Below are 57,431 nucleotides of genomic sequence, written 5' to 3'. Positions count from 1 at the left end.
GAGGTCGACCGACATGTGGATTGTCTCGTACTCGCTGAGGTATTCACCGGCGAGTTCGTCGACGTGCTCCCGATAGACGACGGGGCCGAGAAGATCCTCGAGGAGTTCGTGCTTGCCATCGGGGCGCTCGTAGGTCGCCGTGAGGCCGAGGCGATACGGCGCGATCATCATTTCGGGTATCTGTTGGTAGGTCGGAGCTGGCAGGTGATGTTCTTCGTCGACGACGAGCAGGCCGAACTGATTGCCGTACTCGTTGACGTATCGATAGGCGCTGTCGTAGGTAGTGACCGTGATCGCGGTGACCTCGTGACTGCCGCCGCCGAGGACGCCGATCGGCTGTGAGAGCTGGTCGCCGAAGGCGTTGGTGAGCGTAGCGTGCCATTGGTTCATGAGGTCGATCGTTGGAGTTACGACCAGCGCACTGACGCCGGCATCGGCAATAGCCTGCAGCCCGAGGAACGTCTTCCCGCTGCCCGTCGGGAGCACGACGCTGCCTCGCCGCTCGTGCTCGCGCCAGGCGTCGAGCGCGGCCTGTTGATAGTCGCGTGGTTCGATGTGAAGCGCCGGTGTGAGCTCGAGAGCAGGATAGGCTCGTGCGACATCTTCAAGAGCGTGAGCGAAGCCGTCCTGAAGCGTTGCCTGTTTGTTTCCGTCGGCCCAAGCGCCCGCCCATTCGAGGAGGGGGCGATATCGGTACGCTTGCATTCGGTACTCGTCAACGCGGCCGTCCCACTCCGCATGGGGGATATCGTCGGGGGCATCACGGAGCAGGAGCGTCCCGTCGTCGAATTCGACTCGCATTCAGTGCCGAAACAGAGGTCTTCGATTGGATTCAATATATGGGTTCCTCGGGTCCCATCGATGCGTGCGTCTGTCCTTCTACGGTTGGGAATAGTTCTATCGTTCCGGAGCAACGGTTGTCAGCGGCTGAGCCAGTACTGCCAGTCTGCGATCGCTTGTTTCGTATCACGACTGGCTTTGACAGGCTCCAGTTGCTCCAGTGGCACGCCAAGTTCTCTGTTCATCCATTCTATAATTACGAACATCTGGCTGAGAGTCGGTTCGGCCGGGGACATCCCAACCACGTGTGCTGTTTCGCCTTCTTCCAGAGGCGACTCCTCTCGCTCGGTGATACACCGTGCTTCGAAGGGAAAGTCCATTGTGTCATCCAGATACGCGTACCACCCCATCGCCTGCTCCTCCGGACTGTAGGTATCAACGTTGACACCTTGCGGAACGGTGCAGAACGGACGACCACAACTGAGAGGTATTGATATCGGGCCTCCCGATGTCGCCGCACCGTCCGGTCGTTTTTGCAAGAATAAATTTCTATAACATCTTCTAATTATCTATTTATTTATATACTTCACAACTACTGTATGTGTCAGAAATTCAACTCAATCAAATTTAAATAACTGATCGTTGGCGTCCGAAATGGACCATGTCCGACGACACTGGTGGTCACGAACGCAGAGACGGTACCGAGAGCGAAGATCGCCGACAGTTTCTCAAGTTGGCGGGCGTGACCGGGACTGCCGGGACGGCAGGAATCGTCGGTTCCAACGGTGTTCTCAGCGCACTCGCCGCAGAAGGCGATGGCGACGACGAGGGGGTCGAGATCGAGGTCCTTCAGGGGCAGATGCCGATCGAGGCAAGCCGGTCGACGTTGCGCCCGAGGCGCTGCTCGTCCGAGAGGCGGGCGGGACGGTGACCGACTTCGACGGAAACACCGACCTCGACAGCATCCTCGAGGGGAGCGTCGTCGCCTCGAACGGTGAACTCCACGACGACTTCTTCGACCTGCTCGAGGACTCCGGAAAAGACTGGCTCACTAGACCGATCGACACGCTCAAACGCTAGCCAGCGACCCCGCCCGCCAGGAGGTCGCGCGGTCCGCTGCGGCCTTCGTCCGTAGCGGATAGCGACAGGTAGTAATAAATATATTAAAATAAATTTATAAAATATTTTATTAGTGGGAACATAGTCACCGTCTCATGCAATGTTCGGAATTCCTAACATCGGTCGGCGGACCGTGCTGAAGGCGACGAGCGCAGCGGTACTCGGATCGTACGTCGGCGGCGTTGTGAGCGCGGAGGGTCGCGACGGCGGCAAGTTGCCGGACGACGAGTCGACGACGCTGATTGCGCATCGTGGGTTCGCGGGCGTGTATCCAGAAAACACTGTTGCCGCTATGGAACAGGCCTCCAGAGGGAGGAGCGGCGACGGCGCGGCCAAACGCGGCGCCGAGATGATCGAGATCGACGTGGTGCCCTGCGGCGGGCGCCCCCACGAAGGCGACGATTTCGAGGTCGTGGTCTTCCACGACGACCGGCTTGCTTCGCGCGACGGCGGGGAGCGTGGTCTCACCGACCATGAGAACACGCTCGTGTGGGAGACGCCCTGTTCGGAGGTGCGAACCGCCGAGGTCCTCGAGAGCGGGGAGACAGTGCCGACGCTGCGGGAGGTTCTGTCGGTGATCCCGTCGAGTGTGGCCGTCAACATCGAACTGAAGAATCCAGGCGATACCGACGTTCGATTCGCCGAGAAGCTGGAAGGTGGCGACCTCGAGGACCGGAAAGACGTCTGGCGGCCGTTCACCCGACGCGTGCTCGACATTGCGTCCGAGTTCGAGAATCGCGTCCTCGTGTCGTCGTTCATGGAGGCCGCGCTCGCGACGACGCGCGAGTACGACGCCGACGTCCCGATCGCGTTCCTGTTCTGGGACTCGATCGACGTCGGACTCGAGATTACTAACAAGTACGATTGCGAAGCGCTTCACCCGCCGTACAACATGGTCGCCGGGTCGCCGTTCTTCAACGACTCCTACTACATCGACGACCCCGGATTCGCCGATATCGACCTGATAGAGCGAGCCCACGACGAGGGACGGGCGGTAAACACGTGGACGGTCGGGACCTGGTATCAGGCGGAGCAGCTCGTCGACGCGGGGGTCGACGGAATCATCGCCGACTACCCCGGCGTGCTCGACTGATATGAAACGATGGACTCACCAGAGACGGCTGGTGTCCACGGATAGGTCTGGCCATAGGAATAGAACATCGCCCAACCGGGCTCGATCAGGTCCACAACACGACTAATCTCCCGCGATCGCGGTTGTACGTGTGGTTTCGTTACTAACTGGTCTCTCGTTCGATCGGTCGACGTCGGTCCATGCTCGAGACGGAGCGAGGAGTGGGTTCTGAGGACATCAGGTGTCTCTCGAGCCGAGTGCCCTCACGCGATAAAGGGCCTTGTTATCGATCAGTTCGAATCCGTCCGGGACTATGCCCAAAACGGTACGAATCCTCTTTTTCGGGGCGAATTTTGCGTATTCTTGTCCCGTCGAAAACGAGCGCGTGGTGTGGTGATTGGAGTCAGTATTCACGGCTAGAAGTAATGAAACGAGGTGCGCTACGCGAGGAGTAGGACACCCCCGAAATCTCGACGATCGGCTAACGTTTCGAGAAGGATGGTTTGGACCGTTGCAAACGGCCTTTTGATTCTTTGTTCACCGATCTTGTTCAGATAGCTGAAATCCGAACCACATCCGTGTAAAATAAACTCATTTTGAAGAATTAAACTCCCGAATTCGGCATGTATAGGTGCCAAATCGCAAACGCATATAAATGAGTGAGTAGGGTGGTCGTTAATCCTCTCGACGACGCTCTTCGATCCACTGGCCGAAGCGGACCTTGAGGTCAGCCAACCAGCGTGGGCGACCGATGTAAGTGCCCTCCTTTTCATCATCGTCAGTCATCCTAGTGGTGTTACACGACAGAAGCCAAATTTCACAGTTCCAGCAGTTCACGCGTGACATCTCCTCATCACCGGATAGCGGGACGTCGTAAAGAGGGGGAACCGGAGGTGCTGGTTCCGGGAGTGGGAACCAGAATAACGATTATTCTGATGGGTAGCGAACAACTAGTCATGAATAGCTCATCAAATACCAAGCCAATAGGGAATAGAGTAGCGCTGGGTGCGGGATTCGGAGCCTTCGTCGGTATCTTGGCTGCCCTTCTCGCGAATACCGAGGTCACGTACAGCATCATCTTTGGTGCCGGTGCAGGCACTCTCACTGGACTGCTCACCGGGATGTTCGTCGAGCGTCGGCTTGCCCAAGGGAAGTCCCCGAGTGGACCTGCTATTGGAGCCGGTATCGGTCTCGTGAGCGGGGCGAGCGTCGGGCTCGTCGCTGCTTGGGCGCTAACAGCGAACATTGGTCTAGGCATCATCCTCGGGGCTGGAGCAGGGCTCGTAATTGGGATCTTCCTCGGCAGAATGGTCTATCGGATGCCGAACCAAGGACAGGATATCTCGGAGCTGGTCCCATGACAGAAACGACTATGGAATCGATTCGTGCGTGGTCAGTGAGAGAGGCCGGACAGTTCCTCGGACGTGCAGTGCTGGTCGCTCTCGTCGTGTACCTCGTTGCTCGGCTCCCCGCCAGCAGCGTCGCAGAGGTGTTCGATTCAGCGACGCCCTACTGGGTCGTCGCAGTATTCCTCACGGTCGTCGTCCTCGGGTACGTCGTGGTCCGCTCCCGATGGTCCGGGTGGAAACTCGTTGGTGCGCTGACCCTCCTGTACGCGGGCCTCCAAGTCGTCTCCTTCGTCGAACTCTACCTGTACGAACTCGAAACAGCACAGGTGACGCTCTCGAACGTCGGGTGGAGCCTCCTGAAGGCCCCACTGACCGTTATCGCGGTCGTCGCTGGCTTTGGAGGAGTGCGTGGCGAATCGTCTCCACCGTCCGACGAACGGTTGCAGTTCGGCGTCCGTGAGTGGGCTTGGAAGCTCCCGCTGCTCGCCGGCGTCTTCCTACTTGCCATGATCGCCGGCGGGCTCGTCTTGTTTTCGCCCGTCGCACAGTTTGTCGATCCGCAAGGGTGGGCTAACTACGAGATCCTTGACCCGCCAGCGTGGGTTCTCCCCTTCCAGCTGATTCGGGGTGCGCTGTTCACGGCGTTCCTCCTGCCAATCGTCTATCTCTTCTCTGGCGGCTACCGCGAGACACAGCTGACCGTCGCGCTGGCATTCGCGTGGCTCTTGAGTTGGGGAATGATCATCCCGACGGAGACGATTCCCGGACGGCTCTGGATCGCACACTTCATCGAGGTGTTCATCTCGATGTTCATCTTCGCGCTCCTCCTCGTTCCCGTCGTCTACCGGAGTCACAGCCCGCTAGTTCGACTCACTGGGAAAGAGCGCCCTGAGTCGATATTGTAGGCCGGGGATCATTCCCCGTAAATAACCACGTTTGGCCATCCGGTCTACGACCCCCCAAACCAGGCATGTACTAGCCGACTTACTGGATGTGGCCAGCCTGGCATTGCGGGGAAAATCCAAGACACGATTCCGACTCGCCCAGCGACGGTAGCCCCAGATGTCGACGAGGAATGCGGGCAATCCGTCGAAGAGGACCACGTCGTTGACCAAGCATCTATCATCTGTCCATTGTTGCCCAACCGTCTGTCTGTTAGCGCCACTAGTGCGCTAACCGAACGTATCCACGGCGGATGTTTGCCCGACAGTCTCGGGAGGTGGATTAGGTCAGTCGAGCGCCTGCCGAAAAACTGCTTACGGGTGCCTACATGTGGAGTTGTCGAGCACCTGTAGCTGGTCTTCAGCACGCGGTAGGGTGGAGCCTCCTCCCTCAACGAACGACCGGAGGGAGTGAGTAGGGAGGAGAGGAAACCCGTTCGAGAAGGGTTAAGACACTCAAACCCGTATGGTACTATACTACTGCCATGGCACAAGCCCATGACAGTAGGTGCCACGAGTAAACTGGCACCTGTGGCGCGAGAGTATCGCGTCCGGTACTCGGGAACGACGACCGCGAGCGGGTTCGATCCCCGCCCCCGTTTTGAGGGGAGAGCGTGAGAACACCGGGAATTAAATCGGCGGGACAATCCACGAAACGGGTCCGGTAAATACGAACCGCAGCAACACTTCGGTTCGTTGCCCACTTCGTGGACGGTAAGAGAAAGCCGGGCCGCGTCCATGCATGGGGTCGCGGGGCACAATGTCGTTGCGGCAAAGCCCCGTCCTCAAGGAGTGACCGACCGCCGCAAGGCGGGAGGGAGCGAGTAGGGCAGGGTAGTTTACTCAGTCACGCTGACGCCGCCGAAGGCGACGAACCCAGTCACCACGAGGTCCACTTCGTCGTGTTCTTCTTCACGGCGCGGGCGGTCGTCCTCTGCCGCACCGAATACCGGAATTACATCGATGCGGACGTTCCAATCGCGCGGGACCACCACGTCCACCCCGCCGAACGCGGCGGTCGCGGAGACATGCGCCGGGCGATTCACTATTTCGGCGTCCCGGAGGTCGAGTTCCGTGCCACCGAAGAGTGCCGTCAGATCTGCGCCCGCGAACGACTGGGAGGTAGAGCGTTTCTCGTTCCCGCCGAAGAACGCTAGCGCCGAGACGTAGTCGTCGGCAACGGTGTGGACTCGGGCGCGGTAGCGCGCCAACACGACTGAGAGGCCGAAGACGATGACGAATACGGGCCACAGCGGCGCGAGATCCGCGAACTCCAGTACGCCGAGCGCGACAAGCTGCGAGCCCCCGGCGAGCAAGATAATGATAGCAGGTCCGACGATGTTCCGGAAGTCGCTGGCGATCAGCGCGTACAGCGCCACGAGGACAAACAGTGACGGGAGGTACGTCAATAGATTGCTGGTGTCGAGTACTCCGGTCGTTTCCAGCAAGAGCAGTACGCCGAGGAGGATGACGAGTCCTCCGAAGATTGTTTGGCTCGTCGGCCTGCGTCTGACCTGTTGAGATTGAGTGTCTGTAGTCATGCCTATTTGTACGACGGGGAAACTGATATGCACGTTGCAGTTTCTTGGTTTTCGGCGGCTGGACTGCTTTCCATCACTTATCCAATGCCGCCGTACTCTATTGTAGACCAGAAATCGGCCATGCCCCCACGTATCTCGACTTGGGTGAGAAGACAGCTGGTTTTCGCGTTCTACGTCTTGGCTGCACTTCGTTTTCTACCTGCTAGAACTACGGTCATTCGTTATCATCCCTAACACCCGCTGTAGGTAGGGAATTTATCACATACCTCTGCATACCTCAATCGAGGTGACAACCGTGGAGAACCGTTCCCGAACCAGTGAACTACCCTGCCCTACCGCGCTCGGGCTTACCCAGCCCTCGCTTGTTACGGACAGGGCTTCCTGCTTCGGTGTCGGAACGTGCAGGGAACGTCCCCACAGCGGTTCCAGACTCCACAGGCGGCTTCCCTTGACAGGTGGTTCGGAGTGTCCCACTCCTACCGGTTCGACACTCGGCCACAACCGACGATGCACGCTTGTTGTCGCGTGTGAACACCGCCGGAGGCGTGGTGAGCATCTTATTCTCACCTTCGACCGAAGGGATAATAAGGGTGCCGATTCACACGAAACCAAGACGTGCGGGCGTTGTATCCCCTCCCTGCTCGCTTCGCTCGCTGAGGAAGGGGGCTTAGCGCCCTCAATTACAGCTAACTACCCGGTAGAGACATCTCGTCGGAGATTACTTCTCGTGGGGTTTGTCGGGTGGATCGCTACTCTCGGAGTCGATGTATTCCTGAATGCAGGCGTGTTTGCTTGGGTCTTCTTCGAACCCAGTCCCTTCCTCCTCCCTCCAGAAGAGTTGTTCCTTCGTATTCCACTGGGATATCTCTCTTTTCTCCTGATTACTGGTCTCGTCGTGTGGCTCATATCTAGTCGATCGATCACTGGCTGGCGTGCCGGTGCACGGTTCGGAGTGTTCCTGGGAGCGGTCATCCACGGTGCGGGCGTGCTCGGTATGGCCTCCGTCTCGACTGCCTCCGTCTCGCTGCTCGCGGCCTGGTTCGTCGGCCAGACGCTCCAGACCGGAGTCGTTGGAGCGGTCGTCGGGCAGGGCTTTGCAACGTCGAATCTCCGTCGCCTCGGACTCCATGTCGTCGTGCTGGATATCGTTCTCATCGGGACAACCTTCGCGTTACAATCCCTTGAGATAGTTCCGAACACACCGTAACACGCTGGAGGGTCTCGAATCGTGAGATGGGAATCAAGAACGACTTGTCTGGGCCGGATTGCCCGTTATCGTTATAGCGCCCCACCTACTGAACCCTCACTCTAACGATCACAAAGAATTCTGGCTATCCAGCGGCTGAATCCTCTCGTTCATCAGTGGGGATATCGTATATACGCCCATGAACACCGTCCACCGGTTCATGCTGGCAGCTGGACTCGTCGTCCTCGGTGGCGTCGCGAGCGTCGTCGCAGCGCCAGCAATCCCCGACCAGCTCGTCACGCACTGGAACGCCGCCGGAGAACCAGACGGGATGATGTCGAAACCGCTGGCGCTCGCGCTCGTCCCCGGACTCTCGGCAGTCCTGCTGGCCGTATTCGCCGTACTCCCTCGAATCGATCCACTTCGAGAGAACGTCGCGGCGTTCCGTCCCTACTACGACTGGTTCGTCGTCATCTTCATGGGGTTCATGATCGTCGTCCACGTCGGCGTCATTGCGTTCAACCTCGGCTACGAGTTCGACTTCACGCTCCTCATACTCGGGGCGATTGCTGGCCTATTCTACTACATCGGCATCCTGCTCGCCCACGCGGAACGCAACTGGTTCGTCGGCATCCGCACCCCGTGGACGCTCAGCAGCGAGGAGGTGTGGGACCGCACTCACGAACTTGGAGGTCGCCTGTTCAAGCTCACCGCGCTGGTCACGTTGATCGGGCTCCTATTCGGTGAATACGCCGTATATTTCCTTCTCATGCCCGCGCTTCTAACTGCTGCAATCACGGTGGTATACTCGTACTATCTGTACGAGCAACTCGAGCGAGGTGCAGAACCGTCCCCGGATTCCAATCTCTGAGGTCGCGCCACGGAGGAAACACCCTCGAACGAGCAGGTGAGGTAGATCAGGGCATACAGATCGACCACTCAATCTCAGCTGGATGAATCGTCAGTCAGTAACGGAAACGAGAAAATCGGCCATGTGAACTACCCTGCCCTACCGCGCTCGGGCTTACCCAGCCCTCGCTTGTTACGGACAGGGCTTCCTGCTTCGGTGTCGGAACGTGCAGGGAACGTCCCCACAGCGTCCACAAGACGCGGAGCGTCTCGTGCGGCCCGGCAGAACGCCGGTTGGCGTTCTGCGGACGGTTCCAGACTCCACAGGCGGCTTCCCTTGACAGGTGGTTCGGAGTGTCCCACTCCTACCGGTTGGACACTCGGCCACAACCGACGATGCACGCTTGTTGTCGCGTTTGAACACCGCCGGAAGCGTGGTGAGCATCTTATTACCACCTTCGAACGAAGAGATAATAAGGGTGCCGATTCACACGAAACCAAGACGTGCGGGCGTTGTCTCCCCTCCCTGCTCGCTTCGCTCGCTGAGGATAGCGCGGGACCGTCGGTCCCGCTGACCATTCGAACGGCGTCGCCGTGAGCAGAAGGGGGCTTAGCGCCCTCAATTACAGCTAATTGTTGAACGCGGCTGGATTCTCCATGTTTGACGTGTGACCAGCATCGGGCACGACCGCAGTACGAACGTCCGGAATCGTCCGCTCCATATATGCCATATGGGTGAACACGGACCGGCTTTCGTATTCGCCGTTGAAGACGAGCGTCGGGACGCGAATCGACGCCAAGTCGACCTGCCGGAACGCGTAAATCGCCCGGAAGACCTTGTTGAACTCCGCGGTGTCGAACGCCGACTGGCTGAGTTGGACACGTCTACGACACAGGAGAAATAGGACGTCTCTGTCGACTGGTTTCACGCCGTGAGTGACTCATACACGCTATCACACAACTCACTGAACAGATGTGTTCTATCAAAGTACGGTTCAAAAATGACTCAGCTACGCGTGGATACTTCATTACTCGTGAGCTTGAGTCGCTTCAGGGAATGCCATAGGAAAGCCGAGACATCGCCGGTGAAGAACTCGAGACGGGGGTGACCCATTGCGTACACTTGAGCATCAGTCGCGACGAGATCCTTCTCCCGTATCCTCTGGAACGACAGTGAATCCCAGCGTGTGGAAATCGCCCGGATCAAATGTGAAGACGTGCTCAATCTCGTATTCGCGAGCGAGTGCACCGCCAAGGTGATCGAAGAACGCAATCTCCTGGTCGTCGTAGTCGACGAAGCGCTCGTGCGCCGCATTGAACATGCCATCAGTCACGGGAACCACATTGATTGTCTCTGAGGCTCGGATTTCCTCGAGTATCGAGACAGCGTGGTGGTGGCTCTTCCGGTAGAGGATCACTGTTGCAAGCTCTGCAAGCACGTACCGGCTCGTGAAAATCGGTCCGTACTCACCGGTCCGAATCGCGTCGAACACAGCTGAAGCTCGAGCGTGGTTGGCGTCGTCCTCGACATACGCCGCGTAGAAACCGCCCGTGTCGATGAATAACGGAATGGGTGTATCCTGGCTCATGCCGACCCAGCGTCATCATAGAGGATATCGTCGATGTTCTCAGAGGTATTGGTCGGCTCTCCCACTTCGAAGGTCTCGCGATCAAATATCGAATCGTCTGGGTTGACGTCGCGGATCGTTGCTTCGCTCGCCTGCTCGCTCTCGCTGGAGAGCCACCACACGACAGCTCTCCCCCCGACCTTCGATTTCTCGAGCGCGCCGTCATCGGCGAGGCGTTGGAGCCGTCGATAGGCCTGTGAACGATCAATACCGAACTGATCACCGACTGACTGCGCTGTCTGGATTGGGCGATCCTCGCGAGCGATGAACGCAAGGATCTCCTCGTCTGTCACTGTCGGTGAATACTCGCCTCGGTCATTTCTGTTCATGGCTCTCACTACGTAGTGCACCGATATAGGTCTACGCACCACAAAGTGTACCGGTAGACAGAAAACAGCACACTACGTAGTGTATACTCGTTTCAAGGATGATCGACGCCTTACTCGAATTGTTAAAGAACCGACTGGCCGTTCGATGGCAAACCGAACAGAAGAATGGACTGCCATACACTGAGCGACGTGTGCTGTTGAAAACAGATGAGAACATCACCCAACCGGGCTCGATCAGGTCCACATCCACAAAACGACTGACCCACCGCAATCGCGGTTATACGTGTGGGTTCGTTACTAGCTGGTCTCTCGTTCGATCGGTCGACGTCGGTCCGAACTCGAGACGGAGGGAGGAGTGGGTTCCGAGGACATCAGGTGTCACTGGCTCTCGAGCCGAGTGCCCTCACGTCATAAAGGGCCTCGTTATCGATCAGTTCGAATCCGTCCGGGACTATGCCCAAAACGGTACGAATCCTCGCTTCTGGTGGCTCTTTTTGGTCTGTCTATCGATGCTTGTACTTTCTGGCCCCGGCAGGCGGCTGTGAATGTTCGACTCCCTATCCGCGAACGACGTATCGTTGGATACAGCGGATACACTTCGAGAGACCATAGCGCGCCCTCCCATCTATAGGGATTAGCAGTACAATCCATAGTTTTGCTTCAGTGATCTACAGAGACTGACAGATATTCGGTTATAAATACACAGCGCGTATCTTGCAGACCTCTCAAAGATAATGCTGCCTCGGTTTCGCGTGCCTGTGCCGTATTGTTACCCGTTCGTTGATGGCAGACTAACTACTTCGAACCAGAACTCCTCGATGGTTCGGATGAGATCGGTGAACGTGTCGGGGCTGACCGGCTTGATGAGGTATGCGTTCGCGTATTACTCGTAACTCCTGACGATGTCCTCTTCGGCGTCCGATTCGGTGGGGATGAACACCAGAATGTGCTTCAGGTCGAGATCGTCTTCGAACTCATCGAGCACCTCTAGTCCGTCGACTCGGAGGAGGTTCAGATTCAGGAGAACGTGATCTGGACGCAGCACAGCTTCGTATTCTCCGCGTCGGCAAAGGAAATCTAATGCCGCCTGCCCGTCCGTGACGACGTGACGGTTGTTGCTGATCCGTCCATCCTTGAACGCCTCCCGTGTTAGCGGTGGCGGTGAGGGTGCCAAGCCCCCGCCCTCAAGGAGCCGCCGAAGGCGGCGAGTAGGGCGGGGTAGTTCACTTGAACGTCCCCGGAGTTATCCTCGACGAGCAGAATCTCGGCTGGTCCATGACGATCAGTCGTCGATTTCCTCCGCCGTTGTGGTCTGTCCGTTGGGCTGATCGCCGGGATCACGTGAGCGATTAGCATCCGGAATGGTGAAGTAAAATGTCGATCCGTCACCCGGCTCGGACTCGACCCAGATATCACCTCCGTGTCGGTCGATGATCTCCTTACACAGCGCCAGCCCGATACCTGTTCCCGAGTGTTCTTCGGCGGTGTGAAGCCGCTCGAATACGTCGAAGATACGGTCGGTGTGCTCGGGGTCCATCCCGATGCCGTTGTCGGCCACCTGGAACACCCACTCCCCACCGTCACGTTCGGCGCTGATCTCGATCCCCGGTGGATCGTCGCTTTGATACTTGATGGCGTTCGAGACGAGGTTCTGAAACACGTGTTCGAGCTGATTCTGATCGACGTGAACCGTCGGCAGGGATCCAACGTCGATTTTAGCGTCGTTCTCTTCAATCTGCCGCTCGAGGTTTCTGAGCGCGTTCTCGATGACCGCATCACAGTCGGTGGGTTCGAGCGGTGCGGCCTCGGTATTGATCCGCGAGTACGCGAGCAGATCCTCGATCATCTCACCCATCCGCTCGGCACCATCAACCGCGAACTCGATGAATTCCTCGGCATCCTGATCGAGTTCGTCCGCGTATCGACCTTCGAGGAGTTTGAGGTAGCTCGATACCATCCGGAGGGGCTCCTGGAGGTCATGGGAGGCCACGTAGGCAAACCGTTCGAGCTGCTCGTTGGACTTCTCGAGCTTTCGTTGGTACTCCTTGAGTTGGGTGATGTCGTGAGTGACACCCACCCGCCCCATCTTGTCATCTATTTCGAGGGGGACGACCCGGTTGTGTACGACGCGGACCTCGCCATTCGGCCCGATGATTTCTGTCTCGAACTCGACTGAGTTGCGATCACCGTCGATGAGTTCGCGCCACTCCTCCTCGTCTGTGTCTATGAAACGCTCGCCGAAGAAGACCGAACCGTGAGCGCCCAGCAACTCCTCTCGGGTATGCTGGCTCATCGAGACGAAGGCGTCGTTGACGAAGACGATATGGCCTTCGCCATCGGTGGCGTACACCCCGTCGTTGACGGTCTCGACTATCCGCTCAAACTGCTCTAACTGCTGCTCGCGTTCCTTGCGCTCGGTGACGTCGTTCGCGTCGCCAACGATCCGATAGACGTCGCCGTCCCGGTCGTGGACGGCGGTAGCCCGATCGTGGATCCACCGAACCTCGTCGTCGGGGCGAACAATCCGGTACTCGGCCTCGTACTCGTCTCGCACCTGCTTCTCGAATTCCTCGAGCGCCCTCTCCCGATCGTCCGGATGGATTGTCTCGGCCCAATTCGTAGCATTCTCGTAGAGATCTTCGCGGTCCACTCCCCAGACCTCCTCGTAAGCGGGGTTCACGTAAAGGACCTCCTGCTGATCGGCGGTCGTCATCCAGACGACCTGTTCGAGGTGCTCGGCGAGTTGTCGGAATCGGCGTTCGCTCTCGCGAACCTCCCGCTCCATCCGCTTGCGCTCGGTGATGTCGCGGACGACGCCGACACGACCCCACTCGCCCTCGACCGGGAACTGCCTGAACCGGCTCTCGACGGTGATCGCCTCGTCCTTGGCTGTGTAGATCACCTCCTCGAACGAGGCGACATCCGTCTCGCCGGACTCGAATTGTTGCCGCGCCTCCGCGTCGATGTCTTCGAAATTTTTTCCGAACACCGTCGAGGCGTTGGTCCCCAAGAGCTCCGAGCGGTCGAAGTGCGTCATCGAGATGAACGCGTCGTTCACCCGCTGGAACCGCCTTGCCTCGTCGAGGACATAGACGCCGTCGTCAACTGTCTCGACGATCCGCTCGTACTCTTCGAGGTTTTCTCGGGCTTGCCGCAGTTCCGTATTGCGTCGTTTGAGTTCGCTTGCGCGCGTTCTCGACCGGGAATTATGGAAGCCGATAGCGTACCCAGCGATGCCACCGAGTGAAGCCAGGTTGAGGATGACACGGGGGGGTTTAGTCAAGTTGCCGGCGGCAGGCTGGACGTGATAGAGCCAGAGGGCTGTGGCCATCACGATAACGCTACTGAAACACCAAACACTGATAATCGGATAGTAGTGAGGATCAATGTCGGTATTAGGTAATTGGTACGAGTAGTAGATGAGGATGGCTCCCGAACCAGCGGATAAGCTGAAGGCAATAAATATGTCGAACGGCGGCGCGTTTCCCGAGGTCAACGTGTACGCCAACACGGTGGCGAGGACGATCAGCAGGCCCCCGAGGAACATGATGGAGTATCGCCCACCAACGGCACGCATCCACCGATGCCTGATAATGGCGCGAATCAATCGGCGTACGCCAGTCACCTCCTCACGAGGAGTAACTTGCTTCCTTGGGGAGTTCGTGGTCTGAGATCGGTCGCTTGTGTCCAATCTTGTATTTTCTCTTGTCATTCTTCGGGAGGCCCTTTGCTGCGGAACGCGTGGGTCAGCTACCGCGTACCCCGCGCTCACCCCTTTCATCAGTGGGGATCGAAGTTGGGTTTGACCTCATTGTCCATTTGATATCGGGGGGACGGGAATAATCCTGCTGGTTGTCCCTACCTGTTCCTCAGTAGAAGTGAAGACGGTAAGAGGCTTCCCGAGTACACGCTGGCCTGTTGTTGATTCGCTGCTGCATACATCCTCTGTATCGGTCATGGTAATTTCGACACATCTGCAATTTGCCACGTTGGAAAACTATGAGAACGTACACTAATCCCAATAGAAGGGATAGTGAGTTATCGTCACCGCCAACGTGTTGGACTGGTTCACTTATCGAGAAGCGCGTATTAGCAGGGAATATCCAGACTAGTTTATGGATTTACAGGTCGTATGAGTACAGTTGGGGAGGAGTATGGCCAATTCGCAAAATACAGCTGTAACGGAGGTACCATGACTCGAACCACGATTGCGACTCGCGAGGGGACGACGACCAGGCTCCCAGAGGAAACCGTCGAGGCGTTCCGGAGAGACCTTCGCGGACCGTTACTCTCGCCCGCGGATACAGGATTCGAGGAGGCGACGCGCTTGTGGAACGGTATGATCGAAAAACAACCGGCGCTCGTCGTTCAGCCGACGGGCACAGCTGACGTCGTGACCGCGGTAAACTTTGCCCATGACCACGACCTCCTGCTATCGGTGAAGGGCGGCGGCCACAACATCGGCGGTACCGCGTTGGCTGACGGGGGGTTGACCATCGACATGTCGAGGCTCCGTGGCGTACTCGTCGACCCGGAAGCGCGGACAGTGACCGCCCAAGCTGGCTGTCTGCTCGGAGATGTCGACCGCGAGACTCAGCTCCACGGGCTTGCCACGCCACTCGGGTTCATCTCCGAGACCGGACTAGCCGGTCTGACGCTCGGGGGCGGCTTCGGCTACCTGACCCGCCGGTTCGGATGGGCGGTCGACAACCTACTCGAGGTCGAGATCGTCACCGCCGACGGGCGGGTTCGCCGCGCCAGTCGTGAGGACCACGAAGAACTCTTTTGGGCGGTCCGCGGCGCAGGACACAACTTCGGCGTCGTCACGTCCTTCACCTTCCAGCTCCACGAGATTGGTCCGACGGTCTACGGGGGACTCATCGCCTGGCCTGCGGAGCGGAGCGACGAAGTCCTCGAGACCTACAGACGACTCACGACGTCGGCACCGCGAGAGTTAACGGCATTCCTGATCCTCATGCGAGCTCCGCCAGCGCCGTTCGTGCCAGCGGAAGCGCAGGGCAAACGAATCGTCGCCATGACCGTCTGCTACAGCGGTGATCTGGCCGACGTCGAGGAGGTACTCGCGCCCATCCGATCGCTGGATGACCCCGTCGTCGATCTCCTACAGGAACAACCCTACACGCGACTCCAGTCCTCCCTCGACGCCACTGAGCCGAAGGGGATGCACTACTACTGGAAGACCGAGTTCGCCACCGAGCTCACCGACGACCTGCTGTCGACCTTGGACGAGTTGTCCACAGAGTGTCCAATTCCCATGGCACAACTGGTCGTGATTCATCTCGGCGGGGCCCTCAACGAGCGCGACGAGAGCGATGGGGCGGTCGGTAACCGCGATGTCCGCTTCGTGTATGGCGCGGCTGGCATGTGGGAACCGGACGAACCCCAGGCCGAGCAGTTCCGCCAGTGGGTCCGCGACGCCTGGAAGCGAATTCGTCCCTTCTCGACGGGCAGTACCTACATCAATTTCCAGACCGGTGAAGAAAGCGACGAGCGTATCCAGGTGACCTACGGCGACAACCACGATCGACTCGTCGAAGTCAAAACTGCGTACGACCCGGACAACGTGTTCCGGTCGAACCGGAACGTTCGTCCGACCGAAACCCACGTCAGCTGATCGAGGGAGAATTTATGACGGTGGATACATGAACCAGGAGGGGGTGAAGCGATCTACGTCGTCATTGTTTCGACTACTTCGTCTCTCTCTGAAGCGGATATCATTGCGTTCGCGGACGAGCACCTGGCCGATTACAAGAAACCGAAGAGCGTCGAGTTCGTCGACGAGGCCCAAAAGACTCTGCACGGAAAACAGGATAACAGCGTGTCATAGCGGTACTTCGAAGGAATGTCGAGGGAGAACTTCTCAGACGGTCGGCTTAATGTTCTGGTTGAGGTGGAACACGTTATCTGGATCGTATTCGGTTTTGATCTCGGCGAGACGTCGGTAGGTGTACTCACCATAGGATTCATGGACCCGTGGGGTGCCGTCATCGGCGTCAAGGAAATTCACGTAGACCCCTTCTCGATGGGGTTCGAGCGCATCGAAGAACCGACGGGTCCACGCTGTTTCCGACTCGGCGTACTTCTCCTCTTCGTCGGGACGCCATACACCGTTGATGTTGATGTTGTGAGGCGAGTTCCGACCGGTGTAGGCGGTGGCGTCATGATCAACGCGACTCACCGCTCCGCCGAGATGGAATAGCACCGAGTACGAGCGAGGTGACTCTGCCGAGAAGGCGTGGTCGACGAACACGTCGATCAGGTCATCAGACAGCTCCGGCAGATCAGTCGACTTCCAGTAGTAGTGCCATCCATGGGGGACGGTGCTGTCGAGCCCGCCCTGGTGTGCCAAATAAGGCTTGGGGGAAACCAAGTCGAGAATCGGTGTGCCGTGCTCACGCAATGGTCGGAGGACGCGTTCACCCTCGTTGACTGGCGCGGCGTAGCAGGCGTTGATGGCTATGGCGGGTCGCCAGTGAAATTCCTCGGGGACGGCTGGGAGGGGAGGAATAGTCCCGAATCTGATGACGGTGCCAAGCTCGTCGGGAGCATCTCGCGCGAAGTCGCGATAGAAGCGTAGTACGTCGGCGGTGTCGTCCGCCGCCCAGAACACGGGCCCGGCGAATACAGTGCGACCGACAGGGTGGAGGGCGAACTCGAATGAAGTCACAATTCCGAAGTTTCCGCCGCCGCCTCGTAGTGCCCAGAACAGGTCCGAGTGCTCGTCGTCCGAGGCTCTGATGAACTCGCCATCGGCGGTCACCACATCGGCGGAGATCAAGTTGTCGGCGGTGAGGCCGTGCTTGCGCATCAGCCAGCCGATCCCACCGCCGAGTGTGAGTCCGGCGACGCCAGTGTGGCTGACGATGCCGCCCGTGGTTGCCAAGCCGTGGGCCTGGGTCTCGTAGTCGACGTCACTCCACAGGGCACCGCCCTGTACCCGGGCGGTCCGCGTGCGAGGGTCAACCCATACGGCTCGCATCTCGGAGAGGTCGATGACGATCCCGTCGTTGCAGACGGCGGTGCCGGCAACATTGTGGCCGCCGCCGCGCACCGCGATTTCAAGGTCGTGTTCCCGTGCGAATGTCACTGCCGCGATCACATCTGCGGTGCCTGCACACTTGGTGATGACCGCAGGATGGCGGTCGATCGTCCCATTCCAGACTGCGCGGGCCTCGTGGTAGCCCTTGTCGTGGGGTTGAATCAGGGTGCCCCGAAGCGTTTCTCGGAAGTCGTTAATTGGTACCATGTCTTACTTTCCCCTACCACACGAATTGCGTTAGCTATTACCGTACCACAAGGGCTGCTGACTACATACTCTCTATTCAGCAAACCGTTTTTGACAGCTATCGGTGATATCGATTACTATTTCGTTATCTGTTTGACCTGAATATAGAAGCTGAACCCGATAGCGCGAGTGCAGCACGAACTGACGGCTGAATAGCGGGGTCCGTGAGCACTCACTACAGGCGCAGACAGTATATTGAGAATTCAGAGTTTGTCATCAAGCAAATATTGACATCATGTCATGAAAGTGTTCTCAAGTGTCGTCGCTGTTTTATATGAAATGCTGGTGTGCGGTTGTCTGAGTCGGTCCCAACCGCTGCTGTGGGCTACTCAGAGAGGCATGAGCCATGAGCAACGAGCCACACCACACGACGGCGGAACCAGAATCCGAATCACTACAGGCAACCCGCCGAACCGCACTTCGCGGGGCAGGCCTCGCCGGCGTACTCGCGCTGGGTGCCGGCAGCGCCACTGCCAGCCAAAACCCCTCGGAGTCGGACACCCAGGAGGCTGAAAACGAGACGTCAGCAGATGTCGAGTCAGTCCCAGTCACATGGGAGAACTTCCCACGTGCGCAGATACATCTAATGATGGAGAGCATCGTCGAACAGGGCGGGTTCGGCGAGTTTTATCATTACCGAACGTTAGTCGAACCTGGCGTGCAGCTCGCCGCCTTGCCCAATCGCGACACGTTCTATTCGGTTGGTGTCTTCGACTTGACCGAGCCGGTCACCATCACCAAACCAGACACCGGTGACCGCTATCAGTCGATGGTTATCCTCGACGAGGACCAGTATCTGAAAGGGAGTTTCTACGATCCCGGCGAGTACACGTTGACCCAGGACGGGATCGGGACGCGGTACACGTGGGTCTTCGTCCGCACGTTCGTCGACCCGAACGATCCGGGCGACGTAGCGACCGTCCATGGCTTACAGGACGAACTCGCAGTGAGCCAAGACTCGCTCGGCACGTTCGAGATTCCCAATTGGGACCGCCAAACACACGCAGAACTCTTCGACGCGCTCGTCACGGTCATGAAAACTATGGACGACTTCGGCGGCGCTTATGGCGACGTCGGCGAGGTCAACCCCGTGAAGTACTTGCTCGCTAGTGTGACACCGGGTGGGTTTCCGGAATCTGAAACAATCTACTCTTCGAGGGTTCCTGACCAGAACGACGGCGAGACGCCACACACACTCACTGTCCAAGACGTCCCGGTCGACGCGTTCTGGTCGGTCACCGTCTACAACAGTGACGGGTTTCTCGAGGAGAACGAGTACGACGCGTACTCGTTCAACAACGCGACTGCAGAGCAAGCCGATGACGGCAGTATCACAATCCATTTCGGCGGTGACCCCGATCAGCCGAACTTCCTCTACACTCCAGAGGAGTGGTTCTACGTGGTCCGGCTTTACGGTCCCCGCGAGGAGATTCTCGACGGAAGCTATCAGTTCCCTGAGACCGAGCTGGTCGAGTGACAAGAGCGCGAACGTCGATGTTCTGACGACTGAGTCGGCGTGACTCGACCGTCGCTCGTCTTCCGTTTCGTGCTGAACTTATACTCTATGTCAGTCACGTCCCTCTGACAAGAATCAGTCAGTTTGTTAAGTGTGTGCTGAACTCAGAGCGCGTATGCTGTGCCGGAGTCTCCAAAGATGGTAGTCGGTGAGATCGATCAGTATAGGTGAGACCGTTACCGGTAGGAAATGCACGTATCCGCTTTGAGAGTATCAATTGTCGTCCGTTGAATTCGGTATTTCAGGGGTCAAGGACGCACTGGAATTGTCTTCTACTCTGTGGGTTGGACGCAGCTGTGCAAGATACGGAGCGCGTAGTCAGCAGCGTCTGGAACCGGAACTGATCGGGTTGTGGGCTTTATCTCACTCATCGACGAAGGATTAGACGATGGAACAGCCCTCGGCGTTCGATAAAGTTCGAAAGCGTATCGGTGCCTTCCGGATGAAAGGCGCATCACGCGAACAGATCCGGGCAAGACAGAACCAACGTCTCCAGGACCACCTCGAATTCGTCGTCCGCGAATCCAGATTCTACAAACACCTGTATGCAGACGTCGAGCGGCCGATCACCGATCTGCGATCGCTGCCGCCGGTGACCAAATCACAGTTGATGGAACACTTTGATTCGGTGGTGACCGATACAGCGGTCGAATACGCAGACGTCGAGGCGTTCACGAGCGAAACAGCGACCATTGGCCAACGGTTTCTGGGCCGGTACCCGGTGTGGTTGACTTCGGGAACGACCGGCGAACCCGGTGCCTTTCTACAGGACGAGTGGTCGTTGCTGGCCACGGACTCGGTAGGTGACCGATGGTCAGCCCCTGCCTTCATCGACGGTGAGATGATCAAACGACTCGTCACACACAACGCTCGGACCGCCGAGATTGCTGTCGGTGGCGGGCACTTCGCCGCCGCTTCGGGCGTCGAACTGTTTCGGAGGGAGAATCAGTTTCTACGCGACCGGATGCGCCTCGTCTCCCCGGATCGGCCGCTCTCGGAGATCGTACAGGAACTCGACGAGTTTCAGCCAGCGATCTTGGTCGGATACTCGACGGTCCTCATGGAACTCGAGCGAGAGCAGCGGGTTGGGCGATTGAACCTCACGCCGGCGTTCATCGTACCTAGCGGTGAGCCGATTACGGAAACCCAGAAGGACCGCCTCCGGAGGACGTTCGATTGTATCGTCCGAGAGGTGTACGGTGCAACGGAGTTCTATAGCATCGGCGTCGAGTGTGATCACGGGAACTTACACGCCAATACTGACTGGATCGTTCTCGAACCGGTTGACGCGGACTATCAGCCCGTCGAGTTCGGGGAACCATCCGAGACGGTTCTCCTGACGAATCTGGCGAACCGAATACAGCCCATTGTCCGATACGATCTCGGCGACAGCATCACGATGTACGAGGAACGCTGCCCCTGTGGGAGCGCCTTCCCAGTGATCGAGGTTGAGGGCCGGCAGGGCGATATCCTACACTTCGAAACGGTATCTGGCGAGCAGATCCCGATTTTCCCGCTCCCACTCACGAGCGTCGTGGAGGAGGTCCCCGGCGTCCATCGATCTCAGCTCGTCAAGACCGCCCCAGAGACGGTCAGCGTTCGCCTCGAGATCGAGGACGATGCCGACGAAGCGGCAGTGTGGGATCGGGTCAATTCAGCTCTTGTGGCCTTCTTTGACACACACGAGGTCCGAGACCTGACCGTCGAGCTAGCGGCCGAACCACCGGCTCGAGATCCTACGAGTGGAAAGTACCGACACGTCTGGTCCGACGTCTGATTAAGACTTGCTATACACCGGCCACTCAACGGACGATCCTCTGGCGATCCGACGAAAGATAGTTCGGCGAGCCTCACGAGTTGGTGCCACTACGAGACGCTGGACACGACACGGCCAAGAACTCGTTCTCTTCGGCAGACAGTCAGAAGAGTGTGTTACAGGTGGCCGTACCCCTTGCGTTCGAGTTCCATCTCCAGTTCGACGTGCATCGCTTCGACAGTCTCTTCGTCGAAATGCTGTCCCGTCATCGCTCCCGAAATCTCCGCGATTTCAGCATGCCACTCACGCACTGCGTCTGTAAGGGCCGCTAGGAGTTCTTCCTCTGTTTTGTCTGCTCGCTCGACTTCTTCGACGACCTGCCATCCTGGCTGGAAATTTTCGAGGACGTATCCTGTGTCCTCAAACTGAATCGCGAACCGCTCGCAGACCGTCCCAAACCCGGTTTCGAGACTGAGTAATGGAATGACGTGAACGATATCATCGCGCTCTTCTAGTTCACGAAGATCCGCAACAGGGACAGCTGTTTCGGGGAGCACTGAATAGAGTGGTTCCGGGAGAGGCGGGTCGTTCCCACCGGCTTCCGGCGAGTCGTACTGATCGTCGATCGGGTCGCCTTTCTTTTTCACAATCGCCGGCTCTTTGTCACTCGGTTCCTCGCTGACGATTTCTTTTAAGATTGCGTAGAACCGCCATTCATCGCCGTAGTCATACAGATAGCAGATGCGGTCGTACTGTTCGAGGCCGAGCTGGCGGGTCATCTCGCCGATCGTCACGTCGCCAGCGTTCTCAATCCGCTCGGTACGCAACACTGGATCGCCACCGAGTGACTCCTCATATTCCTGCGGACACTGGTATTTGACAGCGCTATCCCAGTAGTCCTCGTCCTCTCCAACGAACCAGAGGTGGTCCTGATCGAGCCCAACCGTGGGGTTGATCGCCGACTGCAACTCAGCGATCGCTCTGTCCGCGCCGACGACGATATCCCGCCACAGCGACGTCGGGTCTAGATCGAATTTGACGCGAAAGCGGTAGGCAGTCATCCTTGGAGCTTCGTTCCCGTACGGAAACTGGTAAGGTCATCGATGCGGTCTTCCAACTCTTCGATCTCTTCTCGGAGTTGGTTCGCCTCGTCATCTTCGCTGGCAGCGAGGCGGTCCTTCAACCCCTGAAGACGGGTTTCCTTTACATCCTCGTCGACTTCCGCTTTGCGGACGTACTCGCTTTCTTCGATTTCGTAGACACGCTCTTATGTAGAGCTGGGGAATGCCCCACGGTTACACTGTGATGGCTGATCTCAAGAGAATATGTCTCAGCCAGCATTCGGGAAGATGCTGCAACAGCTCGTTGATCTTGGAGTGATTGAACTGCAGACGAAGCCGCTCGATGATCAAATCGAGCGGCGACTCAAGAAATTCTGGGAGCAGGCTCCGTGTCCAGAATGCGGTGATCCAAGCATCCAAACGTGGCCGTCATCGAATCGTGTTATCTGCCGAAGCTGCGGGTTCAAGCCGGTTTGCACCTACGGAACACCGTTTCACGAGAAGCACCTCACCACTGGAGAGGTGCTTCTCGCATTCATCCTCTATGCCGACACGCTGTTGAGTATCTCGAAAATTGCGACACTGCTCGATCGAGCGTACAAGACCGTCTACTACGCCATTCGAGAGGTCGAAGCCGCGGTTCAGCGAGGCTTCCCGGTCGTCTGGAACCAGTTCCAGCAGGAAATCGACGGACCGGTACAAATCGATGAATCCAGCAGCGTCTGTTCAGGATACAAAGGCCAAGACCCGCCGCGGGACAGCCGTCACCGCGGCGGGTCGTCTCGATCAGGACGCTCGCGCTGGCGTGGACGACACGGCGACCAGATAACGCTCGTCACGGCGTGCCGCGACGTGCTACGGGTTGTTCACGGCCAGCTTGGCATCAGTTACGAAACAGACCTTGATCCAGTAATACAGGAGGCTGAAGACCTCTCCCAGCCGCTGGGAGAGGTCTGGACTGATGGTCTCCAAGCGTATCGGCGGATGGAGTACACTCACCAGATCGTTGTGCACGACGAGACGTATGTCTCGCCTGACGGTGTCCATATTAACCAGGTTGAGTGCCTCTTTTCACTCATCAAACCGTGGCTACGGAAGTTCCGCGGCGTGTCCAAGCACGGCTTGGAGCAGGCCGTTCACACATTTGGAATCATCCGTTCATTGAATCTCGCTGGCGCATCCCTCGTAAGCGTCATCGACTGCCTTGCTATGGGGGCATTCCCCAGCTCTACATAAGAGCGGTATTCGAGCGAGGACTTTGAGAAAGTCCTCGCTCGAAGTGCCTTCGACGGTGAGTTTGTCCATACGACCGCGAAAGAACTGCAGCTCGCTCGAGGAGAAGACATTGACCTTCAGCAGCGGAGTTCGCTCGCGAAATCGCTTCTCTACCATCTTCGTGGATTAAGCCCGGACGCCATCGACGCCCAGTTCGATGGCGTTCGGGCAGCCACGTTCGCTCACGCCCGCCAGCAGCGGGCGTTCGCTCGTCCTGTCGACGTCGCGCTCGATATTCACGAGTGGCTCTACTACGGCTCAGCCGAGACACCGCACGTCTGTGCGATCAATCCAGACCGCGGAACGAACCTTGCCTACGCATTTGTGACGCTCTGCGTCGTCGATCCAGCGGTTCGGCTGACACTGGCGTGGGAATCGATCGAAGCGGATGACTCCCGCACGCTGCGGGAGTCCATCCGCCGACTCATCAAGATCGCTCGCCAGTTCGTCCAGATCAACCGCGTCTACTGCGACCGGAGTTTCTACCGGGTTTCACTCGTTCAAACACTGGCTGATCTGGACGTCGGGTTCGTCGTACGTGCGCCGAAGACACCGGGCGTCAAGCGCGTGCTTGACGCCCATGACGAGGAGACGTTCGTCACCAACTACGAGATGGTCCGGAAACAGCCATCGACGGGACGAATATCGGTATCACTCGTCGTCGTCCCGCACCGAACGCGGGACGACGACTCGTTCTGTCTGGTAACGAACTGTGACGTCTCGGTGGGGTTCGCCGAACCGTTTGCGGAAGCGTACCGCCGTCGCTGGGGGATAGAGACGTCCTATCGGAAGATCGGAAAGTTTCTCCCGCGAACGTCGGTGACGACTTTCGCGGTGCGGCTGTTCGAGTTTCTGTTCGCTGTGGCGTTGTACAATCTTTGGATTCTGGTGTGTCTGGTTCTCGTTGAGCAGCGAGTATTGACCGACCGACCGGCAGTCTCGACAGCCCTGTTTCGGCTATTTGTATTGTCACTTCCAGACGGATAGCAGAGAGTGCGGCGGCTAACCCGGGCCGACCCGGGTCAGCACGCCGCTGCCGACTGGCAAGACTACATTCACTCCCTTCCGCGGTCAATTGAGTGTCTGATGAATGTGTTTGTTCAAAGTGTGAACACTAGTTGACTGGTTAATCTTGACCCTGCGGTCGGGAACTGGCCGCATCTGTTCGGAGGTTCGGCACCTACTGTTTAGTCGTGGGATATGCGCCGTACACATCCTGTGGGCAACGCTTTTGAGCGGTGCCCGCGTCTCTTGTCGTGTCGGTCCGAAGGGTACGACCCCTTCGGCAACCGATGGCCCGAAACTGGCGGTTCGAGTGTCCGCCCATCCCGGAAACGGGACGTGCCCTTCGTGGGAACAAAAACCAAGCGTCGGGCTTCAAGACGCGAGACAAGTAACTCCGAGTCCGCTGACGCTCCGTTTTGGTTCCGGCGGAACCAAAACGTCGGATCCGAACGGGGCGAGGATAGGAGTACCGGCGGCGTGGCACCGCCAGCGGCCCATCCTTCGCTACATAGGTCGCGGGCGGGGATTCCAACCCCGCCCGCGACGGTGGCCCGCAAACCTGCAAACACCCAATCCAGCGCGATGCGGTACGGCGTGGGAAGCCCATGACTGCAGTCATGGGAGGCTGTCACCTGACGCTGTTCTATAGATTTCATCAGCGGCCTGGCTATACGCGGTATTCTGAGTCATGTGTGTTCACCAATCACTAGTTTGTTCCCAGAGAAGATATAGGAGTTCTACTGACCGTTGCAGAGAATCAGATACAATGATCGTCTGCCAGATAACAATCTTCTCGAAATCGTAGTCATTTCAATTCGTTTTAGGTTCCGTATGTGCCTCCAAACACTATTCGTCGGCGTACAGTGGAGATAGTGGATTCTACTGCTCCGTGACGGATACACAAGAAGACCTCAAATATATTTGAGTTACATCGCTGCCAATATGTAGGGTATAAGACAATATTTATGCCAAATTGAGGATTACAGCACTCTATGAAACTCCTCGAGTTCGTCCGTGAGCGCCAGTGGATTCCCATCACTGGATATCTAATCTACGTGTCTGCGCTCACGGCCGGGTACTATTACAATCTCACGTTCGTCCAACTGGGACTGACCGATCTCGGAACGCAGGAAATCGGCATGCCCCCCGGGGACGTGTCGATAGTGATGGCCATACTTGCACTCCTCACCCTCGTCGCAGCCGTCGCCAGCGGCGTCCTGATGGATCGGCGTGGGTGGAGTACTGATCTGTACGTGAAGTTCCGGTTGCTCTTTCTGGTCGTTCTCGTCCAACTGCTTCTGACGATCGCTGCCCCACACGTGAGTACGATCGAACCGTTCGTGCTCTGGGTGATCGTCTGTTCGATGGCGCTCGGCGTCGGAATTCCAGTGTCCTTCAGTTTCATGCTCGATTTCGTTCCCGTGAGGGACCGCGGATACGTCGCTGCCATCGTGGCAGGATTGTCGTTCTTCGCTGCGGCCCTGTATCCAATCGAATGGCGAATCGACGAGTTTAGTCTCGTCATGGGCGCAATGATGGTTCCAGCTGTTCTCGTTCTCGCCATTCTCTCAGTCAAGCGGTTCCGATTCGTCGATAGCCTCGCCAGTCAACACGAACGCGACGCGTTCGGAACTGGCCGATTCTGCCGACCGATACCGGTTCGAACGGTCAGTTTCGCGTTCTTGGGACCGGTTCTGCTAATGTTTGGCGTCTTCTTCATCGATAGTCTGGGCTTTCTCCGGATCATCGAAACGCCGCTGTACATCTACACGTCCTGGCAATCCCCCGACCTGAGCGTCCGGTTGTTTATCGCTGTCTTACACGTTATTGGGGCACTCGCCGCTGGCGTCATCTACACGAATTTCGATCGGAATTGGCTGTTCTTCTCGGTGTTCGGCCTGTTCGCGTTCACACACCTTCTGTATGTTTTCCATATTCAGTTTGGAGCGGGTGATACCCCACCACTGGTACTGCCGATGTTCTACGTTCTCGCGGTCAGTTTCTACACGACACTCAACTTTGCACTCTGGCCGGATCTCTCCACGCCCGAGATGATCGGTACGCACACGGCCCTCGGTGTCGGGATAGCGGGGTGGCTGGCGACCTTCTTGAGTACCTCGCTGGCGCTGTACTCCGAGGGGGTCGGACTCTCACTGTTGAGCCATCTGACGTACGTGAACGCGCTGGCACTGCTGTTCGTCGTCACGCTGCCGGTGCTGCTATACGTGCATCGGATGGTTGAATTGGCTCGTGGAGGGACGACGCCATGAATCTGGAACTCATCCCGCTCTTGATAATCGTGCTACTCATGATTTCGGCGGGTGGGGCAGACGTCGAGACCACCGAGTTCGTTATTGAAGGAGACCACGAGATGACCGAGCACCGAGGCGCGTTGATCGTCGGGGACGCAACAGTCACGGTGCCGACCGACGAAGCGGTGTCCGGTCCGGTCTACGTTATCGGTGGCGAGTTCCGGGTCCATGGAACAGTCGAAGGTGACGTGACGCAACTCTCCGGATCGCTCGTCGTCGAAGACGGTGCAACGATCGGCGGAGAACTCCAGCACATCGGTGGGAGCGAGGAACTGTCCGCCGAAGCAGTCATTGTAGAACGGACCACTGTCGTGTTCGAAGCCGCCGAACCCGGCCCGATCGCCGCGTATACGCCGATCGTGCTGACGACGTTGATACTAGCGCTTGTGGGGGCGTTGCTCTCCCGAAAACGTGAACCACTGCTCGATAATGTCGGGGCAGCCGCGCAAGATCATCCACTGATTAGCCTCACCGTGGGAGCACTCCTCTCCGTAACGTTCCTCTCCGTGTTCGTCTTCATGGCGTTCACCCTGATCCTCCTCCCTGTGAGCATACTCGGCCTTCTAATCGGTTTATTGATAATTTTTTACGGAATCATCGCACTGGGATATCTCGCTGGTCAACAGTTGAACATCCCACGAGTCGGACTGGCGACCGGTCTCGGAGTCGTTGTTATCATGGTGCTCTTACAGGTGATCGGAGTAATTCCGATCCTCGGGGACCTGATCGCGGGCGGGCTTCTCCTGACCGGACTGGGCGCTGTCGTACTGACGTACTTCGGATTGCAAGAGTTCGAACCGGTATCGCTTCCGGAGTGATGCTGAGATTAACAGTTAAGGAGTAGACAAATTTTCCCCTCACAACCCAATTGAAACTGTTCCTGTATCGTCCATTTTGAGACGAATCGTCTCATCGTTCAGCGTGATTTCGACCGTAGCTGTAATCGGATCAACTCTTCTAGTTCATCGGCCTCGAGATCGAGGATATTACCACTCATAGAGCGTGTCATAGAATTGGTCACAGGGGCATTGGACTCCGTAGTGAACCGTTAGTACAGGGGGAAAGACTTACCGGTGAGGTATCTTGGTAGGGAGTAACGATACAGCGTCACTCGTGTTACTTCACTAATAATAAGTAACAGTGGTATAGAACCTAGAACGTGCGTCGTATCTATCTAGCCGTAACTGGAGCGAGCTTCCTTTGGGCCATAGCGGTGGTATTACTCATGCTTGGCCGATATACTCCCTTTCCTACGTTTGACCTTGTACGCTCAATTGTCTCCCTTGGTGCGATTATCTGGACTATTCTAGGACTAGGAATACTCGTACGAAACGGGTATCAGCGACTCTTAAAGTGACAAGTATATACACTCACTTCCAGCTGATTCAATCAGAGAGAGTAACCAAATTATCTGCGAGTCTTTCTATGACATGCTCGAGACGGAGGTAGGAGTGGGTTCCGAGGACATCAGTTGTCTCTCGGATAACGCTGTGACCACTCCAGTCCACGTGCTCCAGCATGAGTTCTGAGAGCGCAGACACTGCTGATATCGCTGAATAGTCTTTCAGATACAAAATTGGCAAGTGATTCCTGCTGGAAACACGATCTATATTTCGCTCACCTCACTATCCGAAGTGATAAACTCTAAAGCAGCACGAAATTTCAGTACTGTATGTTACCTATTCTTGTAACGTTCAGGTCGTTCATCTTCCCCTCAGTACATCTCACAAAGCTACGTTCGAAAGTACCAAATATGCCTTGACAGGTTCCATATATGACAGGGTGAAAATTAGAAGTATGAAGCGTAGGTCATTCCTTGCCGGTGTTGTTGGCTCGATTCCCTTATCTGGATGTTTTTCATCATGAGTGTCATCGATGCAGTTCGACTCGGCCGGTTCTTCAAGAACAACTCGCTACCGCCATCAAACCGACTGCTGAGGCCTAACTAAAGACCAATAGTCGACGACTGTGGTGCCTACGGTGCCGTTGACGTCCGGTTCACCGCAATCGATATACCATCATTCGTCTCGAACCCCTAACGGGAACGTCTGTTGCACTCGACTTCGATTCGTATTCGCCGGCTACAGTCGGCTTCTGCTCGACGTGCGCTTCAGTCGAGGCGATCAAGCGAGCCATAGAGTTCCTCGTTCTGAATATGGGTACAGAACTGTGCGCACAGTCGACAGCAGTCGACGGTATCCGTGAACGTCCGAACGCTTGCGTCCCAGCGTGCATGGACTGATCCGAGCATCGCACTTCGCACTGACGGTTCGGTCGCCACCATCATCCGCCGCGTCCGCTCTGGGGGCGTGGCCTCGGCCGCTGGCCCTCGCATGCCGTCGCTCGACAGCAGATCCTCGAGGACGCTCCCAATCTCGATGCCGACGCCGAGATTGTCGCCCACCTCTGCTGCGATGAAAATGGTCACATTGCTCGCTCGCGCGAAGGCGATACTCTGTGTCGCGGCGTCCATCTCTTCGAGTGAGATTCCAACATCGATCGCGAGGAAGGCATTGAAGCCGCGGTCGCGGAGACAGTCACGCGTCTCCTGGAGGAGGCGTAAGACTTCGTCCTCTGCATACTCACCGCTGGCCTCATTCCACGTGGCAAACGAGGGTACATCGATCTCGACGTCGGCATCTGGCGGCAGCAGTGCGTCGACGTCGAATGTCCGATACGGCCCCATCACATAGACAAGAAAGTGCTCGCGTCGGACTGGAGGAAGGGCATCCGAGTCACCGACCGCCTGAGGCAGATTGTCGATAATCCGGTCCCGCATTCGCGTCGTCGATTCAGAACGCCAGCTTATAAATCCTGGTGTTTTAAGGATTTCTCTACTAGAGAACGACTAAGTACGTGGTGCTCCAACACTCGAACCGAGGCATCCCAATGGTCGAAACCGACCGCCGTTCAACCGACGAGGTTCGCCAGCCAGAGCCGCTACTCCCCGAGGAGAGTGGCTTGACGCTCGAGGAATACCTCGCAATGCAGCGGGCGATCGGCCACCCGACGCGGTTTTCCATCCTGCGCACGCTCGTCGCCAACGACGAACTGAGTGCCGCCGAACTCAAGTCCGCGGTCGACGTTGAACCCCACAACTTCCACTACCACCTCGATGAACTGGTCGACGTTGGGTTGATCGACAAGCGCCAGCGACGGACCGCCGACAGCCAAGGGTTCTATACGTACTACCGGCCGACCGCGATGGGGCGCGGCATTCTCGAGCATGGCGTCGAGGAGTTGATGCGGCGTGAACGCGAGTTCAACGACGCCTATTCGTGACTTCCGCCCCTCCCTGCTCGCGCCTCCGGGCGTCGTCAGAAAACGGGAGTGATCTGCGCACCGTTTGAATCACGTTGTCGCCGAAACTGGGCTCGACGATATGAGGGGCGCAGCTTGCAAACCTGGGTCGTTCAAAGGGTACACCAATCACTCGAGTTTTCTGACTGCCAATCAGAACGCGTTAGGGTGGATTTCGTCCGCTCCGCGTACTGTTTTGTACGCAGAGTGGATCAGCTTTGCAGATGCCTGGACTGAGCGGTTTCTCAGTGCTGAGAGCCTGCAAAAGTTACGACCGTAAGTGAACTACCCCACCCTACTCGCTCACGGCTAACGCCGTTTGCTCCGTGAGGGTGGAGCTTCCTGGTTCCACGACGCGCTTTGCAGGAACCGAATGGGTGTCCGTCGGGAGCGCAGTCTCGACAGGCGTGGATTCGGGCCATCTCAACCGGTCGACGCCGTTACGGCCACTACTGATCGCCACCTACTCTGATAGTGACGCTCGCAGACGCCTCGTTTTTGAGGCTCGCATCCGTATCGAGGGTGATCCGGTGCGCGCCGACGGAGAGTGCGTGCTCCACGAGGACGCCGCCGGAGCCGAGGTACCCGTCGATGCTCGAGGACCACTGGAGGGTCCCCTCCTGGCTCGCGCCCGTCGGTGAGCGCGACAGTCCGAGAAACTGCACCAGTTCTCCGTCGGCGAACCGGTCGCCCTCCTCGGGGGAGACGATGAACGGCTCACGGGGCTTCTGCGAGATGCGGACGGGCTCCGACGTCGCGACGCCGGTCCGGAACCCTTTGCTGGCGACGACCTGGAAGCGACAGTCGTCGCCGCCAGGCAGCCCTGCGGGGTCGACCCGGTATTCGATCCCGCGGACGTCACGGCCGATGGTAGACCAGGTGGTGCCGCCGTCGTTGCTGTACCGGACGTGCTGTACCGACTCGGCGTCGGTCGGTTCTGACTCCGTCCGAGTCGTCGCAGGTCCATCCTCGTTCGGGTACGACCAGGCGATCGTCCGGCCCTCGGATAGCAGTTCCTCGCCCGAGCCTATCGACTCCATCTCGACCTCGGGGGGGTCCGAGGTGATCTCGAACGTGTCGAGTTCCTCGTCGTCCCGCGAGAAGACGATCTCGGCGGCGTCGTCGTGCCACGGGACGTCGACGAGGAACTCCATGTGGTCGTCGTCGAGGGTCCGACCGAAGTCGGTCTGCCGGAGCCGCTGGCTCTCGAGGATGCGTCCCGAGGGAGCGCGTAGCTCTACGACGTATGGAGAATGTTCCCCAGTCCGCCCGAGGTGCCGTCCTGGGAGCTGGATGCCTGCGCCCGTCCACGTGATTCGGCCTGATCTGGCGATCGTGACGGGTAGGTAGAACCGCTCACGGGGCTCCCGTCGCACCTCTGGGGGGTCGGTCCCGCTCACGCTGGCCGGGCCAAAGCAGCGAAACAGTCGCTCATACATGTACGGGGACACCCAGTTCGGAGCGCAGTAGCTCATGAAGTCGTGGGTACTCGTCGGGTCGTGCACGACGCCTTCCTCGACATCGAATCCGTACTCGCCGATGCTCGCGGCGGGGTACGACGCGTCCCCGTAGTCGGGATAGTCGTCGTCCGGGCTGTTCGGGTTCCCACAGGGTGCGTGGTCGCTCCCAATGCAGTTGTGCCCGATCTCCTGTGCCATCGTCGGTCCGGCGTCCACCTCGGTGATGCACTTGCGGTAAGTCGCGTGTCCCACCGACCCAGTCTGGTTCGGACCTCCGGGGATCACGGCGACGTAGATGACGTCCTCGCCGAAGTCCTCGGTCTCGAGCAGATCGTTCACGATCTCATAGATCGTCCCTGTCGACCCGCGTGCGCCCGAGCCGCCGCTCTCGAAGAAGGAGGTGAAGTCTCCATCGTACAGTTCGACAGAGGTCTTTTTGACGCGAATCCCGCTGATTGGGTAGGTCCTGTGGGTGAAGCGGGCAGTCCGGAAGAAGTCCCGCATCGTCGGTGCATCCACGTCCCACGGACCGTCGGCCCTATCGTCGTTCTCGTACCTGATGCGGACAGCCCTGAGATCAAGGTACGAGTGTCGCGTAAACTGGACAGTTCCAATGCGGCTGGTAGTCGCGCCGTCAGACTGGCCAGCGTCGGAGATCCGCACCCACATCGCCAGCCTCCCGCGACAGCGTCTGGAGGGGATCCGGAAGTTCAGTGTGTGATTCGCCTCGCCACGATCGATGTTGCGTGACATGCGGGGGTCGATCGCCCCATTGATGGGCGTGATCGGGTCGGACCACTGGTCATCGCTCTCCCCCTTGGTTCGGAGCTGGCCCGTGACGGACTGGATGCCCGACGTCGCCAACACGTCGGGGTAAACGCGGAGGACGGTCGTCTTGCGCCCGACCAGGGGAACGTCGTTGTCCGGGCAGGGACCCGATCGGCCCGATCGGTCGGGACAGGGGTTGAGCTCGGACCGGAAGAACTGCGTCGCCTGCGTGTACTCAATGCCGTCGATCTCGAGCGGCAGTGGTGGCGGTGGCGGCGGTGGGCCGCCCCCGTCGTTACACCGACGGCGGAGGTCCGCGATGCGCTGGTCGATCCGCGCTCGCACGTCGGGGTCGTCCACGCTCTTTCGCAGCTTTCGGAGCTCCTCCATCGCCGCTCGCGGTTCTCGACAGTGCCGATGCTGGGGTTCTGGTGTGTCACGTGGAGGCATGACACAACTCTCGACGGAATAGTGAATAAAACAGTAGGTCTCTCCCGTCCGGTAACATGGGGATATGGCCCCTACCGGTGCGAGGAAGACTTCCCCCTGCGCGGCAACAACCGGCTGCTACGGCGTCCGACCGACGGCTTCGAGAGAACGTTCGCGGCTCGTTGACGTCCGTTACTCGTTGATGTATGCGCTCCCTCGCGCAGGCGGGGTACCGCGATACACTCTCGCTACTGAGAGGTTCACGAGGCCAACCGGACCGCTCCGAGGCCAACGTCCTGCTGGGGGTGTAGCGGTGGTCGGTGGACCTCAGGATAGCGCTGGTCCATGCGGTCCCTACGAGCGCCCCGAGATTCCTCCGATGGCGGCCCCAGGACGACAGAGGACGGTGCTCGTGTCGTGGACGCTCTACTCGAGGACGTCGCGGGGGACGCTGGCGTCGATCCGCAGGACGAGGAACCGGTTCGTCTGATTGTTGATGGACTCGCCCTTTTGCTATCGACTCCGGTTCCGTAGCGTTACTGGCTGACACAACCGCTCTATCTTGCACGAGATTCCTGACGGCAATTCGGTAGTTGGTCTAAGTCTTTGCGAGATACAGAGCGTATATGCAGTAGGAAGCCAGCAATAGTTCGGAGGCGGCAACTCGCTCAGCGTCGCCCCTCGACTCAACCCGTCCAAATATCGTCCTGCCACGCATTATGTCACTCAAGAGAGGACTAATCCACATCTCTCACCTCTCGTATCAGTTGTGCACATCGTTCGAGATGGGCCAAGTAGGGGATGTGTCCAGCGGCGACGGTCTGGAACCGAACATCAGGAATCAGTTCGATGCCGTCGCGCACGTCGTCGGGCCCACCTAACGTGTCATGGTCACCCCAGATAACCGACGTTGGGGGCTGGAGATTCCGCAGCTCGTCCTTGCTGATGCAGACAGTCGGATGCCACCCCCGGACCGAAAACAGCGCGTTGAACTCGCTGAATCCGGCTTCGGCTGCCTTCGGGTCGCCTTCGTGGGCGGCGATCGCATGGATGAACGCAGGATAGTCCGTGATGGCCTCGCGTTCCCCGAAGATTTCCGCGATGTCGAGAACGCCCTCCTCACCCGGTTTTTGCAGTCGTCGAATTAACCGGTTGAGTCCGGGAACCGTGAGGAGTCGGAGCGGCACCGGTGGACGGGTCCCTGGGAACGCCGGGACGGCCCCGACCAGAAACAACCGCCGAACGCGCTCGGGATAGGCAAGCCCGAACAGAATCCCCGTGTGTCCACCCATCGAGTGGCCAATGAGGTCGACTCGTTCGATCCCTAACTCGTCAAGGACGCCTTCGAGGACGTCGACAACCGTCCGCTGGAGGTTATCCTCGGTGTACACGAACGGATCACTGAGACCATATCCCGGCCGGTCGAAAGTGATCATCTGCATGTCATCGAGATGTCCCATGAGTGGCGCGAAGAAGGCCCCGAACGCTGCCGTGCCATGCACGAACACTAACGGAGTGTCCCCCTCGGATGTCCCGGTTTCGAGGACGTGCGTTCGTACCCATGGCTGCTTGACCTCGACGAACCGGGACCGGGGTTCGAGTCCGCACGTCTCGAACAAGCGACGCTGTGCCGTCTCGAAATCCGCCATCTCCGCTCCCTCCGGTCGTGTGTCGTTACCGGTGTTTGTTGAAGCCCTCATTAGTAACGTCTCCGTCGCACGTATTTCGATAGGCGACCTCGTCAGGCTCTCTATCGACGCACGCATCATCCCCTCTTTAGGCCACGTAAGATGTTAACATTTACCGGTCAGGCGCTGTCCTTTGAGATATGAGCGAAGGACAGCGAGGTGGATGGCAGTGGGCGGATGTACCCGTTCCTGAACCCCACGTTGCTGGGTTACTCGTTGGAGGGGGCATCCACTACCTGGTACCAGTGCGTGCAACGGCGAACCAGCGACTCGCCAAGGCCGTGGGCTGGCCGTTGATCGGAACCGGATTGCTGATCATCGGGTGGGCGGTCCGGACGATCGGGGACCCCAATGGTCGACAGCTAACGGGACTCGTGACTACCGGGCCGTACGCGTTCACTCGGAACCCGATGTATGTCGGGTGGTTTGCGTTGTATCTCGGACTCGCATTGGTTCTGAATATTGCATGGTTATTCGTCGTGTTTCCGGCGGTAGTGGTATCCTGCCATCGGGTCGTCCGACGGGAGGAACGGACCCTGGAACACGACTTCGGCGACGAGTACCGTTCCTACCGGCGCAAGGTTCGTCGGTATCTATAGCAGTGAACTCCCTTGTCAATGCGTCTCCGTTCAGGGCGACCGTTATGCAAACCGGTTGAATAGCTAATGCGATCGGAAAGACCTGAAACCCAAACAGTCATCCTGCTGAACCCATCCTCTGTATCACGCACGTCGGTTCTAACAGCCTTCAGAGAGGTTGATCGGGGCATGCAAGATAGAAGGCGCGAATGTCACACGAGATCTGGCCCGATTTGCCATCTCGGCGCGTACAGTGATCGTCAAGGCGATGATCGAAGTCGTCATCGACGTCGACACCCACGAGGTTACCAAACGGATGACCGAGTGGGAAGAAGTCGACTTCGTCTGGCAGGTCTCGGGCGAACAGGACATCGTCGTCGGCGCCACCGACATCCGTGTCGTTGTCGTAACTCATCACGCAGGTGCGCGAGTAGGAAGATGTCGTGAGCACGAAGACGCGGCTCATCCTCGACGAGCAACTCGAGTGACGTCCCGACGAGGCTGCTCTCCTATCAACTCACTCGTGTGGTTGTTGGCTCTTCGAACATCGCAAGCGTATCGCGTTTCCTCACACGTTCGGCTGTACCTACGTGAAAACACTCACCACCTCATGGCAGCGAGAATTTTCTACGACGGGCAGCCGACAGTATCACTTAGCTTTCTCGTCGTCGCATTTCTACTCCTTTTTAAGCTCTTTCTCGGGTTCGTCTTCTTTCGGCTCCTCTTCGTCCGGCTCGATGTCCTATTCGTCCGGAAGGGAATCCTCCGTGAGGAGTATATCGAACGGCTCATCGGCGGGTGCACTCTCCGTCTCGAGGTAGCCAACCGCGAATGCGGAGTAGACGGCCCCTCCGGCGAGGGAAACGTCGATTTCGAAGACGCTGGCCTCTCGGTCACCCGCAGGATAGATGACGAGCGTATACTCGCCTTCCGGGACTTCGATGTAGCCGGATTCGCCGAAAGCGACGTTCTCGAACAGTGCGTCCCCGTTTTCACCGGCAACGACGTCTACCGCAGGCGCGTCGGGTGAGGCGTGGAGGACACGAACGCGAGCGGTACCCGGATCGACCGGGCTGTTATCGTCCTCAAGTACCAGCGCCTGGAGGGGCTGGTTTTCGGCGGCCACTTCGCCGATCACCGCGAGGGTGGAGTCCCCATCGCCGATCTCGGCGGTCTCCTCGAGCACTGCTCCGGCCGGGTCTTCACCGGCGGGGACGACCTGGATCGTGTACGTGCCAGGCCCGAGGTCGCGGTATTCGGTGACCGTCCGGTACGAGATGCCCTCGCGGACCCGCTCTCCGTCGACGTAGACGTCGATGTTAGGTGCGTCGGGTGAGAGGTGCGCACTTCGACTCCGGACCTGGGTATCGGTCGGTTGGTCGTCCGTTTCATTGTTACTCGAGGCAGCCGTGGTACTTCCGACGCCGCTGACCACCACGAGGCCGCCGCCGATCCGTAGAATTCGTCGTCGACTTACGCGATCTCCAGTCATGCGTCTGTCATGAAGGACAATATCGATAATAGTGCTAATAGTTGCAGGTGCAGGCCGATGCATTCCGGGGCTGATATCCAACGCTTTGGGCCGGCCGAGCGAACCACCCGGTATGGAAGAATTCGAATACGTCCACGCTCTGCCCGTCGCCGTCGAGTACGGCGACCTCAAGCTGACGATCACGCCCACAGCCGTCGAAACGGAGCGTGGCCTCGTTCTGGTCGACGTCGGACCCGGGGGATCGCCGACGCCCTCGAGGTCCGCCTCTCGGATCTGGGCTATGGACTCAAAATTCGAGGGGACACTCGTGTTGAGAACGCTTGAGTTCTATGGAATATCGTCAGTCGTCATTGCGAGCGCGATGCCTCGTCGCCAGCAGATTCAACATCGAATTCGAGTTCGTTCGCTGCCTCACCCTCGTAGACTGCATCGTCCTCATCAACGAAACCGAGTCGGAGGTCAACGTCGTGCTCACGGAGGATATCACGCATCGTCCAGCGGTCGACATCAGCAAGTCTTGCAGCATCACCGAGCGTGATCCGCTCGCGTTCGTAAGGGGCGACCGCAGCTGCAGTGCGCTCGTTTTCGTGGTCCTGCTCGTTTTCGTGGTCCTCGAAGTATTCGCGCACGAACTCTCTGCACATCATCTCGTTCGAGTTCGATCGATTTGACTCCATCAAGTGTACAGAGTGATTCGATTGCTGTTTCTGATGCAGTCACTCTGAGCGTCGCACGTCCGATTTCGGCGTCGACAGTTGCACCAACCTGCTCAATTAGCTCACAGACGGTGTCATTGTCGTACTCACCAGAGACACCGATGAGGAGCGTTACCTCTATTGGACTCTTGCTCCCACGCAGATCCTTGACCTGTGGATCGATGTACTCTGGCATTCTATCTGTGGCTTCGACTGCAAGGAATTTGGTTCTTTCTTCTATAGCTGGATACGTGGCATCTCCCTCAGTGCCGGTAATCTTCCGGGCAGATTTATCAACCAACAACGAACACAATTACCAGTTCTGTTGGCTAACATGGACTAGCTACGAGCGATTCAGATCTTTCCGGAGTAGGTCAAAGTCATCTACGCGTTCGGTATCACCCGACTACAGCGCAGCAGCGAATGCTTCGGATGTCTGGTCAATGGCCGTTGTTCTCTAGCCATCCGTGTAACTCCTCGGAATATGGGACCGCACTGGAACGACGGACAATGGAGATTGTAATGGAAATCTCTGCCAACAGCAGAGCGTGATCTCGGTCTCCAACACCACGGTGTCCGGGTATACTTGTACTGACGGATGGTGTCGACTGCTATGACGGACGAGGCCGAGCCGGTGAAGCACTGTACCTTGGTTGAGCCAGTGAATCTCTGGACTGCACTTGAGGCGGCCGCAATCGAATATCTCGATGTCGACGAACACCGAACGATAGTGATCTATCAGGAAGCAATCCTCATGGTCATCGCCACAGAGGGGCAGGCAACGGCAACACGGGCGTTCGACGTCGAACTCTGGAAGCGATCTCCGAATGACCCTGATCGCGATTCCGATTCGCTCCTCGCTACGTTCACCGACGATCTGGTGGAGACCACTGAAACGATGGACTCAACAGAGACGGCTGGTGTCCACGGATAGGTGTGGCCACAGGAGTAGATCATCGCCCAACCGGGCTCATTCAGATCGACAAAACGACTAATCTACCGCGATCGCGGTTGTACGTGTGGTTTCGTTACGTGTTGGTCTCTCGTTCGATCGGTCGACGTTGGCTCGAACTCGAGACGGGGTTTGGCATGTTTCCCGAGGACATCAGGTGTCACTGGCTCTCGAGAAGACGCCTTTGACACTTGCAGCGCCATCGTACACATACGTGGTCACTCTCACGCGAGAGCCACGATGACGGCTGGTGTAACGAGAAAAGAATCGAGTGTGCCCATTTTTGAGAATTGCTCGAGATCATCGCAAAAACGAATCGTCGACCCCGACAGACGTGACGAAACGAAGCAAAACCATGCCTATCTGGTCGAGAAAAATCGGTTGCTAAGAGACCGTATTAATGACCTCGAGGCCACGGTTGAACAAAAAGAGGACCGAATTACCGAACTTGAGGAAGAGATCGAACAGCCCAAAGTCGACCTCGCAGACAGTAACCGAGACACAGACACGAGTCCTGGTGAACGGGCAGTCACCCCAAAGGAGGGCAAGAATGAGTCCAGGGCAACGTCCGTGTGGGGAAAGACGAAACGATTGTTCGGAAACGATCCTGACTGACGACAAATTAGCGTTCGAAGAAAGCCTGTATCGAGAATGAAAGCTGGGGTACGGGAGGGATGTTCCTTTCTGGAGCGTTGAACCGTAAGTTGGCACCGCCACCTATTTATAACTCGTTGCACAAAATCAGATAGTGTCTGAAATTGCGCAACGAGGTATAACAGTATGTATCGATGCGTATCCAGATACGGATACTGAGGTCTTCCGAATCGGGGCTGCAGATGATATCCTCCGTCTTCTGGCCGACGCCCACGAAACGGAATATACGATACCGGAACTCGTCGACGCGACTGGAGTTACTAGATCAACGGTATGGCGAGCAATCGAACTTCTCGATAACATCGGTGCCATACGAATCCGGGAGACCCCGCAACGGAACTATGTCGCTATCAACCCGGATCGACTTCACAAAGACGATCCAATCCTCGCCATCGCTCAATCGAAATTCCACGCACCGATCCGAGCGTTTGTAGAAGCCATCCAAAAAGAGACCCCAGACGTCGAGGACATCGAGGAACTTCTTGGAATCGTCGTCTTCGGAAGCGTTGCCCGAGGTGAGGCAGACCGCCAGAGTGATATCGATCTTTTCGTTGTCGTAGAAGGTGACCGGACGTCCGCCCGTCGCCTTGTTACGGATGTCGTCGCCGATCTACAGAACGAGCGCTTCGATGGTGATCGATTTGAGTTCGAGCCGTACGTAGAATCCATCGAAAGTGCACACAGAGCCGGGTCAAAACTCCAGGAGATATTCGATGAAGGTGTCACAGTAAACGGAAGTGAACAACTTCACGCCCTCTGGAAGACAGTGGTCGCCGATGAGTAGTTCACAAATAGAGCAGCTCATCGACGACGTCCAAGCCGCGTTCGACTTTCGGCCGACCGAGATTGAACCTGGACTTGATGTCGAAGACGCAGCACTCCTTCAGTTGCGGAAGGCCTGTCGATTACTCGCCGGCGCCGAAGCGTTGCGTGACGCCAAATATTATACGCTGGTGATTGAGGCCTCGTTCGTCGCTATTGAACGGTCGGTCGAGTTTCGCCTTCTTGAACGGGGGACGATGCAACCGGATGATCTTCCTGGAACTCACCCTGGAGTATACCGAGAGGCAGCAAAGACAGGTATCGTAGCAGAATCAATTGCGGATGATCTCGCCGATCTCTGGCGTGATCACCGAACGAAGACATACTATCAGGATGGTCTCGCCTCAGCGGGCCGAGCTGAAGCGATGCATGCGCTCGCAACCGAAATTCATGCCTTCATTGTCGGTCGGTCTCGATATGGACACGAATGTCTCTGTACAGAGACGAACCAGTGACCTCCTCCTCGCCGTTTTCGTCGAGGTCGTTCGAGAGCGCAACGTTCTCTCGTGATCACGAAAGATCGAAGATCTTTCGAACGACTTCCCGCGGCACCACACCGCTGAGTTGGGATGTTTGCTGGTTTGTAACCCCGCCGGCATGACAGAGTTACTGGCAGGGCCACACCGCCGTCACTCCTATCCGAGCGTGTCATAGAATCCAACTCATAGCTTGAGTTTCTCACGACCTGAATCGTCTCCTCGCTCGTAGTTGAGTTGGTAATCGCAAGGACGATCCGGAGACACAGCGCAACGAACACTTCTGTTCGTGCGTGGACGCGGCCTGGGGTGCGGACGTGCCCGAGGCCGCAGTCCTTGACCGCATCGTTAGTTCGTTCGACTCCTGTCCGGTGGTTGTACGTCTCGTCTAAGATGGATTGCTTCAACCGAACCTTCAGAGCGTGACCGAGATATAGAGCAGACTCGAGGTGAGCAGGCCGATACGACGTCTGAATGCGATAACGGCTCAGGAACGGCTTCTCTGTGGGGTCGATTATTCGGCGATAGCTCCAAGTAACAGTAATTGGTAGAACCATCTCTTCAGTTCAGAGAGAATTATGGCATGCGGCACTCGATTTGATAAGTAGGTATGCGTACTGAACGCAACGGTGTATATTCGTGTTGATGCCAGTAGTCAAATGAACGGTACAGCAAGTACAGGTGGGCGTTGAGCACGCTCGATTCTCTGTTCCTCAACGAATAGTCAACTCACTCCTCGCGATCGGATAACCGCTCGGACAACCGATCCAGTTTCTCCTGAATGACCTTGTTGAAACCCTCAATAGGTGATAGGTTTCAACAAGGCTATTGCCTGTGAACTACTCCGCCCTACCGCGCTCGGGCCTCCCCGGCCCTTGCTTGTTAAGGACGGAGCTTCCTGTTTCTGTGTCGGAACGTGCAGGAACAGATCCCACAGCGTCCACAAGACGCGGAGCGTCTCGTGCGGCCCGGCAGAACGCTGTTGGCGTTCTGCGGACGGTTCCAGACTCCACAGGCGGCTTCCCTTGACAGGTGGTTCGGAGTGTCCCACTCCTCCCGGTTCGACACTCGGCCACAACCGACGATGCACGCTTGTTGTCGCGTTTGAACACCGCCGGAAGCGTGGTGAGCATCTTATTCTCACCTTCGACCGAAGGGATAATAAGGGTACCGATTCACATGAAACCAAGATGTGCGGGCGTTGTATCCCCTCCCTGCTCGCTTCGCTCGCTGAGGATAGCGCGGGACCGTCGGTCCCACTGACCATGCGAACGGCGTCGCCGTGAGCAGAAGGGGGCTTAGCGCCCTCAATTACAGCTAAAACCGACCAAGCCTGAGCATGAAGTCGAAAAGACAGATGCGATTCTTGCAGGGCTGGTCATCCAATACGTCAGAGACCGCTCAACACGCGGCGTAATCGTCCTCACTGATGATAAGCCTGCCAGACAGGGTATCGAAAATGCCGTCACTGCTCAGGGATATACCGATGCAATCTCTGTCTACAGTCTTAAAGCGAGAGTGCCTCGGGGCTTAACCCCGAGGATGAATCGCGTAAGCTTTATTAATTTTGCTAACGTGTTTAAAGCTACAGTTGTACGAATGAAAGACCGTACTTCATCGCAACTGTACACAGTTGCGGAGGAATGTGGCTCTCTCAAAATCCACGTCTTCGGCGTGGTGCGACGGACGCCATCGGGCCGTGGTGGAGCGGCCGACCCTCACGGACACACCACGTGTTCGGGTGTGAATTCCAGATGACCCATCTCAGGAAATCCGAGGGGAATTAAATTCGCCTGCGTCCATCCGTCCGTTTTTGGACGGTATGGACAAAACGGTGAAGCCTCGGGGCTTGTCCCCGAGGTACTTCACGGATTAGCGGACATCATTGGCGATGATCCAGGTGACTCAATGCGATTAATCTGAGTTGATCCAGTCGTCTCGTACGTTCCGTACTACCACCTGGTCCCGGAATCTTCATCAGTCAATATACTTATATTCAGATATGTACGATCTCACTGCATTCCAGCGTGACCTCCTGTACGTGATCGCCGGCCAGGACGAGGAGGAGCCACATGGCCTTGCGATCAAAGACAAACTCGAGGAACACTACGAAAAAGAGATCCATCATGGGCGGTTGTATCCTAACCTCGACGAGGCCGTCGACAAAGGACTCGCCGAGAAAGGGTAGGCCGATCGTCGGACGAACTACTATACGATCACAGCGCGTGGTCAACGCGAACTCGAGGACCGCCGGGAGTGGGAAGATCAGTACGTTGGTGAGGTTCTCTCAGACTCGGAGTGAGTGGGTCACGACCGCTGAGCGTGCGCGCTGGATGGTTGGAAGTATCTTCGTGGTGGATACGGCGTCCACCGATTATCGGACGCAGGGACACACCGCAGCTGTCAGTCGTCGTGGGTCGCTCGTTCCCGATCGCCAAACGTCGATTCCGAACCGGAGAGGTCCTGAATAGAGCGGTCGGTCCACGTATACGGGACATACGGTTCGTCACCTACGTCGAGCCAGGTTTTGTGTCCTCGCGTGTGACTATCCCACATCGGTTGGAGTCCGGAGTCGAACCGGTTGTCGAGCGATTTCCGCGCCTTTTCGCTCAACGAGAACTCAAACTCATCTGACAGACCCCAAAACTCACGGAAGAAGGCGGCGAACTGCTTGCTCATTCGCATACTACTCTCATAGGTTTTTTTCACGTCGTCAATGAGATTGTCTCCGTCGCGAATGCGCTCACGTTCTCCCACAAACCATTCGGAGACCGGCTGTGCCGTCTCGGCGCGTTCTTGCATCCGCTCTTCGCGGAGTCCTTCGGTCGCGTCCTCGTCGAGTTCCCACTCGCCCCGGACAGCTGAATTGTGTTGGGATTCGTCATCGACCTTCTCGACGACGACGCCGTAGGCGTCTTCCGCGTGTCGGGGAAGGACGTACCCATCGTGGATGTCCGACAGGACGTCTTCGGGGTCGCGTTCTAGCGGATCTCCTAGCCCCGAGCCGCCGCGGAGGTAGTTCAGATACATGTCGTAGTCGTCGAACTCCTTGGGCGTGCTAATGCCTTCGGGACGACGAGTGATCTCACCGTCGACGGTGGACTCGAACGCACCGCTTTCAGGGTCGAGATCGTGCTGTGGATAGTCGTCCTGGTTCTCGAAGCGCTCCTCGAGGTCGGTATTTCTGGCGTTGAGGATGTAGCCTGATGCGGCAGGGTAGCCACCGAAGAGGCCACCGTCGCTGGTCATGTAGCCGTTGCCCATCTCGTAGAGCAACCACCTGCTGACGTCTTTGACAGTTCGCATCGATTCGAAGCCGGCACCGCCTGCCCGGCGGCCCACACCGCCGGTATTGGGTTTGGCCGCACGTCCGAGGAACGGCAACGGTTCAACTGTTTCCCACGCTTCGGCGTCACCCATATCTCCTTCTGGGTTCCAGACCGCCGACGCGTGTGGCTCGCCGTCTTCGACATACCGAGCACCGACACCCTCACAGGCCGACTCGAAGGAGTTGACGGCGTGGAGTTTGTCGAACTGGTCGATACCGCCGCCCTGCAGCCAGTTCGAGGTGTTCGCGTTGCCGGCATTGATCTCTTCCCAGAAGCCGCGCGAGTAGTAGCCCCGTGAGAGGTGTTGCCAGAGCGGTGCCCACGCTGACACGAGGAAGTGCCAGGCGTAGGCGTGGGCCGTCTCCGTATTCTGGGTATTCGCCCATGAGCCGACTGGGAGGTGAAAATCACAGGCGTAGTAGGCGCCGTCGTTGACTAACTCGTTCGGGATCACCGTCTGGGTAAGCATTACCCAGATACCACCTTGGATTGCAGCCGGCGTACAGTTAAACGGGTGCCAGCCCCACTTGTTCGCGCCCTCGAAGGTAACCTGAAATGTCCCGTCTTCTCGGACGTGAAGCTCCGAGGGAGCGTGCATGATGTGATTCTCCTGGGCGTACTCTCGACTGATGTTTTCCTGATCCTCGTAGAGTGCGTCGACGAACGAAGCACCGCGATAGGTACCGGGCAGCATCGTCCTTTTGATACGATTCCGGAAGCCCCGACGGCCGTCCTCGACGGCTTCATGAGAGAGTTGCTTGAACGTCTCGACCCCGTGTTCGGCTATCATCTCCTTGACCGAATGTCGGATCATCAGGCAACCAGTTATCCGCGTCCGCTCGTCGAGCTTGAGGAAATTCGGTGTTCGCGTCTTGGCCGGGTATTCCTTCTTCCAGGAGTTGTAGAGTTCGAAGTCCTCGCCGATTTTACGGGCCGTGTAGTAGGCACCGTCGCCGAAACGAGAGGCCTGTGAGACGTTCATACTCCCGGGCCCAATCGCACCGGTATCGATGACGTGATTCACGCCGCCGACCCACGCAATAAGCTCCCCATCATGGAAGATGGGAATGATTGTCATGAGATCACACGGATGCACGTCGCCGACGTGGGGATCGTTATTCACGAAGATATCGCCGGGCTCGATTCCGGGGCTCTCCTCGTAGTCGTGGTTGATCATGAACTTGATCGCCTCGCTCATCGTGTGGACGTGGACGATAATCCCCGTCGAGACGGCGATCGAGTCGCCCTCCGGGGTAAAGAGGCCGTAGCACAGCTCACCCTCTTGCTCGACGATCGGCGTCGCAGACACCTCTTTCGACGTCTCACGTGCGTTTACGAGGTCGCCACGGAGCCGCGCATAGAGTTGCTCGTATCGGATCGGATCTCCGTTTTTTAATTCCAGTTCTGATAATCCATAGTAGTGACCTGTCGCTTCCGTCTTATCCTCGAGTTCGGCTAACTGTTCGCGGAGCGTCCTGCCGTTCCAGCCAATTCCTTCACCTCGCTTTCGCTTTTCCCGCACTATTTCTTTTTCGCGTTGTGCTTCGATTCGTTGGTCGTCAGTTCGATTAGATGGGGTCATGAATCTCTGGGTAATGTATAGGTTTAGCGGATTGGTGTTCGTGGGGTAACGCGGATTCGTGACAGTCGCGTACAGTCAGTCTCCATATTCGAGGTCCTCCAGAATGATCGCGTGTTCGCCGACGACGAAGTCGCCTGAGATATCGTCGTAGAGTAAAATCGATTGCGTTAGATCGTCAATCCGAGCCTTGCCGGTCAGCGTTCGGTCGGTAATACCGATACAGATTCGATTTGCGTCGAATTCGGTCGCGAACTCGACAAGTGTCGACACGTCGTATCCCTTAGGAAGCGGGGTGATCGTGTAGTCTACCCCGTAGTTGAGCATTGGGTTCACTTCTTGAATGAGTGGACCGAGACACCGGACAGTCGGCAGTCTGAGAAAATGGACTCGTTCACCGTCATCTACGACCGATCCGAGGATCTCTCGAATGGACGCGTGGTGTTCAACTGATTTGATGAGGATGATCGTCGTCATTCTTGCGGACCAAAGAGAAGTGCGCAAAAGTTATGCTCGACGCGGCGAAGGCGCGCGGAAAGCGTCGAACGACTGATGTCCAATTCGCTCGCGATCTCCTCCGCTGTCACCTCCTGTGGCACCTTGAAATACCCCATCTGATAGGCCGTCTCAAGTACCTCCAACTGTTCTTCGGATAATTTCCCAGACATGCTCTGCTTGATTTTGTTCCCTCCAAGTGGAAATCCGATGCTTTCGGTCTGGGTCGTTCCGATCAGTTCGAGCGACCCGTGTTCCGTTTCAATCGCGTCGGCTACTTCCTTGAGATGGTTCCAATCGCGAACGGACGCCATCACCTCGAGATGGGCGTTCTTCCCGACTATTCGGTGTGGGATCGCCTGATTTTCGGTTAACAGTGACAGAACAGAAGCGTCGGAAAGGTTCGCCATCACACCGAGATAGTAGATGTGATGGTTCAGTTCCGCTTGCGTGACGTCAACTACATTCATGGCTGATATTTCGTCCGACAGGCGGTCTGCTGTAATTTCAGAATTGAATTTAATTGATAAGAAGAGGAAAACCATATCACCAGAGACTGGCAGCGCATTGTCTATTTCGATACTCTTGACTGGCTCGTCGATATCAAAAAGGTTTGACGAGATCCCCGCTAATCCGATCTGGAATTCGATTCGAAGCATCTCTTTAGCGTGTTCGCCTGCCGTCTATCGTCGCGAATTCGGTTGTTCGCATTCTTCTATCGACGGTCCGTCATAAATCCATACGAGCATCGATTAGTATTGGCCGATAGTCCTTGATTAGTATATCAGTACGTCCTTCAACAGGAGTGTCATCGTTGACAATTGTCACGACTGTGTGTGACATATGCAAGCCTCTCATAAAACTCATACCGTTCCCGAGAATTTTGTCGGACGTGTCTGGTACTCGATGATTTCCACTCGAATCTCGTTGACAGCTCGTTGCTCGAGAAACGCGACGGACACATCACCGGCACCCTGACGCAGTGACGTGACGGCTGGGGCGGTCTCGTACCAGCTGAGTACCGAGTCGTGGAGCTGCCTAAGTGTCAGAGTGTTCTTTTCTATCATAGTCCATCACGTGACCAGATCGTGCAGAACGGAAAGGGATCTCTCGGGAGATTACGCTGATTCGCGCTCCGGCGTCGGAATTGGCTCCTCGATCCACTCGTTGTAGAACGTCTCAATGTCAGGCTCGAACTCGTGGATGAGCGGATAGCCCGGCATGACGTTCGTCACCTCGAGCAGCGTGTTACAGCCTGGACAGAAGAACTCACGCAGCTCCATGTAGTCTGGATGAGGGTGCATATCTTCCGGGTAAATCTCGAGGTACGCCTCCTCGGAGTCGCGGACGTTGATGAGTGCGTCCATCTTCCAGTTCTTGTCGTGTTCACAGAACTCATGGCCACAGTCGCACTTGATCACCCATCTCTTGTCCGGTTTCGCGACCACGTACAGATGGTCTGCATAGGGGATGATGATCGGGTCGTCCCAATCGACTCGTTCTTGCAGGACATCCCGGACCTGCTGGAATCGGTCCGCGTCCTTGAAGTCGCTCATCATGTCGTGCAGCTGATTCCACTCGAGGTTGTCGTCGACCAGGTCCTCGATGTGTTCGCGTGGGTATGATTCTGGCATTGGTAGTCACCTCGTATTAGTCGTCGTCCGTTGCTGGTTCTGCGGTCATGTCGCTGAACGATGCGTCAGGCGTCGGCAAGTTCTGAATCGTCCGATCGGCCGTCCAAGTGTAGGGCACTTCCGGCTCGTCGTCGCGGCCGACGCCGAGCCATGTCTCGTGGCCCTTCGTTGGGTTGTCCCACTTCTGTTTAAGCCCAGACTTGAATCGGTTCTCGAGCGATTTCTGCGCCTTCTCGCTCAGCGTGAATTCAAAGTCCTCGGGCAGGTCCCAGAAGTCGTGGTAGAAGTCGGCGAACTGCTTGCTCATCCGTATGCTGCTTTCGTAGGTCTTCTTGACGTCGTCGATGAGGTCCTTCTCGGTACGGACGCGTTCGCGTTGTTCGTCATACCACTCCGTGACCGGCTGGGCCGTCTCAGCACGTTCTTGCATCCGCTCTTCGCGGAGTTCCTCGGTCGCGTCCTCGTCGAATTCCCACTCGCCTTGGACGGCGGAGTTGTGCCTGGCCTCGTCGTCAACCTTCTCGACGACGACTGCGTAGGCGTCCTTGGCGTGACGTGGGAGCACGTACCCATCGTGGATGTCCGCAACGACATCCTCGGGGTCACGCTCTAGGGGGTCGCCGAGTCCTGAACCACCACGGAGGTAGTTCAGGTACATGTCGTAGTCGTCGAACTCCTTGGGCGTACTAATCCCCTCCGGACGACGGGTGATGTCGCCGTTGATCTTGGATTCGAAGTCACCGCTCTCGGGGTCGAGGTCGTGCTGTGGGTAGTCGTCCTGGTTCTCGAAGCGCTCCTCGAGGTCGGTGTTCTGGGCGTTGAGGATGTAGCCTGATGCGGCAGGGTAGCCACCGAAGAGGCCACCGTCGCTGGTCATGTAGCCGTTGCCCATCTCGTAGAGCAACCACCTGCTGACGTCTTTGACAGTTCGCATCGATTCGAAGCCGGCACCACCCGCACGACGGCCCGCGCCGCCCGTGTTCGGCTTGACGGCTCGTCCCAGGAACGGCAGCGGCTCGGTCATCTCCCAAACCTCGGCGTCACCCATGTCGCCTTCCGGGTTCCAGATCGCCGCGGCGTGTGGCTCGCCGTCTTCGACATACCGAGCACCGACACCCTCACAGGCCGACTCGAAGGAGTTGACGGCGTGGAGTTTGTCGAACTGGTCGATACCGCCGCCCTGCAGCCAGTTCGAGGTATTTGCGTTGCCGGCATTGATCTCTTCCCAGAAGCCGCGCGAGTAGTAGCCCCGTGAGAGGTGTTGCCAGAGCGGTGCCCACGCTGACACGAGGAAGTGCCAGGCGTAGGCGTGGGCCGTCTCCGTATTCTGGGTGTTGGCCCATGAGCCGACCGGCAAGTGGAAGTCACAGCTGTAGTAGGCGCCGTCGTTGACGTTCGAGTTCGGGATCACCGTCTGGGTAAGCATCACCCAGATGCCGCCCTGGATTGCCGCGGGTGTGCAGTTGTACGGATGCCAGCCCCACTTGTTCGCGCCCTCGAAGGAAACCTGGAACGAGCCATCCTCCCGGACGTGAAGCTCCGAGGGGGCGTGCATGAGGTGGTTTTCGTTCGCGTACGCACGAGTCAGGTTGTCCTGTCCCTCGTAGAGGGCGTCGACGAACGAGGCACCGCGATAGGTACCGGGCAGCATCGTCTTCTTGATGCGGTTTCGGAAGCCCCGGCGACCGTCCTCGATCGCTTCTCGCGAGAGCTGTTTGAACTGCTCGACACCGTACTCGTCAATGATGTCTTTGACCGCATCGCGAATCATCAGACAGCCGGTCATCCGTGTCCGTTCATCGAGTTTGAGGAAGTCCGGCGTCCGCGTCTTGTCCGGGTAATCTTTCTTCCAGGAGTTGTACAGTTTGAGATCCTCGCCGACCTTACGGGCCGTGTAGTAGGCCCCATCGCCGAAACGGGAGGCTTGCGAGACGTTCATACTCCCAGGCCCGATCGCACCGGTATCGATGACGTGATTCACGCCGCCAGCCCAGGCGATGAGCTCTCCATCATGGAAGATGGGGATGAGCGTCATGATGTCGCATGCGTGAACGTCACCGACGTGGGTATCGTTGTTCACGAAGATATCGCCAGGCTCGATGCCGGGACTCTCCTCGTAATCGTGGTTGATCATGTACTTGATCGCTTCGCTCATCGTGTGGATGTGCACGATGATCCCCGTCGAGACGGCGATCGAGTCGCCTTCCGGGGTAAAGAGACCGTAGCACAGCTCACCCTCTTGCTCGACGATCGGCGTCGCAGCGACCTCCTTTGAGGTTTCACGTGCGTTCACGAGGTCGCCACGGAGCTGGGCGAACATCTGTTCGTACTCGATTGGATTGTTCTGTTTCAGCTCGAGTTTTTCGAAGCCGGCGTAGTGGCCCGTCTCTTCGGTTTTTTCCTCGAGGTCTTCGAACTGCTTACGAAGCGTCTGGCCGTCCCAGCCGATGCCGACACCCTCTTCTTGTTGTTCGTAGACCGTTTCCTTCTCGCGTCGCATTCGGGGAAAGCTTACCCCCTCATCTGGTTCCGTACTCATGGTGTATTTGTGCTGATTTCGTCACATCTGTTCAGAGCCAGATGCGAGCTCGTACAGTGCACCTGCCACACCGGTCGACCGAGCTTGAGAGCAGCGGTCACGGAGATGGGCAGATGCATCTCCGTACGAAATCAATTTCTCGCGCTATTCACTCGTGGTGAGATGGTGGACACGGTGTTCGTCTAACCGTGTCTCACAATCTGGTGGTAACGCGTACGTCGTGGCAGCGCCCTCCAGGATCGCCGGGCCGCTGAGTTCGTTGCCAGGCTGGAGCGCGTGTAGGTCGTAAATCTTTGTGTCCAGCCACTCGCCGTCCCAATATGCCTCTCGTGTATCCTTGTAAGCGTCTGCAGGCGGCTCCGGTCCCTGTAACACCTCCGTTGGGATTTCTGGCTTGACGACATCGCGGACACCGCGGACGGATGCTTGTGTGACAGTGTGTCCAAGTTCCGGCGAGCGGGCCTCCTCGGAGTACTGTCGGCGGTATCCCTCTTCGAAGGTATCCAGCAGCCGCTCGAGTTTCTGCGGCGAATCGACGCGCCCAACCGGAGACTCGATGTCGATACTGTTGAGTTGGCCCTGGTACTGGCCGAGGATGTTGTACTGGAAGTCGATCTCGTCACGGCCGATGTTGCTGTTCTCGAACTCGTTTTCGACCTTCTGCTCGAGGCTCTTCCAGACTTCTGTCAGCGCCTCGCCGGCGGTCGCCGCAGCCTCCTCCATCGAGAGGTCAGGATCGATATCGATACTGGTCGTCTGGTCATAGCGGTACTCGTAGTCCGCTGCGCCACAGCCAAAGGCCGAGAACCCAGCCGCCCACTCGGGAATGAGCACCTCATCGAAGCCGAGGTCCTTCGTGTATCCTGCCGTATGCACTGGACCGCCACCGCCGTAGGAGAGGCACTTGAAGTTCGATGGTGCGTACCCTTCGCCGGTCACGACGGCCTCAAGGTCGTTGCGCAACTTGCTCTCGAGGATGTCGATGACGCCCTGGGCCGCCTCATAGACACCCATATCGAGCGGGTCGGCAATCTGCTCTTTAATCTCTTGTTTGGCAATGTCCCGGTCGATCGGCATGTCGCCGCCCAGGAAGTTCTCTGGGTTGATCCACCCCATCGCGACGTGACAGTCCGTCACTGTCACCGTCTCAACGTTGGTTTCGACTGCGCTCACGCCGACCTTGTCACCGGCGCTTTCGGGACCGAGTTCGATCTTGTCGAATGTGGGATTCACCCGCACATAGCTCCCAGTCCCTGCACCAACGCTTTCCATGTTCACCATCGGTAGCGACAGGAGCAGTCGAGCCATTTCCGGGCTGTAATCAATCCGCCAGTCGTTGTCGATGATGATGCCCATGTCGAAGCTGGTACCGCCGATGTCGGTACAGACGAGATTGTTGTAGTCGAGTTTCTGACCGAAGTAGTTCGCTCCGATCATGCCCCCAATCGGCCCAGAGATCAACGTTCGCGCCAGCTCGTTTGCGTTGATGTCGATCGTTCCGCCGTGACTCGCCATCACCCGCACACCGACGTTGCCGCCCTGCTCGTCGACGGCCTCCTGAATGTTCGAGAGCTGGTCCCGCGATGGCTCGGCGGCGAACGCCTCCGCCGTCACTGTGTTCAGCCGCTCCGACTCCTTGAGCGTCGGGTAGTACTCGCTCGAGAGCATGACCGACGTCTCTGCCCCCTGCTCGTCGATGATCTCACGCGCAATCTCGGCGGTCCGGTGTTCGTGCTTCCCGTTTTTGTAGGAGTGGAGGAACATGACGACGATGTGGTCGACGCCCTGGTCGAGCAGATCGTTGACCCCTTCGCGCACGTCGTCTTCGTACAGTGGAACGAGTGGGTTCCCCTTAACGTCGATTCGCTCTCGAACGCCGCGAATTCGATTGCGCGGGATCAGCGGCTCGGGATGTTTGTGCGTGTTGACGTGAAGTCGGTCAGAATAGGAGTAGCCAGTGTACGACTGGCGGCCACGTCCCATCCGCAGTGTGTCCTCCATCCCGCCTGTGATGAGGATGCCGACATCGACCTCGCTTTCCCGTTCGACCAGCCGGTTAAGCATCGCTGTGCCGGAGTAGACCGTCGACACAAGGTCTGGGAACCCCTCCTCAACGCTCATCTCCCAGTCCTTGAGGGCGTCTTGGGAGGACTTAATGAACCCTCGCGATTCGTCGTCCGGCGTGGTTTTTGCCTTCCCCACAGTAAACTCGCCATTCGAGTCCATGAGGAACGTATCAGTCATCGTCCCGCCAGCATCGATCGACAGGATCTGTGCGTCGTGTTGTGCTATGGGATCGCCTTCTGAACTTGCCATCAACAGCTGCGATACCGTGTGGTAAGTTATTCCTTGTCACGAATGTGGCTGTACATGGACGACGGCCAATGACACTGCATGACATATGTTTTCGCTTTAAAAAGTGTATCTCGCTCGCGGAACGACGCCAGTCAACAGGCTAGTCGATCATCCAAATCGAACATTGCCCGTGGTTTCCGGATAACGATCTACCTTTGAGAGCGAGAGAGTCCCGCCCTTCCCGTGAGGCGGGAGCGTTCCGACAATACGTGTCGGAACCGAACCGAATGCCGAATAGGGCGGGCGTGAATCGCGTCTGCTCTGACGAGAAACCGCCACGTTACTGCTGGTCTTGAGTCTCCACCGCATTGAGGCGGTTTCCAGCACCTCGATCTACGCTTCATCGAGTGAGAGGCCAGTTGCTTCTATAACTGATTTTGTTTAGTTGTTATTGTACAATGTAAGATCACGTCAGCTCAGTGGTCGGAGCTCCCTTGGTAGAGATGGGTATTGTGGTACTCGAGAAGGTCGGCACGGATCTCGTGGTCAGGTCGTCTGTCAAGTCGCCTTCCGTCAACTGAGTCGTCGTACAGGTGCTCAATCGAGTGGTTATCCGGGTCTACTCGAAGCATTCCGTTGTCGAAGTCTGCGTGGTGGTTCGGACAGAGAACAAGCATGTTTGACGGTGCGTCCGGACCCTCATGTGGGCGTCCAAGCGGCTTGATATGGTGTACCTCTGAGTATCCATCGCCATTTCCTTGCTCAAGTCGAGCATTACACACCTGACACCGGTCCTGATAGCGCTCTTTCAACTCGTTCACTTGCGTTGTGTCACGCTGTATCCGGTCGTACTCGGTCGTAACTCGCTTCGGAGACTCGAGACGGCTCGCCAGTGAGACCGGTTCCACATCAAAGAGTGCAGCGTCAAGCGACCCGAAGTGCTGTCGGAGATCGGCGACGAGGTCATCGTCGACGCGCATGAATCCGTTGACGACTTTTCGTTTCCCGTAATCCAGTCGGTCCCAGACGTCGTCGATACTCGGTGCCCAGTCCTGATAGCGCGTGACTGTAAAGACGTGGCGACTTTCGGTGTGGTTCCACAGCCAGTTGCCTACTTCGGGACTCTCGAAAATGTGGCCGACCTGGCCGGCGGCGAAAAAGTCGCCGTCAGCGTAGAACAGGAGGTGGTCGGTCGGACGCAGGCGACGGATGTAGGACTGCTTTGCCGGACTCTCGGTCTCGGTCGTCCCCCAGATACGAGCCGGGAGGAATGGTTCGATGACCGCAGGGGTGTCCGCATCGGTGGTGACTGGTGAGTTGACCGTTCTCTTGAACTTCGGTCGCCATTCGTCCGAGACGGGCACCAGATAGAGGCCTGGTGGTTCAACGGTCCATGTACTGGATTCGGTACCACTGATTCGGCTTCCATCCTGTCGTTTGAGCTGTTGTTGGACGCGGCGGACTGCGTGTTTCCACTCTGCTTGGTCGTTGCCGTTTGAGCAAACCTCGTCGCAGCGATAGTTGTCGTCACAGCGGGCCGGATGGGCGTCCTTCACTGCTGGGTCGAAGTCGTCCGTGGTTCGTCGCTGACCAGATGGGACGCACGCAAACTGTGAAGCGAGCAAGGTGTCCTGCAACTGTCGGATGTCATGCCGCATTTGGTTTGGGTGTCGGGTTGGTGTGAGAAAAGTTTTGACTCAGTAGTATGTCCTATTCCAAGGAAACTTGCAAGCCTTCGACTACTCGACAGCCTGCGACCATATGAGACTGCGTTTCGGTACCGTGTGAGCCCTATGCAGATCGGATCTCTGCTCACACATATCTGAGAAATACGAACATATATTGAGCATGACTACGTACAGTTGGATATGACTGAGTTCGATCCGGCCCCAGAATCTGACGCTGCTCAGCGGCGGTGGCAAGAGGGTACGGACACGTTTGGTCGTGTCTACGATGTTGCCCTTGGAGTGACATCGCCCACCGCGTACACCGAGATTGCGGAGCTTGCCGATTGCTCTCCGAACGCCGCTAAAAAGCATCTCGAGCGTCTGACCGAGATGGGTATCGTTCGAGCAGACCGTGATAGCCGCCCCGCGCAGTACGAACGAAACGATGGGTATCTCGAGTGGCAGGAGTCCAGCCAAATTGCAGATGAGCTCTCCATCGACGAGATAATCGACCGCGTGGCAGCACTCGAAAAACAGCTCACAGAGTATGAGGAGCAGTTCGGAACCACTGACCCGACAGCGGTCTCGATTGTCGAGAATGACGACCACGAGATGGTCCATGAACAGATGACTGCGGTTAGTGAGTGGCAAGGCATTATTCGAGAGATTCGGCTGTATGAGCTTGCTCGACAGCTCTCCCAGAATGATGGGCATCTAATTCCTGCCTGAATGAGTCGGCCACCATCGGATTCGGCCCCTGACTCGACAGTGCCACCGGATCGCCAGACGTTGCGATTGCTCGAGCGACATCTCACATCGGATTCACTCGTCGCCGAGACAGCATTCGATCCAGATTCCTACGAGCCGCGACTCCTCAAGGCGTTCCTTGATATGGAGCGATATCCAGAATCAGTCTCAACAGCCCGGCTTGACATTCGGTGGTTCACGACTGGGGATTTCACATTCCACTATGTCGAAGATCACGACGATAGCAGCCAGTGGGAATGCCGTTGGGACCGGCACCCAAACACGCACAATGCCCGGTTACACTTCCACCAGCCACCGACTGCCAACGACATCACTGATCTTGAACTCCCGTCGCTCCACTCGCTTGAAGTGTACTCGACGGTACTTACTGCGATCGAGCAGCGTCTCGAGTCTCTCTGGTCTCGTGAAGGTATGTGACTCTCACTGGCCTCTCGCACACAGTATTTGCGAGGATGACAGCGGGGTTTTTCTGCCGTGTTGAATAGCGATCCAATCGGCTGATATCACGGATTAGAAGGGCGAAGCCGAGGAAATCGATTCTGACCTATGGAAGTCGATCTCCTCGACTTCGTTGAGCAGTGTCGGCACCTAGCCAAACAAGCGTTGGGGAAGCACGCGGGCGAGCCGCCAGCGGCGGGTTCGCCCGCTGGGTGCACGTCGTTCTGCACTGTTTCCGGCTCGAAGACGGCCACAGCTACCGTGAAACGCCGAATCGGCTGAAGTACATGACCGAGATTCGTGATGTGCTCGGCTTAGACCGAGACGATCTTCCTGAGTTCACCACGATCTACAAATCGTTCGACCGTCTCAAAATGTGGGTGTGGCGGGCGTTGCTGCGCTGAAACGCGCAGCAACACCCGCAGTCTGGTCACGCAGCTCTCGACAGTACGTTCTTCGACCGCCGCTCAGCCTCCTCGTACTACCGCCAGCGGTCTGGAAGTGACGTGCAGACGCTGAAAGTGACGACATTAACCGATGTAGACTCACTCGCTGTTCTCGACGTGCATATCTCAGCACGGTGGAAACACGATACGAAGACTGGGCCGCAGGTCGTCCGCCGGAACGCGGACGACCTGCTGTCCGTCTCGGCTGACAAAGCCTTCCACAACTGGCACACCAAGTACGAATTCTATGCGCTCGGTGTCGAACCGCTCATCTTACAACGTGGATCGAGACCACTCACGGTAGGACATAACGCGCTCATCCGGGCAAAAGGTTACTCACAGCGCTGGATGGCCGAAACTTCCTACTCAACGACGAAGCGCTCGCTCGGCGACGCCGTGCGAGCGCTGGGCTGGTATCGACAGTTTCGTGAGATCGTCCTCATGTTCGCCATCGCCAATATAGAACCGCTCTGTGAGCCACTCTAACTATGATTCAGTAGCTATTCAACACGGCAATTTATTGCTGAATTCGCACTGTTGGACACACATGATTTCTGTCCATACTAGCACTAACACCGGCATTTCCGAAGCTTTCGGCTAACTCGGTCAGAATCCACTCACGGCATGTATTCTAATCGGAGTATTTTCTCGCCCCGAGATGGGTGCGGGGCGGTCGAACTGCCCCGAGATAGCGTATGACTTCTGAGCAACAGCACCCACGAGACCGTGGGACCGATCGAGTCCCAGCCCACCGACAGCCCTCCAAACCACCCTGGTCCGTCCTTGAGTTGCACGTTTCGAACGACCGAAGTCTAAAGTCACTCATCTCATTCGTTGAGTGTGTTCTCGTCGAATAGACTAACGACCCATGCGAAATACCCGCTGGGTAGTTACCTATGTCACGCCAACAGCATAGGCAGCTAACGATGATCACTATTCGGGCGAATTACTGCGATTCCTGCTCAATATCCTCGCCGGAGACGTCATCGTGGCTAAACTCCCGCTCTCCAATGCGAGTGATCTCGAAGATGCCTCCGACGTTGGGATCGGGCCCCGCGACTCGCGTGTCCGTCGTCATCCAGTCATTCTCGGTGGATTCGCGTTGTTTAGCCGGCAATAGTGGTAACAATGACGACAGTGCATACATCGAGAACGTCTGCCCCTCGGGAAAGACGAGCTCCTCGCCGTGAACCTCGAAGTAATCACCTACCTCGTAGCTAGCTACCGGGTCACCGTTGATCTCGACGCACTCAACGCGCAGATCGTACAGCGTGAACGTACGATCATCGGATGACGGAGTCATGATTGGTCCCTATCCTGATGTGTGAGCGTTGTATTTCAATCCATGGGATAGTGTCATGGGTGGCTACGAGATTCTCGCTATCAGTAAGGGATGCCCGACTCGAAAAGACACCTGTATATCTAAGCTACGGAATATTTCACACAGAATTGGGGTATGCCGTAGACGCCCTACGCAACCGTTTCGACGCGTTCCCCATCCTTGTACACGGCGGCGATCGCATTGCGGGTGGCACTAATATCATCAAGGGGCTTCTCGTCGAGAGCGACGAGGTCAGCGTATCGGCCGACCTCAATGGCACCGATCGATTCGTCCATGCGGACACTCGCCCGTGACCGCGCAAGGCCGCAGGCCCGAGCAAGACCGTCTTTCGTGGGTTCAAATCCTGCTGCGCCCATTCGTTTTCCGAACGAGGCAAATCCGGCGGACTGCGGCGAGCCATCGATACGGAACCTTATTTTGGTTCGTTTTCGAGTACTGGAGAAACGGCGGTGTTGGCCCGCAATTTGCCGCGTATCAACTGGGTGTGCGAGAGTGCGATAGGTTTCTTGAAGTCGGTATCAAGAAACATGTTCGAATACGCCGTGAACGATTACAGAATC

The 57,431-nt window shown here is 57.4% G+C and carries 48 protein-coding genes and 7 pseudogenes (1 of these 55 running past the window's edge); 28 read left to right on the top strand and 27 right to left on the bottom strand.

What is annotated here, in order from left to right; all coding sequences use genetic code 11:
- Both NJU76_RS19690 and NJU76_RS19685 read right to left on the bottom strand, forming a co-directional pair.
- Positions 1–801 carry the 5' portion of a DEAD/DEAH box helicase family protein gene (locus NJU76_RS19690; protein WP_254533508.1) on the bottom strand. 600 nt of this gene lie to the left of the window's left edge, so 801 of the gene's 1,401 nt are visible here — the first part of the coding sequence; the start codon lies at positions 799–801; its stop codon lies off the left edge, out of view.
- 119 nt (positions 802–920) lie between these two features.
- On the bottom strand, positions 921–1,271 hold the full coding sequence (locus tag NJU76_RS19685; RefSeq protein WP_256567108.1) for a calcium-binding protein: 351 nt from the start codon (positions 1,269–1,271) through the stop codon (positions 921–923).
- A gap of 170 nt (positions 1,272–1,441) precedes the next feature.
- Here NJU76_RS19685 and NJU76_RS19680 point away from each other — a divergent pair, with 170 nt between their 5' ends.
- From NJU76_RS19680 to NJU76_RS19660, 5 genes are all read left to right on the top strand, one after another.
- Positions 1,442–1,711, top strand: coding sequence for a twin-arginine translocation signal domain-containing protein (locus NJU76_RS19680; RefSeq protein ID WP_254533506.1), 270 nt, complete (start codon positions 1,442–1,444; stop codon positions 1,709–1,711).
- Complete coding sequence (locus NJU76_RS19675) at positions 1,708–1,860, top strand: hypothetical protein (RefSeq protein ID WP_254533505.1); 153 nt, start codon at positions 1,708–1,710, stop codon at positions 1,858–1,860. The genes NJU76_RS19680 and NJU76_RS19675 overlap by 4 nt, the downstream gene beginning before the upstream one ends.
- A gap of 139 nt (positions 1,861–1,999) precedes the next feature.
- Positions 2,000–2,992, top strand: coding sequence for a glycerophosphodiester phosphodiesterase (locus NJU76_RS19670; protein ID WP_254533504.1), 993 nt, complete (start codon positions 2,000–2,002; stop codon positions 2,990–2,992).
- 935 nt (positions 2,993–3,927) lie between these two features.
- Positions 3,928–4,332, top strand: a complete 405-nt coding sequence (locus NJU76_RS19665; RefSeq protein WP_254533503.1) for a hypothetical protein — start codon at positions 3,928–3,930, stop codon at positions 4,330–4,332.
- On the top strand, positions 4,329–5,225 hold the full coding sequence (locus tag NJU76_RS19660) for a hypothetical protein (RefSeq protein WP_254533502.1): 897 nt from the start codon (positions 4,329–4,331) through the stop codon (positions 5,223–5,225). The genes NJU76_RS19665 and NJU76_RS19660 overlap by 4 nt, the downstream gene beginning before the upstream one ends.
- 875 nt (positions 5,226–6,100) lie before the next feature.
- On the opposite strand, the gene NJU76_RS19655 is transcribed toward NJU76_RS19660, so the two are convergent.
- Positions 6,101–6,802 carry a LiaF transmembrane domain-containing protein gene (locus tag NJU76_RS19655; RefSeq protein ID WP_254533501.1) on the bottom strand — a complete coding sequence of 234 codons (702 nt, stop codon included), beginning with the start codon at positions 6,800–6,802 and terminating at the stop codon, positions 6,101–6,103.
- Positions 6,803–7,529: 727 nt separating this feature from the next.
- Between NJU76_RS19655 and NJU76_RS19650 the strand changes: the two genes are divergently transcribed.
- On the top strand, positions 7,530–8,009 hold the full coding sequence (locus tag NJU76_RS19650) for a hypothetical protein (protein WP_254533500.1): 480 nt from the start codon (positions 7,530–7,532) through the stop codon (positions 8,007–8,009).
- 178 nt (positions 8,010–8,187) lie between these two features.
- Complete coding sequence (locus NJU76_RS19645; protein WP_254533499.1) at positions 8,188–8,859, top strand: SdpI family protein; 672 nt, start codon at positions 8,188–8,190, stop codon at positions 8,857–8,859.
- Between the two features lie 607 nt (positions 8,860–9,466).
- Here NJU76_RS19645 and NJU76_RS19640 read toward each other — a convergent pair.
- The 3 genes from NJU76_RS19640 to NJU76_RS19630 form a co-directional block, all read right to left on the bottom strand.
- Positions 9,467–9,766 (bottom strand): alpha/beta fold hydrolase, encoded by a 300-nt coding sequence (locus tag NJU76_RS19640; protein WP_254533498.1) that lies wholly within the window; start codon positions 9,764–9,766, stop codon positions 9,467–9,469.
- 201 nt (positions 9,767–9,967) lie between these two features.
- The gene (locus NJU76_RS19635) at positions 9,968–10,426 is read right to left on the bottom strand and encodes a type II toxin-antitoxin system VapC family toxin (protein WP_254533497.1); all 459 of its coding nucleotides are present in this window, start codon (positions 10,424–10,426) and stop codon (positions 9,968–9,970) included.
- Positions 10,423–10,794, bottom strand: coding sequence for a helix-turn-helix domain-containing protein (locus NJU76_RS19630; protein ID WP_254533496.1), 372 nt, complete (start codon positions 10,792–10,794; stop codon positions 10,423–10,425). The genes NJU76_RS19635 and NJU76_RS19630 overlap by 4 nt, the downstream gene beginning before the upstream one ends.
- 98 nt (positions 10,795–10,892) lie before the next feature.
- On the opposite strand from NJU76_RS19630, the gene NJU76_RS27350 reads away from it, so the two are divergent.
- Positions 10,893–11,339, top strand: coding sequence for a DUF8008 family protein (locus tag NJU76_RS27350; RefSeq protein WP_486642024.1), 447 nt, complete (start codon positions 10,893–10,895; stop codon positions 11,337–11,339).
- Between the two features lie 224 nt (positions 11,340–11,563).
- Here NJU76_RS27350 and NJU76_RS27145 read toward each other — a convergent pair.
- Positions 11,564–11,968 (bottom strand): annotated as a pseudogene (locus NJU76_RS27145) (response regulator).
- Between the two features lie 108 nt (positions 11,969–12,076).
- Positions 12,077–14,341, bottom strand: a complete 2,265-nt coding sequence (locus NJU76_RS19620) for a PAS domain S-box protein (RefSeq protein WP_254533495.1) — start codon at positions 14,339–14,341, stop codon at positions 12,077–12,079.
- Between the two features lie 645 nt (positions 14,342–14,986).
- On the opposite strand from NJU76_RS19620, the gene NJU76_RS19615 reads away from it, so the two are divergent.
- Positions 14,987–16,429, top strand: a complete 1,443-nt coding sequence (locus NJU76_RS19615) for an FAD-binding oxidoreductase (protein ID WP_254533494.1) — start codon at positions 14,987–14,989, stop codon at positions 16,427–16,429.
- A gap of 24 nt (positions 16,430–16,453) precedes the next feature.
- Positions 16,454–16,642 (top strand): AMP-binding enzyme, encoded by a 189-nt coding sequence (locus tag NJU76_RS27140; protein ID WP_425604338.1) that lies wholly within the window; start codon positions 16,454–16,456, stop codon positions 16,640–16,642.
- 33 nt (positions 16,643–16,675) lie between these two features.
- On the opposite strand, the gene NJU76_RS19610 is transcribed toward NJU76_RS27140, so the two are convergent.
- Positions 16,676–18,061, bottom strand: coding sequence for an FAD-binding oxidoreductase (locus NJU76_RS19610; RefSeq protein WP_254533493.1), 1,386 nt, complete (start codon positions 18,059–18,061; stop codon positions 16,676–16,678).
- Between the two features lie 385 nt (positions 18,062–18,446).
- Between NJU76_RS19610 and NJU76_RS19605 the strand changes: the two genes are divergently transcribed.
- On the top strand, positions 18,447–19,577 hold the full coding sequence (locus NJU76_RS19605; protein ID WP_254533492.1) for a DUF1214 domain-containing protein: 1,131 nt from the start codon (positions 18,447–18,449) through the stop codon (positions 19,575–19,577).
- Between the two features lie 427 nt (positions 19,578–20,004).
- Entirely contained in the window at positions 20,005–21,393 is a 1,389-nt protein-coding gene (locus NJU76_RS19600) for a hypothetical protein (RefSeq protein ID WP_254533491.1), read from the top strand.
- 155 nt (positions 21,394–21,548) lie between these two features.
- Here the strand turns inward: NJU76_RS19600 and NJU76_RS19595 are convergent, their stop codons facing one another.
- Complete coding sequence (locus NJU76_RS19595) at positions 21,549–22,433, bottom strand: plasmid pRiA4b ORF-3 family protein (RefSeq protein ID WP_254533490.1); 885 nt, start codon at positions 22,431–22,433, stop codon at positions 21,549–21,551.
- Positions 22,430–22,633: pseudogene (locus tag NJU76_RS19590) on the bottom strand (DUF7983 family protein); the annotation flags it as partial. The pseudogene NJU76_RS19590 and the gene NJU76_RS19595, both read right to left, overlap by 4 nt.
- 64 nt (positions 22,634–22,697) lie before the next feature.
- Here NJU76_RS19590 and NJU76_RS19585 point away from each other — a divergent pair.
- The 4 genes from NJU76_RS19585 to NJU76_RS19570 all read left to right on the top strand — a co-directional run bounded on the left by NJU76_RS19585 (position 22,698) and on the right by NJU76_RS19570 (position 27,843).
- Complete coding sequence (locus NJU76_RS19585) at positions 22,698–23,669, top strand: IS1595 family transposase (RefSeq protein WP_254533489.1); 972 nt, start codon at positions 22,698–22,700, stop codon at positions 23,667–23,669.
- Positions 23,670–24,032: 363 nt separating this feature from the next.
- Complete coding sequence (locus NJU76_RS19580) at positions 24,033–24,695, top strand: transposase (protein ID WP_254533488.1); 663 nt, start codon at positions 24,033–24,035, stop codon at positions 24,693–24,695.
- A gap of 1,010 nt (positions 24,696–25,705) precedes the next feature.
- Positions 25,706–26,983 (top strand): MFS transporter, encoded by a 1,278-nt coding sequence (locus NJU76_RS19575; RefSeq protein ID WP_254533487.1) that lies wholly within the window; start codon positions 25,706–25,708, stop codon positions 26,981–26,983.
- A complete protein-coding gene (locus NJU76_RS19570) occupies positions 26,980–27,843 on the top strand; it encodes a hypothetical protein (protein ID WP_254533486.1) in 864 nt (287 codons plus the stop codon). The genes NJU76_RS19575 and NJU76_RS19570 overlap by 4 nt, the downstream gene beginning before the upstream one ends.
- Positions 27,844–29,135: 1,292 nt before the next feature.
- Here NJU76_RS19570 and NJU76_RS19565 read toward each other — a convergent pair.
- Complete coding sequence (locus NJU76_RS19565; RefSeq protein WP_254533485.1) at positions 29,136–29,804, bottom strand: DUF7509 family protein; 669 nt, start codon at positions 29,802–29,804, stop codon at positions 29,136–29,138.
- 110 nt (positions 29,805–29,914) lie between these two features.
- Between NJU76_RS19565 and NJU76_RS19560 the strand changes: the two genes are divergently transcribed.
- Complete coding sequence (locus NJU76_RS19560; RefSeq protein ID WP_254533484.1) at positions 29,915–30,307, top strand: winged helix-turn-helix domain-containing protein; 393 nt, start codon at positions 29,915–29,917, stop codon at positions 30,305–30,307.
- Positions 30,308–30,774: 467 nt separating this feature from the next.
- Here NJU76_RS19560 and NJU76_RS19550 read toward each other — a convergent pair whose 3' ends face one another.
- Together NJU76_RS19550 and NJU76_RS19545 are read right to left on the bottom strand one after the other, a co-directional pair.
- The gene (locus NJU76_RS19550) at positions 30,775–33,003 is read right to left on the bottom strand and encodes a hypothetical protein (RefSeq protein ID WP_254533483.1); all 2,229 of its coding nucleotides are present in this window, start codon (positions 33,001–33,003) and stop codon (positions 30,775–30,777) included.
- A 716-nt stretch (positions 33,004–33,719) separates the two neighbouring features.
- Complete coding sequence (locus NJU76_RS19545; RefSeq protein ID WP_254533482.1) at positions 33,720–34,682, bottom strand: alpha/beta fold hydrolase; 963 nt, start codon at positions 34,680–34,682, stop codon at positions 33,720–33,722.
- Positions 34,683–34,810: 128 nt separating this feature from the next.
- On the opposite strand from NJU76_RS19545, the gene NJU76_RS19540 reads away from it, so the two are divergent.
- Entirely contained in the window at positions 34,811–35,269 is a 459-nt protein-coding gene (locus NJU76_RS19540; protein WP_254533481.1) for a methyltransferase family protein, read from the top strand.
- 202 nt (positions 35,270–35,471) lie between these two features.
- Positions 35,472–35,682, top strand: a pseudogene (locus NJU76_RS19535) (Lrp/AsnC family transcriptional regulator); the annotation flags it as partial.
- A gap of 308 nt (positions 35,683–35,990) precedes the next feature.
- On the opposite strand, the gene NJU76_RS19530 reads toward NJU76_RS19535, so the two are convergent.
- The 3 genes from NJU76_RS19530 to NJU76_RS27345 all read right to left on the bottom strand — a co-directional run bounded on the left by NJU76_RS19530 (position 35,991) and on the right by NJU76_RS27345 (position 37,631).
- Positions 35,991–36,740, bottom strand: coding sequence for a DUF4397 domain-containing protein (locus NJU76_RS19530; RefSeq protein ID WP_254533480.1), 750 nt, complete (start codon positions 36,738–36,740; stop codon positions 35,991–35,993).
- Positions 36,741–37,087: 347 nt separating this feature from the next.
- Positions 37,088–37,384, bottom strand: a complete 297-nt coding sequence (locus tag NJU76_RS19525) for a UPF0175 family protein (RefSeq protein WP_486642023.1) — start codon at positions 37,382–37,384, stop codon at positions 37,088–37,090.
- Positions 37,266–37,631, bottom strand: coding sequence for a hypothetical protein (locus NJU76_RS27345; protein ID WP_486642027.1), 366 nt, complete (start codon positions 37,629–37,631; stop codon positions 37,266–37,268). Before NJU76_RS27345 ends, NJU76_RS19525 begins: the two co-directional genes overlap by 119 nt.
- A gap of 417 nt (positions 37,632–38,048) precedes the next feature.
- On the opposite strand from NJU76_RS27345, the gene NJU76_RS19520 reads away from it, so the two are divergent.
- The 4 genes from NJU76_RS19520 to NJU76_RS19505 all read left to right on the top strand — a co-directional run bounded on the left by NJU76_RS19520 (position 38,049) and on the right by NJU76_RS19505 (position 40,318).
- A complete protein-coding gene (locus NJU76_RS19520) occupies positions 38,049–38,369 on the top strand; it encodes a hypothetical protein (RefSeq protein ID WP_254533478.1) in 321 nt (106 codons plus the stop codon).
- A gap of 258 nt (positions 38,370–38,627) precedes the next feature.
- Positions 38,628–39,002, top strand: coding sequence for a hypothetical protein (locus NJU76_RS19515; RefSeq protein ID WP_254533477.1), 375 nt, complete (start codon positions 38,628–38,630; stop codon positions 39,000–39,002).
- Between the two features lie 142 nt (positions 39,003–39,144).
- Positions 39,145–39,825 carry a nucleotidyltransferase domain-containing protein gene (locus NJU76_RS19510; RefSeq protein WP_254533908.1) on the top strand — a complete coding sequence of 227 codons (681 nt, stop codon included), beginning with the start codon at positions 39,145–39,147 and terminating at the stop codon, positions 39,823–39,825.
- Positions 39,818–40,318 (top strand): DUF8154 family protein, encoded by a 501-nt coding sequence (locus NJU76_RS19505; protein WP_254533476.1) that lies wholly within the window; start codon positions 39,818–39,820, stop codon positions 40,316–40,318. Before NJU76_RS19510 ends, NJU76_RS19505 begins: the two co-directional genes overlap by 8 nt.
- 207 nt (positions 40,319–40,525) lie before the next feature.
- On the opposite strand, the pseudogene NJU76_RS19500 reads toward NJU76_RS19505, so the two are convergent.
- Positions 40,526–40,764, bottom strand: a pseudogene (locus NJU76_RS19500) (transposase); the annotation flags it as partial.
- A 904-nt stretch (positions 40,765–41,668) separates the two neighbouring features.
- On the opposite strand from NJU76_RS19500, the pseudogene NJU76_RS27135 reads away from it, so the two are divergent.
- Positions 41,669–41,848: pseudogene (locus NJU76_RS27135) on the top strand (PIN domain-containing protein); the annotation flags it as partial.
- 493 nt (positions 41,849–42,341) lie between these two features.
- Positions 42,342–42,641, top strand: a pseudogene (locus tag NJU76_RS19495) (PadR family transcriptional regulator).
- 101 nt (positions 42,642–42,742) lie between these two features.
- On the opposite strand, the gene NJU76_RS19490 reads toward NJU76_RS19495, so the two are convergent.
- From NJU76_RS19490 to NJU76_RS19460, 7 genes are all read right to left on the bottom strand, one after another.
- Positions 42,743–45,250 (bottom strand): hydantoinase B/oxoprolinase family protein, encoded by a 2,508-nt coding sequence (locus NJU76_RS19490; protein WP_254533475.1) that lies wholly within the window; start codon positions 45,248–45,250, stop codon positions 42,743–42,745.
- Positions 45,251–45,325: 75 nt separating this feature from the next.
- Positions 45,326–45,724 (bottom strand): hypothetical protein, encoded by a 399-nt coding sequence (locus NJU76_RS19485; protein WP_254533474.1) that lies wholly within the window; start codon positions 45,722–45,724, stop codon positions 45,326–45,328.
- Positions 45,721–46,401 carry a helix-turn-helix domain-containing protein gene (locus tag NJU76_RS19480; protein WP_254533473.1) on the bottom strand — a complete coding sequence of 227 codons (681 nt, stop codon included), beginning with the start codon at positions 46,399–46,401 and terminating at the stop codon, positions 45,721–45,723. Before NJU76_RS19480 ends, NJU76_RS19485 begins: the two co-directional genes overlap by 4 nt.
- Positions 46,402–46,860: 459 nt before the next feature.
- Positions 46,861–47,376: an acetone carboxylase subunit gamma gene (locus NJU76_RS19475; RefSeq protein WP_254533472.1), complete on the bottom strand. Its 516-nt coding sequence runs from the start codon at positions 47,374–47,376 to the stop codon at positions 46,861–46,863.
- A 16-nt stretch (positions 47,377–47,392) separates the two neighbouring features.
- Positions 47,393–49,915, bottom strand: a complete 2,523-nt coding sequence (locus NJU76_RS19470) for a hydantoinase B/oxoprolinase family protein (protein WP_254533471.1) — start codon at positions 49,913–49,915, stop codon at positions 47,393–47,395.
- Between the two features lie 144 nt (positions 49,916–50,059).
- Positions 50,060–52,231 (bottom strand): hydantoinase/oxoprolinase family protein, encoded by a 2,172-nt coding sequence (locus NJU76_RS19465; RefSeq protein WP_254533470.1) that lies wholly within the window; start codon positions 52,229–52,231, stop codon positions 50,060–50,062.
- Between the two features lie 455 nt (positions 52,232–52,686).
- Positions 52,687–53,868, bottom strand: a complete 1,182-nt coding sequence (locus NJU76_RS19460) for an HNH endonuclease (protein ID WP_254533469.1) — start codon at positions 53,866–53,868, stop codon at positions 52,687–52,689.
- 210 nt (positions 53,869–54,078) lie between these two features.
- Here NJU76_RS19460 and NJU76_RS19455 point away from each other — a divergent pair, with 210 nt between their 5' ends.
- The 3 genes and pseudogenes from NJU76_RS19455 to NJU76_RS19445 all read left to right on the top strand — a co-directional run bounded on the left by NJU76_RS19455 (position 54,079) and on the right by NJU76_RS19445 (position 56,015).
- Positions 54,079–54,606, top strand: a complete 528-nt coding sequence (locus tag NJU76_RS19455; RefSeq protein WP_254533468.1) for a winged helix-turn-helix domain-containing protein — start codon at positions 54,079–54,081, stop codon at positions 54,604–54,606.
- On the top strand, positions 54,607–55,062 hold the full coding sequence (locus tag NJU76_RS19450; protein ID WP_254533467.1) for a toxin-antitoxin system TumE family protein: 456 nt from the start codon (positions 54,607–54,609) through the stop codon (positions 55,060–55,062).
- 129 nt (positions 55,063–55,191) lie between these two features.
- A pseudogene (locus tag NJU76_RS19445) lies at positions 55,192–56,015 on the top strand (IS5 family transposase).
- A gap of 460 nt (positions 56,016–56,475) precedes the next feature.
- On the opposite strand, the gene NJU76_RS19440 reads toward NJU76_RS19445, so the two are convergent.
- Entirely contained in the window at positions 56,476–56,832 is a 357-nt protein-coding gene (locus NJU76_RS19440) for a TIGR04076 family protein (RefSeq protein WP_254533466.1), read from the bottom strand.
- A gap of 167 nt (positions 56,833–56,999) precedes the next feature.
- Positions 57,000–57,146 carry an amidohydrolase family protein gene (locus NJU76_RS19435; RefSeq protein ID WP_254533465.1) on the bottom strand — a complete coding sequence of 49 codons (147 nt, stop codon included), beginning with the start codon at positions 57,144–57,146 and terminating at the stop codon, positions 57,000–57,002.
- Positions 57,147–57,431 lie beyond the last annotated feature (285 nt).

It is taken from the genome of Natrinema gelatinilyticum, assembly GCF_024266705.1.
GTDB lineage: Archaea > Halobacteriota > Halobacteria > Halobacteriales > Natrialbaceae > Natrinema > Natrinema gelatinilyticum.
The sequence above is the reverse complement of the archived record's forward strand: the minus strand, read 5'-3'. Positions and strand labels throughout refer to the sequence as shown.

Bases quoted from the DNA above. Each gene is read 5' to 3' on its own strand.
- NJU76_RS19680 (WP_254533506.1), top strand. From the start codon at position 1,442: ATGTCCGACGACACTGGTGGTCACGAACGCAGAGACGGTACCGAGAGC.
- NJU76_RS19670 (WP_254533504.1), top strand. From the start codon at position 2,000: ATGTTCGGAATTCCTAACATCGGTCGGCGGACCGTGCTGAAGGCGACG.
- NJU76_RS19665 (WP_254533503.1), top strand. From the start codon at position 3,928: ATGAATAGCTCATCAAATACCAAGCCAATAGGGAATAGAGTAGCGCTG.
- NJU76_RS19660 (WP_254533502.1), top strand. From the start codon at position 4,329: ATGACAGAAACGACTATGGAATCGATTCGTGCGTGGTCAGTGAGAGAG.
- NJU76_RS19655 (WP_254533501.1), bottom strand. From the start codon at position 6,802: ATGACTACAGACACTCAATCTCAACAGGTCAGACGCAGGCCGACGAGC.
- NJU76_RS19645 (WP_254533499.1), top strand. From the start codon at position 8,188: ATGAACACCGTCCACCGGTTCATGCTGGCAGCTGGACTCGTCGTCCTC.
- NJU76_RS19635 (WP_254533497.1), bottom strand. From the start codon at position 10,426: ATGAGCCAGGATACACCCATTCCGTTATTCATCGACACGGGCGGTTTC.
- NJU76_RS19630 (WP_254533496.1), bottom strand. From the start codon at position 10,794: ATGAACAGAAATGACCGAGGCGAGTATTCACCGACAGTGACAGACGAG.
- NJU76_RS27350 (WP_486642024.1), top strand. From the start codon at position 10,893: ATGATCGACGCCTTACTCGAATTGTTAAAGAACCGACTGGCCGTTCGA.
- NJU76_RS19620 (WP_254533495.1), bottom strand. From the start codon at position 14,341: ATGTTCCTCGGGGGCCTGCTGATCGTCCTCGCCACCGTGTTGGCGTAC.
- NJU76_RS19615 (WP_254533494.1), top strand. From the start codon at position 14,987: ATGACTCGAACCACGATTGCGACTCGCGAGGGGACGACGACCAGGCTC.
- NJU76_RS19610 (WP_254533493.1), bottom strand. From the start codon at position 18,061: ATGGTACCAATTAACGACTTCCGAGAAACGCTTCGGGGCACCCTGATT.
- NJU76_RS19605 (WP_254533492.1), top strand. From the start codon at position 18,447: ATGAGCAACGAGCCACACCACACGACGGCGGAACCAGAATCCGAATCA.
- NJU76_RS19600 (WP_254533491.1), top strand. From the start codon at position 20,005: ATGGAACAGCCCTCGGCGTTCGATAAAGTTCGAAAGCGTATCGGTGCC.
- NJU76_RS19595 (WP_254533490.1), bottom strand. From the start codon at position 22,433: ATGACTGCCTACCGCTTTCGCGTCAAATTCGATCTAGACCCGACGTCG.
- NJU76_RS19585 (WP_254533489.1), top strand. From the start codon at position 22,698: ATGTCTCAGCCAGCATTCGGGAAGATGCTGCAACAGCTCGTTGATCTT.
- NJU76_RS19575 (WP_254533487.1), top strand. From the start codon at position 25,706: ATGAAACTCCTCGAGTTCGTCCGTGAGCGCCAGTGGATTCCCATCACT.
- NJU76_RS19570 (WP_254533486.1), top strand. From the start codon at position 26,980: ATGAATCTGGAACTCATCCCGCTCTTGATAATCGTGCTACTCATGATT.
- NJU76_RS19565 (WP_254533485.1), bottom strand. From the start codon at position 29,804: ATGCGGGACCGGATTATCGACAATCTGCCTCAGGCGGTCGGTGACTCG.
- NJU76_RS19560 (WP_254533484.1), top strand. From the start codon at position 29,915: ATGGTCGAAACCGACCGCCGTTCAACCGACGAGGTTCGCCAGCCAGAG.
- NJU76_RS19550 (WP_254533483.1), bottom strand. From the start codon at position 33,003: ATGCCTCCACGTGACACACCAGAACCCCAGCATCGGCACTGTCGAGAA.
- NJU76_RS19545 (WP_254533482.1), bottom strand. From the start codon at position 34,682: ATGAGGGCTTCAACAAACACCGGTAACGACACACGACCGGAGGGAGCG.
- NJU76_RS19540 (WP_254533481.1), top strand. From the start codon at position 34,811: ATGAGCGAAGGACAGCGAGGTGGATGGCAGTGGGCGGATGTACCCGTT.
- NJU76_RS19530 (WP_254533480.1), bottom strand. From the start codon at position 36,740: ATGACTGGAGATCGCGTAAGTCGACGACGAATTCTACGGATCGGCGGC.
- NJU76_RS19525 (WP_486642023.1), bottom strand. From the start codon at position 37,384: ATGTGCAGAGAGTTCGTGCGCGAATACTTCGAGGACCACGAAAACGAG.
- NJU76_RS27345 (WP_486642027.1), bottom strand. From the start codon at position 37,631: ATGCCAGAGTACATCGATCCACAGGTCAAGGATCTGCGTGGGAGCAAG.
- NJU76_RS19520 (WP_254533478.1), top strand. From the start codon at position 38,049: ATGACGGACGAGGCCGAGCCGGTGAAGCACTGTACCTTGGTTGAGCCA.
- NJU76_RS19515 (WP_254533477.1), top strand. From the start codon at position 38,628: ATGACGGCTGGTGTAACGAGAAAAGAATCGAGTGTGCCCATTTTTGAG.
- NJU76_RS19505 (WP_254533476.1), top strand. From the start codon at position 39,818: ATGAGTAGTTCACAAATAGAGCAGCTCATCGACGACGTCCAAGCCGCG.
- NJU76_RS19490 (WP_254533475.1), bottom strand. From the start codon at position 45,250: ATGACCCCATCTAATCGAACTGACGACCAACGAATCGAAGCACAACGC.
- NJU76_RS19485 (WP_254533474.1), bottom strand. From the start codon at position 45,724: ATGACGACGATCATCCTCATCAAATCAGTTGAACACCACGCGTCCATT.
- NJU76_RS19480 (WP_254533473.1), bottom strand. From the start codon at position 46,401: ATGCTTCGAATCGAATTCCAGATCGGATTAGCGGGGATCTCGTCAAAC.
- NJU76_RS19475 (WP_254533472.1), bottom strand. From the start codon at position 47,376: ATGCCAGAATCATACCCACGCGAACACATCGAGGACCTGGTCGACGAC.
- NJU76_RS19470 (WP_254533471.1), bottom strand. From the start codon at position 49,915: ATGAGTACGGAACCAGATGAGGGGGTAAGCTTTCCCCGAATGCGACGC.
- NJU76_RS19465 (WP_254533470.1), bottom strand. From the start codon at position 52,231: ATGGCAAGTTCAGAAGGCGATCCCATAGCACAACACGACGCACAGATC.
- NJU76_RS19460 (WP_254533469.1), bottom strand. From the start codon at position 53,868: ATGCGGCATGACATCCGACAGTTGCAGGACACCTTGCTCGCTTCACAG.
- NJU76_RS19455 (WP_254533468.1), top strand. From the start codon at position 54,079: ATGACTGAGTTCGATCCGGCCCCAGAATCTGACGCTGCTCAGCGGCGG.
- NJU76_RS19450 (WP_254533467.1), top strand. From the start codon at position 54,607: ATGAGTCGGCCACCATCGGATTCGGCCCCTGACTCGACAGTGCCACCG.
- NJU76_RS19440 (WP_254533466.1), bottom strand. From the start codon at position 56,832: ATGACTCCGTCATCCGATGATCGTACGTTCACGCTGTACGATCTGCGC.
- NJU76_RS19435 (WP_254533465.1), bottom strand. From the start codon at position 57,146: ATGGACGAATCGATCGGTGCCATTGAGGTCGGCCGATACGCTGACCTC.